Here is a 57,671-nt window from a genome sequence, read left to right as displayed (position 1 = left end):
GACGCTCTCGCGGCTCGGGCTCGCCTGCGGCGTGTTGCTCGGCGCGTCGTTCGCGGTCCTCGCGATCGTGCTCCGCGCGACAGAAGGAACGCGCGCGCCGCTCGAAGGGCTCGTTGGCCTCGGGGCCGCGTCGATCACGCTGCTCGCCGCGGCCCCGACGACGCTCGCGGCAGCGAGCGATCGGAGCGCCGAGGATCGCGAGGCCGGGATCGAGGCGCTCGCGGCGACACACGGCGTGCACGCGCAGAGCCTCCACGTGGTGCGGTGGTTCGCGTCGATGGTGCAGATCACGAGGGCGATCGGCCTGCCGCTCGTCGGGCTCGCGCTCGTGACGGTCGCGCTGTCGAGCTCCGGCGCGATGGCGATGCGCAGGATCGTGTTCGCGCTCGGGCTGTCCGTGTTCTCGGTGATCGCAGGGACCACGCTCGGGACGATCGCCACGTTTGCCGCGCGTATGGGCGGCAAACGTGGCAGGGTCCTGCTCGCGGCGATCGTGATCGTGCCGTGGATGCTCGCGGAGCTCGCGGGGCGCGGCTCGTACTCGATCCCGGGCGCGCTCTCCGCGCTCCTCTCGCTTCTCGTCGACGCCGGCGGCGGAGCCGGCACATGACGATGCCGCGTCCGTCGCCGCCGCGGCTCGTGCTCGAAGCCGTCCATGCGCGTGACGCCGCGGCGCCGCGGGGCGCTTCACGCGGGAGCTTGACCGGCGTGAGCCTCGCGCTCGGCGCGGGGGTGTTTGCGGTCGTGGGTGCGCCCGAGGATGGGACGCTCGCGCTCTCCGAGGTGATCTCGGGAGCACGCGCGCCCTTGCAGGGACGTGTCCTGGTCGAAGGACAAGCACCGGCGCGCTCGCCTTTGCTGCGGGCCCGGATCGGCGCGCTCGCCGCGGAGCCCGCGCTGCCGGATGCGCGCACGGTCGAGGCGTCCGTCGCGCTCTCGCGGAAGGCGCGTGGCGAGGCGACGACGCGCGCCGGCGACGTGCTTGATCCCTTCGGCCTCGGTCATCTCGCGCGCCGGGAGCCGCGATCGCTCTCGTTCGCCGAGGCGCGCGCAGTGGAGCTCGCGCTCGCGCTCTCCACGCCGTCGCCGCTGCTCGTTGTGCTGCACGAGCCGCTCTCCGACGTCGCGCTCAATCTGCTCGGCCTCGTGCGCGAGCGGATCCGCGAGCTCGCGCTCGGCGGCGCGTGTGTCGTCGTGACGACGTCCTCACCCGCGGATGCGCGTGCGCTCGGGGATCGTGTCCTCGTGCTGCACAAAGGGCTCGTGCTCGGAGAGGCCGACGCCGCGGAGCCCATGCCCGGCGGCGAGCCCGCGCTCGTCGCGTGGGTGCGCCCCGCGAACGAAGCGGGCGAACGAGCGCCGGTGCGTATGCTCGCTCGTTTGCTCGCCGATCGCGCGGAGGTGCGGGCGGTCGCGTGGAGCGAGGCTGCGGGGCCGTATCCACGCGCCGCGGAGCTGCGTTTGTCCGGGGCCGACCTCGACGCTTGCGCGCTCGCGCTCACGGACGCAGCGGTCGAGGCCGGCGTCGTCATCGAAGCCATCGCGCCCGCATCGCCCGGCATCGTCCAGGTGCGCGCCGCGGCCGAGGCGTTGCTCACGTTCCGCCGCGCCGCGGGGCTCGCGCCGAGGCCACCGGTCGTGCTTCCGGCGGCGAGGAGCGCGCGGGTGCCAGGTGCGCTCGCGCCCGTCGCGCTGCCAGCGCCTTCGGCCGTGCCGAACGAGGCGCCGGCCGCGGAAGCGCCTGCCGTCACGCACGACAAGGCGCCGGCCGCGGAAGCGCCTGCCGTCACGCACGACGAGGCGCCGGGAGAGCCAGGCGAGCCACGGGGAGGCACATGACGTCGCAGCATCGACCAGAGGCCACGTTGCCTCGTGGCGCAGGCGCCTTCGGGGGCGTTTCGCTCGGGGTTGCGATGGGCGCGCGCAGGCTCGCGGGGCGGGGCGTCGTGCTCACCACGATCCTCGCGCTCGCGCTCGCGTTCGCCGGCGGGCTCATCGAGCGCCGCGTGACCACCGCAGGCGCGGTCGATCGTTCCCTCGCCGCGACGTTCCGCCTCGTCATCCCGCTCTTCTGCTTCGCGCTCGCCGCGCGCGCGTGTGATCGCGTGAAGCTGCGTGACGCCACCTGGCCCCTCGCGCGGTACGGCGCTTCGCGTCGCGACGTCGCGCTCGGGATCGGTGTTTCGCTCGTGCTCGCTTCGGCCGTGAGCGGCGCGCTGCTCGACGTCGTCGCGGTCGCGTCCGCGCAGTCGGCCGCGGCGCCGCCGTTCGCGCGGGATGCCTTCACGAGCGGCTGGATCGGCGCCCTCGTCGGCGCGGCCTATGCCGGCTGGTTCGCGTTTGGCGCGACGTTCCTCGAACGGGGCCGGGGTCGCCTCGGGGTGCTCGTCCTCGACTTCCTCTTCGGCAGCGGCGCGGGCCTCTTTGCGGCGCTCCTGCCGCGCGCGCACGGACGCGGCTTGCTCGGCGGTGAAGGCCCGCTCGGGCTGTCCCAGCCGCAGAGCTCCGTGGCTCTCCTGCTCATGGCGATGCTGCTTCCCGTAGCCGCCGCGCTGAGGTGTCGCGAGTGAGTGCATCCGTGCTGATCGTCGATCGTTCGTCCTCCAAGCTTCTCGTTCACACCCGCGCCAGCGGGATGCTGGCGCGCTTGGCGCACGATCTCGAACTCGCGGCCTCTGCGCTCAGCGGCCGCGCGACGCTCGAAGGCGAGGGGTTTTCCGCGGAGCTCGTCGTGCCGGTCGCCGCGCTGCAGGTCGTGGGGACACTTCATGGTGAGCGCGTCGACACGTCGGCGCTCTCGACCTCGGATCGATCGGACATCGAGCGGAAGATCCGCGACGAGGTGTTCCCGGGGACGAAGGAGGTGCGCGTCCGCGCGACGGGCACGTCACGGGAGCGCGCGGACGTGACGGTCGAGGTTTCGAGCGGTCGGATCTCGCTTCCGGTCTCGCTCCGCGTGACGGAGGAAGCGGAACGCACGCGTGTCTCTGGGCGCGCGGAGCTGTCGATGAAGCGGCTCGGCCTTCGCGAGGTGAAGGGGCCGCTCGGCGCGTTCCGTGTTCGCGACGACGTCGAGGTGTTGTTCGACGTTATTCTGCGTCCGGAAGCGTAGGCGGAGAGACCTCGGGCGCGGCTTGCCCGCGCTCGCAGGGGCCGTGGATCTGGTAGGGCTTGCCCGAGATGCGCTTCATGAGCGCCTTGCCTTGCCAGCCGAGGTAGCCCTTGCTGAAGCGCACGGCCTCCGAGGGCGAGAGGTACGGGTTCTTCGTCTTGCCGAGCTCGACGAGCGTGAGCACCTGCTCGGCCACGCTGACGGGGCAGCCTTCGAGGCGCAGCGGCTCGGTCGGATCGGTGGTCGCGAACTTGCGCATCACGTGCACCATCTTCGCGAAGATGTCGTCGTGCTTGGCGTGGTACGGGTCCTTCTCCGCGCGGTCTTTGTAGAGGCTCTCGACGCGCACGAGGCGGCCGTGGAGGTCCCCGGACCACGTCGCGCAGTCGCCGATGAAGACGACACGCTCGCCCGGCTTCGCGTCGATCTTCCCTTCGTAGGCCCCGAAGACGATGTGCATGCGCGGCATCTTCTCGTCGCACTGCTCGTCGTAGAGCCGAAGGATCTCGATGGCCTCCTCGAGCGCGCCCGGACAGCCGCCCCAGCAGTAGTCCGTGCGCTCCGGCTCCGGTGGCGGGCCGGCGTACGCCGTGATGTGCGAGCCCTCGAAGTACTTCTCGACGCGCACGAGGCCCACCTTGAAGCCCTTGGCCATCGCCTGCGCTTCTTCGAGCGTCACGTCGCCGCTGATGTCCAACGAGCTGAGATCGAGCGAGCCGAAGCCACGCTCGGAGGCGAGGCGGAGGTGGTCGACCGTGTACGGATCGACGCCGATGATGTTGCAGCACAGCGCGTCGAACGCGGCCTGCGAGTTGCCCATGATGACGAGCCCGAGCTTGCGCGGGATGGGCGTGAGCATCCGGCCTTCGCCGGCCACGATCGCGTCGATCGCGATGAACTGCGGCTGAACGATGTACTGCAGGTCCGCGATCTTCTCGTCGAGCCGGTGGTCGTGGTCGATGAGGCGGTGCCGATCGTCCTGGATGCCGATGTAGTTCTTCATGGAGAACGTCACGGTGGTCCAGGGGTGGCTCTTGAACTTGGGGCAGTTGACGAAGAAGTCGGCCTTCGCGACGGGCTCGGGCGTGAAGACGTAGTCGCGCAGGCGCTCCTTGTGGGTGAGCCGGATCTCGACCTGCGGCTCCTCCTCGAAGTGGTAGTGCTTCACGCCCGTGCGCTTGAGCATCGGGTAGTACTCCGCGCCCTCGAACGTCGTGCGCGTGGGGAGGGTGATGCCGCAACGCTCGCCCAGGGCGAGCTCGCGGACGCGGCCGTCGCTCCGGTCTTGCAAGGCGCGCAGCACGCCCTCCAAGAACTCAGGCCGCGTGTACGCGTGCGGGAACGACGGGCCCGACGCCACGCAGTTCGGCTTGACCAGCGTGCGGCCGTGCGGCCGGAGATCGAGCTCCTCGAGCCCCTCCCGAACGATCCGGCGGATCTGCTCGACGTCGTAGGTGGGGCAACGGCGAATGATGACCCGGGGGCGCGACGCGATTTTCATGTCTTCCCCAGCCTAGGGGGGCCCGTCGGCTCGGGCAATGCCGGCAGCCGAGGGGCACAAGGCCCGAAAAACGCCAGACATTTCGGCGCCGTTTACGTTCGAGCGTCAATGGCTTTACATTTGTTCATGGGTCTGGAATACATCCGCGCGGTGGGCGCGAAAAACCCCGACCCCGAGGCGCATGGCGACGGCGTGGATCCAGGAGGGGGCGGTGACGGTTACGGTGAGCCCGCGTCGCCCGAGCTCCCGCCGGCCGACGAAACGAGCAGGGCGGAGAGTTCTTCGCGAAGGCGTCGTGTCGCGTCGACGAGGCGGCCTTCGACCAGGAAGGCGTCGCCCTGCTTTCGGCTGCGATGCACCTTCACGCGCACGAGCGAGGTCGTCTCCAGGTGGCCGGCGAGCGGCGCTCCCGGCGCGAAGGCTTCGGTCGATCGAAGGCTCACCCGATCGCCGTCGAGGGCGACGAGATCGGCCGAGCCACCTCTCTGGAGCTTCATGTGCGGCATGTTCACTCCCCTCGGCGGCCTCGGCCCATCGCGGCGCGGGCTTCCCGTTCGGCCTCGCGTTGCTTGACCGTCTCGCGTTTGTCCGCCTGCTTCTTGCCCTTCGCCAGCGCGAGCTCGACCTTCGCGCGGCCCTTCTTGAAGTAGAGCCGTGTGGCGGCGACCGTCATGCCCTCGCGCTCCACGGCCTTGCGGATCTGATCGATCTCCGTGTCGTGCAAGAGGAGCTTGCGCGTCCGTTTCGCGACGTGCCCGAACGCGGCGCCCGGCATCTCCGGGATCAACATGCCGTGCAGGAACGCCTCGCCGTTCGTGATCGTGCACCACGCGTCGGAGAGGTCCGCCTTGCCGTCGCGCAGCATCTTGACCTCGCTGCCGATGAGCACCAACCCGGCTTCGAAGCGCTCGCCGAGCTCGTACTCGAAGCCGGCCCTCCGGTTTCGCACGATGAGCTTCTCGTCGCTCGCTTCTTTCCCGCTCACGTCGTTGACACCCTTGATCGCTGTCGCTACGGCCGAGCGCCGCCCGAAGAGCCGCTCTCCAGGCAGGCGCACGGTTAGGGCTAGCGCGCCGTGCGTCCTGCGTCCATAGGTCGACGAGCATCCGTTCCGCGACAAACTCGCGCGCCGTGCTAGTACGCCCGCGCCTCGGTCCGAGTCGTCTCCGCATCACCCCTCACCGCAGAGAGCGAAGCCATGCAACCCATCCGCATCCGCGGCGCGCGTACCCACAACCTCCAGGGGATCGACCTCGAGCTCGTGCCCGGGCAGCTCGTTTGCTTCACGGGCGTGTCGGGCGCCGGAAAATCCTCCCTCGCGCTCGATACGCTCTACTCGGAGGGGCAACGGCGTTTCGTCGAGAGCTTCAGCCCCTACGCGCGGCAGTTCCTGGAGCGGCTCGAACGGCCGCCCATCGACGAGCTCGATCCGGTCGCCGCGGGCGTGGCGGTCGATCGCCGCGCCCCCGTGAAGAGCTCGCGCTCCACGGTGGCCACGATGGCCGACCTCGAGCCGTACCTGTCGGCCGTGTTCGCCCGCGAGGCGACGCCCGTGTGCCCGACGTGCCAGATCCCGGCGACACGCGTCGACGCGGTGACGGCCGCGTCGAAGGCCGTCGAGAGCCACGACGGCGCGACCGCGCTCGTGACGTACCGCGTGCCCGTGGCCGGCACCGAGGAGCTGCTCGACGTGCGCGAGACGCTGCTCGAAGCGGGCTACCGGCGTCTGCTCGTGCGCGGCGAGGTGCGCGACATCGACGAGGTCGGCCCGAGCGACGCGCTCGGCGCAGGCGGTGGGGTCGAGGTGATCGTCGATCGCGTGAAGATCGGGGCGCGCGACGCGCGGCGCCTCGGCTCGGCCATCGAGGAGGCGTGGCAACGGGCCGAGGGCGGCGTGGCCTTGTACGTGGGCGCGTCGGGCACGAGTGGGACCGGGCGGCGTGTGCTCGTGCCGCGTGGGCTCGCCTGCCCGTCATGTGCGCGGAGCTTCGACGCCGCGCGGCCGGGCCTGTTCTCGTACCAGTCGCCGATCGGCGCGTGCCCGGGATGCCGGGGGTTTGGCCGGACGATCGGCGTCGACTGGGGCAAGGTCATCCCCGACGAGGAGAAGACCCTCGAAGGCGGCGCGATCCGGCCGTGGACGGGGTCGAGCACGTCGTGGGAGCGGAAGGTCCTGCGGAAGTTCTGCGAGAAGAAGGGCATCCCGCTCGACGTGCCGTGGAAGGAGCTCACGGAGGCGCAGCGCGCGCAGGTGCTCGACGGCGAGGGCAGCTTCCACGGCGGGAAGTACCCGGGCGTGCGCGCGTGGTTCAAGTGGCTGGAGACGCGCACGTACAAGATGCACATCCGCGTGTTGCTCGCGCGGTACCGCTCCTACGATCCGTGCGCGACGTGCGACGGCAAGCGCTTGTCGCCCGAGTCCTTGCTCTACCGCGTGGGCGGGCTCGATCTCGCGAGCTGGCACGGGCTCGAATTGCGCGAGGCGCGGGCGCTCCTGGATCGGTTGAAGGCGACGACGGGGCAGGGCGAGATCGCGCGGAAGGAGCTCGCGCAGCGGCTCTCGTACCTGGAGCGCGTGGGGCTCGGGTACCTGACGCTCGATCGACAAGCGCGCACGCTCTCGGGCGGCGAGGCGCAACGCGTGACGCTGACGGGCGCGCTCGGGACGTCGCTGACGGGCGCGCTCTTCGTGCTCGACGAGCCGACGGTGGGGCTGCATCCGAGCGACGTGCCGCCGCTCATCGAGGCGATGCGTGAGCTCGCAGCGCGCGGCAACGTGGTGGTCGTCATCGAGCACGAGCCGCTCGTGATCCGGGCCTCGGATCGCGTGGTCGAGCTCGGGCCCGGCGCGGGCAAACAAGGCGGGCGCGTGGTGTTCGACGGCGCGCCGACGGAGCTCGCGCGACGCGGCGATTTGCCGACCGGACGCGCCCTCGCGCGCGGCGCGGCGAGCGTCGCTTCGGCGGACGAGCGGCCTGCGCCACGCGGATCGATCTCCATCGTGGACGCGCGCGCGAACAATTTGAAGGACGTCAGCGTGCGCATGCCGCTCGGGCAGGTCGTGTGCGTGACGGGCGCGAGCGGCTCGGGCAAGAGCACGCTCGTGGAGGACGTGCTCTACCGCGCCCTCGCGCGGGCACGCGGCTACAAGGACATCGAGCCCGCGGGCGCGCACAAGAAGATCGAAGGCACGAGCGGGATCAAGGTCGTCACGCTCGTCGATCAAGCGCCGCTCGGGCGCACCTCGCGCGGCAACCCCGCGACGTACACGGGCGCGTGGAACCGCATCCGCCAGAAGTTCGCCGCGGAGCCCGAGGCCGCGGCGCGGCAGCTCACGGCGGGGCACTTCTCGTTCAACGTGGCGCTCGGGCGCTGCGAGTCGTGCGCGGGAGAGGGCGCCGAGACGATCGAGATGCAGTTCCTCGCCGACGTTTCGTTGACATGCCCCGTTTGTCAAGGAAAACGATTTCGTGACGAGGTGCTCCAGGTCAAGCTCGACGGGCGCTCCGTGGCCGACGTGCTCGCGTTGTCGATCGACGAGGCGCTCGAGGTCTTCGCGCGCGAGCCTGCGATCGTGCGCGCGCTCGGGCCGCTCGCGCGCCTTGGTCTCGGGTACCTCACGCTGGGCCAGCCCCTCTCGACGCTCTCCGGCGGTGAGGCGCAGCGGCTCAAGCTCGCGCGCGCCCTCGGCGAACGGACGGCGGGCGCGCTCTTTCTGCTCGACGAGCCGAGCGCGGGCCTGCACGCGGAGGAGGTGCTGCTGCTCAACCAGGCCCTGCGGGATCTCGTGCGCGGCGGCGGAAGCGTCATCGTCGTCGATCACGATCTCGACGTGATCGCGGCCGCCGACTGGGTCGTGGATCTCGGCCCCGGTGCGGGCAGCGACGGCGGGCAGATCGTCGCCGAGGGGACAGCCGAGGAGGTCGCGCGCACGAACACGCGCACGGGACACGCGCTCGCAGCGCACCTCGCGAGACCCTCGTCGCCGCCCTCGTCGTCGCGGCGAAAGGGCAAGGCAAACGGAGACGCGTCGCGCCGCGCAACACCGGCCTATCCGCCCGCGCCGTCGGCGATCGAGATCGTCCATGCGCGTGAGCACAACCTCGCCGAGGTCTGCACGTCGATCCCGCACGGCCAGATCGTCGTCGTCACGGGGCCGAGCGGATCGGGCAAGAGCACGCTCGCGTTCGACGTCGTGTTCGCCGAGGGGCAGCGGCGCTTCCTGGAGACGCTCACGCCGTATGCGCGCCAGTTCCTCCCGTCGATGCCGCGCCCCGATGTCGATCGCGTGACGGGCGTGCCGCCTGCGATCGCGCTCGAACAGCGCACGACGCGCTCGGGGTCGAACTCGACGGTCGCGACCGTCACGGAGATCGCCCACTACCTGCGGCTTCTCTTCGCCAAGGTGGGCGAGCCGCACTGCCCGACGTGCGACGTCCCCATCACCGCGCGCGCGCCCGACGAGGTGTATCGCGCGCTGCTCGCCACGCGGGGCGCGCGCACGTTGCTCGCGCCCGCGGTCGTCGCGCGCAAGGGCACGTACCTCGACGTCTTCACGGCGGCGGCGCGCGCGGGCATCACGGACGCGATCGTCGACGGCGCGCGGGCGAGCACCGATGACCCGCCGCGCCTCGACAAACGGCGCGAGCACTCGATCGATCTCGTGATGCACGAGGGCAAACTCGACGCGCTCGACCGCGCCACGTTCGACCGCGCGCTCACCTTCGGCAAGGGCTCGCTCAAGCTCGTCAATGCGCGTGGCCAGGAAGAGCTGCTCTCCACCACGCGCACCTGCCCTCGCTGCGGCGCGGGCGTCCCCGAGCTCGATCCGCGCTGGTTCTCGTTCAACACCAAGCAAGGCCGCTGCGAGGCCTGCGAGGGGACGGGCGTGCTCGGCGGGAGCGAGGACGCCGATCCCACGGATGCCTCGAACGAGCCGTGCACGGCGTGCGGCGGCTCGCGGCTCGCCCCTGTCCCGCGCTCGGTGCGCCTCGCGGGGGACCGGTACCACGAGGCGACTGCGCGCTCGGTGTCCGAGGCCGTGCGCTGGGCGAAGACGCTCCGCTTCGACGGAGAGCGCGCGCTCATCGCAGAGGCGCCGCACCGCGAGCTCGCGCGGCGGCTCGCGTTCGTCGAGGAGGTCGGGCTCGGCTACCTCGCGCTCGATCGCCGCGCCGCCACGCTCTCCGGCGGCGAGATGCAGCGGCTCCGGCTCGCCGCGCAGCTCGGCAGCGGGCTCACGGGCGCGCTCTACGTGCTCGACGAACCCACGATCGGCCTGCACCCGCGCGACACGCATCGGCTGCTCGACAACCTGCGCAAGCTCGCCGGGATGGGCAGCACCGTGCTCATGGTCGAGCACGACGCGGACACCATCCGCGCTGCCGATTACCTCATCGATCTCGGTCCCACGGGGGGTCGCGGCGGCGGTCGCATCGTGGCCCAAGGAACGCCGTCGGAGGTGTTACGCACGGCAAACTCGCCCACTGCGAAGGCGCTCTCCGGCGAGCGCGCGCTCGCCTCGGCCCGCGTGCGGCTCGGCCCTGCCGACGCGTTCCTGGAGGTCGAGGGCGCGCGCGCGCACAACCTCCGCGTGGACGCGCTGCGTGTTCCGCTCGGACGCATGACCGTCGTCGCCGGTGTCTCCGGGTCCGGCAAGAGCACGCTCGTTCGGCACGTGCTCTACCCGGCGGTGCGGCGCGCCCTCGGCCTCGCGGGGCCCGATCCCGGTCCGCACGATGCGCTTCACCTGCCGCCCTCGCTCGCGCGCGCCGTCGCCGTGGATCAATCTCCCATCGGCCGCACGCCGCGCTCCATCCCCGCCACCTTCCTCGGCGTATGGGACGAGGTCCGCAAGCTCTTCGCCGCGACGCCCGACGCGAAGATGCGCGGCTACGACCCCGCGCGGTTCTCGTTCAACACGGCGAAGGGCGGTCGTTGCGAGGTGTGCGAAGGGCAGGGGGTCATCTCGCACGAGATGTCTTTCTTGCCCGACGTCGTGACGACCTGCGAGGCTTGCGGCGGAACACGTTTCGAGCCGGCCACGCTCGACGTACGTTACCTCGGCATGTCGATCGGCGATGTCCTGCTCCGTACGGCCGAGGAGGCGGCCGAGCTCTTCGCGGCGCACTCGAAGATCCGCGAGCCGCTCGCCACGATGTGTGATCTCGGCGTGGGGTATCTGCGGCTCGGCCAGGGCTCGCACACGCTCTCGGGCGGCGAAGCGCAACGCCTCAAGCTGGCGGACGAGCTTTGCAGCGGCACGCGCGCCAAGCCCACGCTTTACGTGCTCGACGAGCCCACCACGGGTCTGCACCTCTCCGACGTCGCGCGCCTCGTGGCCGTCCTCGATCGCCTCGTGCAGCGCGGGCACTCGCTCCTGATCATCGAGCATCACCCCGCCGTGATCGCGGCCGCCGATCACGTGATCGAGCTCGGACCCGAAGGCGGCAAGGGCGGCGGTCGTGTCGTGGCCGAAGGAGCTCCCGAGGTCGTGGCGCGGCGCGCGACCGCGACGGGGCGTGTCCTCCGCGCGCTCTTCGAGAGGCCCGCGTCGGACATGGCCCTTGCGGCGGAGGCTTGACGCATGGCAGGCACGTTCACCGTTGGAGCCCTCGCCCTCGCGGCCGAAGGTGCGAACGCGGTGGGCGCCGTCCGCTTGACGCTCTTGCCCGACGTCCTCGAGATCGAGCTCGTGCGCGCGGCCGGCTTTCGCAGCGGCTTCGTGCCGGGCAGCGTCGCGGAGGCCGTGGAGATGCGCGTGCCGTACACGGCGATCCGTGGCCTCGTGCGGCGTGGCCGCGCGCTCTGCCTCGCGCTCGATCCCTCGATCGCCGCGCCTTACACGCGCTTCACGCTCGCGCGCTTCACGTACGATCCACGCGAGGCCCTCGCCCGCGCGTACGAGGCGCGGAGGCGAGCGGCGCTCGCCGTCGTGATGCTGCCCGGACCGCTCGGCCTACTCGCAGCGCTCGCTTCGCCCGCACCACTCGTAACGGGCTGGCTCGGTCGGCTCGCGGTTGGAGTCGTCGTTGCGACGGGAGGTTGGCTCCTCTTGCGGGAGCTCCTTCGGTTCGCCACCTGGGGCGGGCCTGGCTCCGATCGCCTCGCGGAGACGTTCGAGGTCGCGCTATGCCAGCGCCTCGGGTTCGTCCCTGTCGCGACCGCACCCTTCGCCCCGCCGCCCGCGCCGCCCGTCCCCGAGGCGTCGCTCCCTGCGTGGGCGCGCGCGCCGCTCCTCGTCGCGCTCGTGGCCGCGCTCTCCGTGCTCGGCATCTCGTTCTTCCAGCGTTACGGCAAACCCCCCGAGCCCGCGGCCGTCGCGCCGCACGTGCCGCTCCTCGTTCCAGGCCTCGGCTCTGCGTTTCCCGCGCCTTCTCCCGTGGACGCACCTTCCGGCGAACAACGCCTCCCTCGTTGTGTGTGCGCGCGTGCCGCGTCCCCTTTGTGGAACGAGGGGCTCCCGGTGCTCGAAGTCCTGCTCGCGTCGCGACCTGAAGATGGCTCCGGCCGCGTGGTTCCTTCGGAGCGACGTGGGTACGACTTCGATCTTTCGGTCGTGAACAATGGCGGGAAGCAACTGCGTGACGTCAGCGTTCTCGTCACGTTTGCTCGCCGCGACGATCAGAACCGCCGTGTGGGCGCCACCGATCGTGGGCTCTACTGGGGAAGGCCGCTCGCCCCGGGCCGCGCGATCAAGTGGCACCTCAAGGCGCCGGGCACCGAGATGCGCATCGATCCGCCGCGCCTTGGCCTCCTCGAAGCGGGCCGCGAGCCTGCGTCCCCGGATGCGTTCTTCGAACTCTCGCGCGCGCGCCAGCGTGTGGTGCGCATCCACGCGGCGAAGATGCTCGCGTACCACCGGGATCCGCGCGCCCTCGACGTGCTCGCCTCGCTGGGCCCGTCGAGCTCCGATGAGGAGAGCGTCCTCGCGCGGATTACGCGTGCCGCGCGTCCGGTCGTCGCGTGTGACATCAAGCCGACGTCCGCGGCCCTCGACGTTTGTCTCTTCAACGACTCGCTGTCGCCGCAACGCGTCGTCGCTGCGCGCACTGTCGCCGAGCGCGACGCACCTTCCCAGCGAGCGGCCTTGCCGGTCGTCGTTCCGGTGCATGACGGCGTGCGCGTCTCGGTTCCGCTGCCACCGCAGCCCGTTCCACCCGAGCTCGAACTGGAACTGGATCCTTCACCCTGAGAGGGGGTTGCTGACGCACCTTTGCATCGACCGCATCGCGGTCGATGCACCTGCGGTCCAGGGCCGTGCCCTGGTCCGGGTCGAGGGGTGGACAACCCCTCGTCGGGTCCGGGGTGAAACCCCGGCGCTATCCGTCGAGAAGTTGCGCGTCAGGAAGTTGCGCGTGCGCGTTTGCCCACGATGAACGCGAAGCTCATCGAGTCTTCGCACTGCGCCACGCTCACGACGCCGCGCGACTGCCAGGCCACGAGGTACTCGCCTGGCTCGACGAGGGTGGCTGCGATCCTCGCCCGTGCGCTGTAGGCGTTGCAGACGTCGAGCGCGGAGAACGCCCACCGGCCGAGCGACATCACCTGGCGGAGCGTGAAGTATGCGCCTGGGGAGCGGTAGATCGGCACCGGCGTGTTCGATTGCGGCGCGCGCGCAAACGACACGGCGTACACGCCCGAGCGCAGGAGCCCGTCGAAGTCGAGGCGCGCGCGCCCTGCGAGATCCGGGTGGAAGACGCCGCCCACGCTCACGATGAGCTCGCATGGATCGAACGTGAACTTCGCGTCGTATCCTTGGTGCTTGTGCGGCGCCCAGTTCGGCGCTTCTCGCAGCGGCTCGCGTGTGAGGGCGATCAGCGCCTCCGACGTGTGCTGCCGGATCACCTCTTTGAGGCCGTCGAGGGATACGAGCCCGCTGTCGACGAGGGCTTTGACGACTGGGATCTGGTCGCGCTTGCAGCGCTTGTAGACGTCCTCGATCCGCTTCGACTCCGGGGGTTCGTCCGCGTAGGCCCGGAGCAGCTCTGCGAGGCGACGTTCCATGCCGGACGCCGCGGCCCAGCAGATTCGACCGTTCTCGACGAGCACCGTGCCTTGCGTCGGGGGGCCGAAGACGAGCGCGCCGGTGGCGCTCTCGGGCAGCGCTTCGATCTCCTCCAGCAGGGGGATCACCGCCGCGGGATCGCCGGAGATGCCTGCCGGGTCGGGCATCAAGCGCAGACTCTTTCCACTCTGCATGGCTGGTTCCTGGGCTCCTCGAGAGGGAGGCGGTCGCTTGGCTCCGTGGTCCAGCGGGCGCTTCCGGGTCCTAGGATATCCCCGTTCGTCGCACGGCGCGAGGGCCGCGGGTTTGTCCCGTGAACACGAGTTCGCGGTCCCCCCCGCGAACGCACCCCGGGCCACGTGTATGGATGTGCACGTTGGGGGATGTGCGATGTTTCCATACTCGACACGCGCTGGGGGTCCACACGGGCGGGCTCAGGGACGGCAGATGTTGTAGCCGTCCGGGAGGATCGTGCTCGGCTGGCAGGTCATCTGCACCGGGCCCTGTCCGGTCTGGATGACGGGGCAGTCCGTGTCGGGGGCTTGCGGGTCGCAGATGACGCGCTGCTGGGGGTACGTACAGGTGGCGGCACAACGGAGGAGCGGATACCAGTTGCCGCCTTGCGTCTGCGTGAGGTCGCCGCAGCAGACCGTGCCGGCGGGGCAGTGCTCGGGGAGCTGGCATTCGATGCGCGACTCGAAGCCAGGCTGGCCGTTGCCGCCGAACTCCGTGGCGCAGTTGTCGTTGTCGTCCGGGCCGCTCACGCACTCGCCCTGGGGCGGGTCGTTGTAGTTGCTGTCGTCCCAGCAGCATGCGCTCTGGCCGCTCACGGGACAGACCACGTCGCCACATGCGACCATGACGACCGGGGGCATCGGCCCGGACGATGAGCTTTGCGTGCTGCTCGACGAACTCGATGGGCCGTTGCCTGCGCCACCTTGCCCCGCGCCTCCGTTGCCTGCGCCGCCTTGCCCCGAGCCTCCGTTGCCTGCGCCACCTTGCCCCGCGCCGCCGTTGCCTGCGCCACCTTGACCCGCGCCGCCGTTGCCCGCGCCGCCTTGCCCGCCTGCGCCGCCCGAGGCGCCGGCCCCTTGGCCGCCGGAGGCAAACAGTCCCGTGGTGTCCGTTCCGCAGGCGGCGATCGTGGTGCCCACGACGAAGAGGGAGGCGAGGCAGAACGATCGCAACGAAGCACGTTTCATGGATGACTCCTCAGAGAGGCCCGAAAGGTACACGCCGGAGGTAGCCTGCGGGGCTCGAAACGCCACCCATTTTCGTCGTGACGGAGACGCGCCGGGCGCGCTGGCTTTCCAGTCGGAAATCAAATTTGGGTCGTCGCTGAACACGGACGCCCCTGCGCGTGGGGGTCGCTTTACACGCCGAGCGACGCTTGGCATGGTGGAACGAAAGGCCGAAGCGGCCCGGATCGAGGAGGCACTTCATGAGCTTCAGAAAGTATTTGGCCGCGCTCGCGGCCATCGTCTTGCTCGGCGTCAGCGCCGTGGCGGACGCGACGACCATGCTCTTCCTTTCGCGCGAGGAGCTCGTCAACCGTTCGGACCTCGTGGTCCGGGTGCGTGTGAGGAAGGCGGTCACGGACGAATCCGAGGATGGCCGGGGCCTCGTGACCCGCACCGAGCTCGACGTGGTGCAGCTCCTCAAGGGGAAAGCCGAGGGGCGTGTCGTCGTCCAGCAGTTCGGCGGGACACACCGGGGCAAGACGCAGAAGGTCCTCGGTGACGCCGCGCTCAAGGCGGGGGAGGACGCGGTGGTCTTTCTGCGTCGCGACGACAAAGGAAAAATGTATTTCACGGCGCTCGCGCTCTCCGTGTACCACGTGGATGCCAAAGGAATGGCGCGTCGCGAGCTCGACGGCGTCGAGCTCGTCCGTTACGCCGGCAAGAAGCTCGAACCCTCGGGCCACGTGGAGCAGCCCGAGGCGGTCGAATCTCTCATGACGGACGTGGTCCGCCTCGCCGGAGGAAAGTGACATGAAGACCCTCCGAAAGGCCGCCCTCCTCGCCGCATTTGCGGCCGGGATCCTCTCCGCGCCGACCGAGGCGCGCGCCTGGACGGGCCTCGAAGGCCCGCCGTATCCGGTATGGGGGATCTTGCCGGTCAAGTTCTACGTCAATGCGTCCACGTTCCCGACAGAGATTGCCGCGACCGCGCAGCAGCGGCTCGTCGACGGGTTCGGCTCCTGGGCGGCCCCCGAGTGCACCGATTTCGCGACGCAGCTCCTCGGCGATCTGCCGGACGGGACGTGGAATTCGAACGACAACAAGAACGTCCTGATGTGGATCAATCGGCCGGCCACGTGGCCGCTGGAGCTCGGACCGGTGGACTCGGTCATCGGCGTCACGCTGCCGGTATGGTCGTCCGACGGCGACGGCAATTTGATCATCTCCGACGCGGACATCGTCTTCAACAACGTCGGATTCTGCTGGTACGACTCCGCCACGAACCCGAACGGCAATTGCATGGGCGGTAGCCCCGTCGATACGCTCTCCATTGCCACGCACGAGCAAGGCCATTTCCTCGGCCTCGGCCATACCGACGTCACGGGCTCGACGATGGAACCCTTCTACGATGGCGGCAATGCCATCGCGAGCATCGAGCAGGACGACATCGACGGCGTCTGTACACTTTATCCCCCCGGCTCCGGCATCCCGAGCTGCAATGCGTGCAGCGTGAACGCCGCGAAGACCGAATGCAAGGCGCTCGCCACGGGCTGCAATGGCCAGTGCATCGGCATCTACAACTGCGAGCTGTCCTGCCCCGTCGCCAAGACCCCCGCCGACTACAAGGCCTGCCTCGACGCCTGCAAGATGCAATTTCCGGACGGCGTCGAGGCCTACGAGGCGTATGCGGGTTGCCTCTGCAACCTCTGCTCGAAATCGTGCCCCATCAAATGCCCCGGCGGCGCGGGCGCAGGCGGCGGCTGGGGCGAAGAGGAGCCCGAGGGGCCCCGGATCGAGGACCCCGGCGGCTGCGGCTGCTCCGTCGAGGCCAAGCACGGCAAGGTCGGCGCCCTCGCCGCCCTCGGCCTCGGCCTCGCCGCGATCACCCGCCGGCGCCGCCGGCGCTGAGCCCCCTCCCCGAACGCCACCAATTCCAACACTTTACGCCTCTCCCGATCCCTGGCATGGCTGGCCGGCCATGCCGCTCCACCCCCGATCGGAGCTCGATGCGGACGTCTCGCGCGCGCTGTCTGCCCTCGGCGCCGAGACGTCCGAGCCTGCCCTCGACGCCCTCGTGGCCCCCGGCGCGGCCGCCGCCGCCCTCGAACGCCTTCCCCCCTCGGCGCCCTTCCTCCTGCGCGCCGCGCCGCCCCTCGGCAGCGTGTCGAGCCGTCACGGGCCCGATCCCGAGGCGCCCGTATGGATCCGCGGCACCCTCGGCGGCGCCGACGTCCGCATCGCCCCGCTTCGCCTCGCCGAAGGGGAGCGCCCGACCGCCGGCCGCGTGGCCCGGTTGGTCGTGACCACCGAGGAACGTCCCTGCTGTGACGCGACCACGTGCACGAACCGCCGCACCCTCGCCGCGGCCTGGGTCGAGCTCGAACGCGAGGACAAAAGCGCCGCCCCGCGCCGCCTGCTCGTCGCGGCCGCGGTCGATCTCGACGGAGACCGCGCATGCGCCCGCGTCGTTCGGGCCGCGACGCCGCTCGCCCGCGCCTTCGCCGCGCCACTCGAAGCCGCCGAGGGCACGCTGCCCGCGCCCGCCGCGCCGGATGTCCAGCCCGAGGAGCCCGTGCTCCCCGCCGGCAAGCTCGCGCGGTTTGCCCTGCGCCTCGAAGGGGAGCGCCTCGTGCTGCGGGATCACGAGAACCAGGGCCCGCGGACGAACGCCCGCCGCAACACCGTCCTCGGTTCGATCCTGCTTGCCCTCGCGCTCGCGCTGTGGATCCAGGCGGTGCGCGCCTTCCGCGCGGGGGATCGCAACCTGACGATCGGCTTCGCGTCGGCCGCCGCGCTCGTGACGCTCACCGGGTACGCGTTCGTGAGCGTGGCGCGTTTCGGGGGTCGCTACCGCGCCCTGTCCGCGCCGCTCTTCTGGGCTGGCCGAGATCGGTTCGTCATCGCCCCGTGGGTGAGCCGCACGGGGGCCGTGGATTTGCTGCCGGAAGGGCGCCTCGGCGCGGCGATCGCGATGGAAGAGGTCCGCGGCGTGTCGACGCCTCGGCGCGACGACCTCGTGGCCGTGGAGATCAACAGCGATCACGGGCCGATGGACGTCTTCCTCACGGAGGACGCGGCGCTCGCCGCGTACTGGGCCGCGGCGCTCCGCCGCGCGCTCGGCGACATGGCGCACCCGGGGACGCGCGCCTCTGCCCGCAAACGCGCGCGCGAGCGTGCTGCCGGGGAGGTCCCGGCCGCCGCCGCGATGAACGAGGTCACTCGCTGAACGGGTTCGCCGAGAGCGTGTTCGAGAAGGCCGACGTCTCCTCGCCGCGCACGCAACGCAGCCGGTACGTGTAGGCCTGATCCTCGTTCGCGCCCTCGTCGACGTGATCGGTGTCCGTGCCCTCCGCGGTGAAGGCGAGCGCGAACGTCTCTGCGTCGGTGCGCCGCTCGGCTTCGACCTCTTCGCAGGGCGAAACCAGGCTCCAGCGAACACGGAGGACCTTCGACATCGGGATCACGTCCTCGAGCACGGGCGCTTCGAGCGGGCCGCTCCACGAGGGGCCCCCCGCGGCGTACCCCGTCGGCTCCGAATCCGCAGGGTCCACCTCGCTCGCGCAAGCGCCCGCGAGGAGGACCAGCACACATGAGAACGAAGAAGCCAAGCGTTTCATCCGTCCCTCTCGATGTCCTTCAGCCGTCGCCGTCTTTGCCCGCGCCGGTGAACCAATCCTCGCGATCCGCGAAGAGGACGTTGAACGTCGTGAGCGAGCCATAACAGGCCGTGATGTACGCCTGGAGCTGCACCTTGTCCGCGTCGGGCAGCCCGTCGTGCGCGTTGAGCTTGGCCTCGAGCACGCGGAGTTTGTCCCGGACCATCACTATTTTGTGAAAGAACGTGTCGAGCGGGATGCGCTTCTCCGCCGTGCCGGCCTTGCCCGGCTTGAGGACGATCTCGCCGCCTTGCCAGCGCGCGCCCATCTCCGAGCGGCCGAGGCCGAGCTCCTCCGAAAGCACCTCCCGCAAGACCCGCCTGAACTCGTCGATATCCATGTCGATGTCGATCTCCCTGGGCAACGAGGGGCCCGCATTCACGACCCGCGCGCCCTGCGTGGTCCCGGACGGCGAAGGCCGCGTGGCCTCCGCGTCGCGCCGCCGCGGCTCGATCGCCGAGGAGCGCGCCCTGCGAGGCTCGCCCGCCGCGCGCGGCGGAGGCGGCGGCGCCGCGGCGCCCTTCGGCCGGTATCGCGCGCACGTCGACGTCTGCCGGATCGGCGAGGGATAAATCTCGAGCGCGCAGTCGCCCACGCGTCCGAGGTGCGCGTCCTCGCGCGGACGCGTGAACGCCGCACAACTCCCGCAGCGGCCCTCGAGCTCGCTCATGAAGGCTCCACCATAACGCAATCCGTCGCCGGGGCGAGCACGCTCTCGTTCGGGCGAACGCGCCCGCTCGGCACTACACTCGGCCGCATGGCCCGCCCTCGCTCCCTGTTCCCCGCGCTCCTCGTCGCCCTCACCGCCGGATGCGGCGCCGCCCCGACGCCCGGCCCCGACGCACCCACCACGGCCGAGGTCGGCTCCACGAACGGCGCGGCCGGGACGAACGGCGGCGCGAAATCAGGCGAGCCCACGAAGCCGGAAGGCGCGTCCGCCGGAAAGGACACGCCCGCCCCGCCGCTCGTGTTCATCGAGGACGACCTCGACGGCGCGATGGCGCGCGCGCGCGCCGAGAAGAAGGCGCTCTTCGTCGATGCATGGGCGCCGTGGTGCCACACGTGCCTCAGCATGAAGAACTACGTGCTCGTCGATCCGGCGCTCCGCCCGCTCGCCGATCGCGTGGTGTTCGCGGCGATCGACACGGATCGCCCTTCGAGCGCCGCATTCCTCGAACGATACAAGATGAGCTTCTGGCCGACGTTCTTCGTGATCGATCCCGCGAAAGGCGACGTCGTCGCGTACTTGCCGGGCGCGGCCTCGGCGCGCGAGATGCGCAACTTCGTCGAGGACGCGGTGCGCGTGATGGATGCCTCCGCGCCTCCCTCGGATCCGCTCTACACGCTGGCGCAGGCGAGCGCCGCGCGCGCGGCCGGCGATCATCGCAAAGCGCTCGCGCTTTATGACGAGCTGCTCGCGAAGGTCGACGCGCGCTGGCCTCGCCGCGACGACGTGCTCGCCGGAAAGCTCTCCTCGCTCGCCGGGAGCGGGGACGTCGATGGATGCGCGCGATTCGGCGCCGAGAACGTGGACGAGATTCGCGGCGCCGCCGCACCCGCCGATTTCGCGGCCGTTCTCTTGAGCTGCGCGAGCCGGCTCGCGAAGAGCTCCACGCAGGATCTCGCGCGGCGAAAGGCGATCACGAAGCTCGAAGCGCTCGTCGCGTCGCCGCCGACCGAGTCCACGGTCGATGATCGCGCCGACACGCTCGCGATCCTCGCGGGCGTGAAGAGCGAGCTCGGCGACACGGACGGCGCGCGCGCGGCGCACGAGAAACGCCTCGTGATCATGGAGAAGGCCGCGGCCGAGGCGAAGTCGCCCGAGATCGCGGCGACGTACGATTACGGCCGGGCGATCTCGTACATGGCGCTCGGCCGCGGCGAAGAAGCCGTGCGGATGCTGGAGCAGCGCGAGCGCGAGATGCCGAAGTCGTACGATCCGCCGGCGCGGCTCTCGAGCGCGCTCGCGAAGATGGGGCGGCTCGACGCCGCGCTCGCGGCGAATGGCCGCGCCGTGGCGCTCTCGTATGGGCCGCGGCGGCTCGCGTACCTCAAGCAACGCGCGGATCTGCAGGCCAAGATGGGCGATCGAAAGGGGCAGATCGCCACGCTGCGCGAGGAGGTCGCGGGGCACGAGGCGCTCGGCCCGGGGCAACGTAATGAGGCCTCGCTCGCGGACGCGCGCCGCCGCCTCACCGAGGCGCTCGGCGAGGGCAACACGACCCCGAAGCGGTAATCGCAGCGTCGGCAGGACACAACGAGGCCCCCCGCCGTGCTGCGAAGCGCGGCGGGAGGCTCGTGTTGCGTGTCTGGAGGGGGAAGGGGACGAGAGACTACGGCTTGCCGGTGAGCGGATCCTCGGAGAGGATGCAGTGCAGCGTCTCCGGGTCGCAACGCACCGGGAAGTCCGGGTTGATGCCGGAGCCGAGCGCGCGACCCTTGGACGGGTCGGCCTCGGCCAGGCAGGCATCCGGGTCCGGCTCTTCGCCGATCGGCGTGTCAGGTTTGCTCGGATCGTCGTCGTCGTTGGCGGCGTCGGTGGCCGGGTTGTTGTCGTCGTCGGCGTGGACGTCCTTGCCGCAGTACACCGACGGGAAGAGCGCGATGAACTTGTACTCGGCCGAGCATCCGGCCAGCACGTTCTCGTAGCGCATGTCGCCGACGACCTGCGTGCCGGGCACGGCTGCGGTCACGTACACCTTGATGTTCTTCCACTCCTGCCGGTGGTGCTCGGCCGGGAGGATGACAGGGTTGCCCATGTCATCCACCTCGCCCGTATCGAACGCCTCGATGTTCATGTCCGCCGACGCGATCGCCGCCGAGCCGTTCGCGCCGCCCGTGTAGCAGAGGTTGTTCGCGTCCGGGTCGGTCGTGTACGCGCCGAACGCATACGGCTTGTCCGTCCCGATGTCGTACCCCGCGCCCTCACGGTCGCGAGCCAGGAGCCCGAGCTTGGACGACTGGATCGCGATGCTGCGGGCGTTGTAATCGGCGAGCGACTTGTCCGCGTTGGGCGCGAGATACGTCGACAGGCCGATGTCTTCGCCCTTCAGGCCGAGGCACGCCTCGTCACCGCTGACGAGCTGGTACTTCGCGAAGTACGGTCCGTGCCCGACGACGCATTGGATGGTCGGCTGCGAGCAAGAGGCCCCGGAGAACGCGAAGAATGCCGCGCTGGCGAGCCCCATCGCGCCGACCAGAACACTGTGGATTCGGTGCTTCATGGTTAGCTTCCTTTCCCTTCCAACCATCAGAAGGTCACGCGCGCGTTGATGCGGATCTGCCGCGGCGTCTGATAACTGGTCGGGTTCTTCCAGTTGGGATTGACGTCCGCCGGATCGAAGTCCCGGCCGTCGGAGTAGAGCAACTTCTTGCTCGTATCCGTCGGCGCCTCACCCTTCTTCCCGTGGAGGTTCGCCTCGGACCCTTCCGCGATCGGCAGGACGTCCGCCAGGGTGTACCTCTGGTCGAAGCCCAGGGCCTGCTGGAAGTTGAACAGGTTGAAGACGTCCACACCGACGGTCAGCGCGCTGTCCTTCGAGAAGCGGTAGCCGAAGGTCACGTTCGTGTCGATGCTGTGGACCCAAGGCGTACGGCCTCCGTCGCCGCGGGGCAGGATGAACACCTCGGAGTCGCCGTAGAGCGCGTGCGAGCCGAGGACGTTCAGCGGCGTGCCGCTGCGGCCGAGGTAGCCGAGGCCGACGTTGATCGTGACGTTCGCCGGGAGCTGGAACTCCTTGGCGCCGAACACCTTGATCACGTGGCGACGGTCACCGGGCAGATCGCCCGTCCGGTTCGCGAGGATCGAGACCAGGTCGAAGTCCGAGTTGATGTTCGGATCGAGCTGGCCCGTCTCCGGCCGGAACAGACCCGCGAGGTTACCGCGGTTCCACGAGACGGTGTAGTTGACCTGCGCGAGCCACTGGTTCGAGAAGGCCTTCTGGAAATACACCATGAAGGAGTCGTAGTCGCGGTTGGCCTTGGGGAAGTCCTTCGCGATGCCGTACCCGGGGTTTCCGATGAAGTACGTCGACGCCTCGTCGCGGCTCATGTCCTCCATGGCGTAGTTCAGCCACTGGCGGGTGTAAGCGCCGCCGATGCGCGCGTCCGTGATGATCTCGTACTCACCGCCGACGACGATTTGATCCGACGACTGCGGCTTGAGATCCGGATCGACCGGGACGCGATCGGAGCCGGTGATGAGGTACTTCTGGTTCGGGTCGTACTCGAAGGTCGCCGTGGCCAGGTTGTCGATGCTGTTGCACTCCGGCCCGCGGGCCTGCACCGGATCGAGCGGGTTGCAGACGCCGTTCTTCGGCGGGTTGAAGTTCGGCGCGTTGAGCGAGCGGTTCTTCTGGAGACCGAGCTCACCCGGGAACGAGCGATCGACCATGTTCAGCGTGATCGCCTGGTAGAACCGGGCGAAGTTCGCCGTGATCTTGGCTCGGCCCTCGCGGGTCGGATCCCAGATCGCGCCGATACGCGGCGACCACTGGTTCGGCAGCGCGATACCGACGTTGCCGTCGTTGCCCGTCACGACCTGCGCGTCGTACCGGACGCCGAGGTTCACCGTGACCCGATCGAGGATGTTCCACGAGTCCTGGATGAAGCCGCCGACCGTCGTCGAGGTCGAGGTCGCCTCGAACACGTCGAGGTTGACCGGGTTGTCAGGGCTCTGCAGGAACCCGTAACGACGGAAGTCCGCGACGAAGTTGCCGCTCGTGCTCTCGCGGAAGAACACGCCACCGCCGTAGCCCTTCGTGTTCGTGTAGTTGAGGACCTCGAAGTCCACGCCGGCCTTGATGACGTGCTGCCCGAGCGCGCTGAGCAGCGCCGTCGCGATCACGCGGCCCTGGTAGCGGTTGCTCGTGGCGATGTTCATCAGGCCCGGACCGCCGGTCCGGTACGACGCAACGGGGCAGAAGTTGCTGACGAAGCGCCCGTCGCCCGTCGGATCGCATTGCGCCTGCGCCGACGCCGGGAGCGCCTCGAAGTCGGTGATCGGGTGCGCACCGCCGGTCGTGCGGCGCCACGTCATGCCCGGCATGTACGCGAGCTTCGTGGGGTCGTTGATGTCGTTGACGTTCGACCCGTCCGCGGCGCCCTGCGCGATGCTGTTGTAGACCCAGCCGAGGGTCACATCGACCAGGAACTTCTTGTTCGCGAACGCCGACGAGCTCTTGAGCACGACGCTGTTGTTGAACTGGTCGACCGTGCCCGCGAGCGAGTTGTACGGGCCGACCAGGTTGCCGACCGCCACGCCGCCGTCCTGCGCGTCGAAGCCGAACGTGCCGTTGCCGCCGGACGTCGACGGCGCGCCGAACACCGTCACGCTGATGTTGTGGTCCTGGTTGATGTTCCAGGTCAGCTTGCCGATGTACTGCGTCGTCTGCTGATCGGCGTAGTAGATCTGCGGATTGACGCCCCGGAGCGGGCTCGCCGTCTGGTAGCCGGTCGCCGGGTCGATCGTCGGGTACACTTCGACGACGCCGTCCTGCCCCGGGACCTGCGGGCCGTTCGGGTTCATCGGATCCGGCATCGTCCGGTCTTCGAGCGTGTTGTTCAGGCTGCTGAGAACGCGCTCGAGGCGGTAGCGCTGCAGCGCCACGCTGAAGCCCGCGAAGAACCAGAGCTTGTCCTTCAGGATCGGGCCGCCGATCTCGAAGCCGAAGTCACGAACCGAGCCGAGCGTCGGATTCGTGTTGATCGTGTTCCCCGCGCGCGGGATCAGCGTACGCTGACCCTCGAACGCGCCGGGCGTCATCGCCCCGAAGACGGAGCCGTGGAACTCGTTCGAGCCGCTCTTCGTGACGACATCCATGACGCCGCCGATGCTGCGGCCGTACTCCGGCAGGTAACCCGCCGTGATGACGTTGACCTCTTTCACGAACTCGGCCGAGAGCGGCACCGCGAGGATGCCGAACGCCGGGTCGTTCGCGGAGACGCCGTCGATGATGAAGCCGTTCTCGGGCGACGACGTGCCGTTCACGGACACGCCGTACGCGTCGGCGTTGGCGCCGGGCGCGACGGCCGCGAGGCTCTCGAAGGAGCGCGTCGCGCCGCCCTTGGCGGCAGGGGGGTTCACGGCCACGCGGCGCGTGAACTCGCTGTCGATGGTTACCGCGACGCGCGAGGAGCCAACGTCGATGACCGGCGGCTTGCCGACGACGACGATCTCTTCGCCCGCCTGGATGTTCTCCGGCAGAAGCTCCAGGTTGACGCGGATCGTCGAGCCGCTGGTGAGCTTGATACCGCCGCGCGAGAAGGGCTTGTACTGCTCCTTGTCTGCGCGAACGGTATAGCCCTCACCGGGGGCCAACTGCGGAACGCGGAAGTTACCACCCGCATCCGTCACGACGATCTGCTCACCCTGCAGCGCGGGGGACGTCACCGTGATGACGACGTCCGCAACGGGTGCTTTCGTAGCCGCGTTACGCACCTGGCCGGTGATCACGCCGTCGGCTGCATACGCCGATCCGGCGACCATGACGACTGACGGCACAATCGCGGCCAACAGGCCTAGTCTGTCTCTGAATATCACGAGCCCTCCATCCCTCCAGAAGTGGGCCAAGTGTCGAAAAGGCGGCCGACTATACTCATGTTCCGTGACCGTCAACAACACTTTCTGCGGGCTCCACGTAACTCTTTCTGTGAGACGCCCGGACACACCCCCCCGACGAGCCCCGGCGTGGACGTTCCGAGACGCACCTCGACAAGCCCCGCGCACGTGCCTTCGCGCATGAGGATGGGCGCGACGCACCCACGTGCGCGCCGCGGTTTGCCGCCGTCACGCCCCGTTCGGGGGGCGTTCGGAACCGGGAAGGACATGCAACGACCCATCCCCGGACCCGGCGCTGGGGGGCTCTCTAGAATTCGTTTCCCCCCCAACCGCAAGAATTGCGGGGCCCCCGTCTTCTTTGGCTCGCCCCGGCAGACGATTTCGACTATCAGGGCTCAAGGCTCATGTTCGACTCGGTTCTAGGCCGCGACAACATCCCCAAGAGCCGCCTCGGCACGGGCGCCGTGCTGTCGGTGGTAGTCCACGCCCTCATCTTCGCGCTCGTCCTGTACATCACGACGAGACCGGTGGAGAAGAAGACGGATCTGCCGGAGGTGACGTTCGTCGCCCCAGCGCCTCCGCCTCCACCTCCGCCGCCTCCACCGCCTCCGGCGGGGGGCAAAAAAGTCAAGCCGATCGAGAAACCGAAGCCGGTGAAAAAGCCGGACACGATCGTCGAGACGAAAGAGGAGCCCAAGCCGGACGAGAAGCCACCGGAGAAGGAGCCCGAGCCCGAAGCCAAGGAAGAAGAGGGCGAGGGCGAAGAGGGCGGCGTGCCTGGCGGCGTGCCCGGCGGCGTGCCCGGCGGCGTGGTCGGTGGCGTGGTCGGTGGTGTGCTCGGCAATCCGGCGCCTCCGCCTCCGCCTCCCCAGAACGTCACGATTCCGTTCGGGGCGGGAATGACGCGCCCGTCGAAGGTCTCGGGCCCCGAGATTCGCCACACGTCCGAGGCTCTGGCCGCGCGTGTGGAGGGCGTCATGATTGCGCGCTGCGTGATCACGGAGTCGGGGAGCGTCGAGGGCTGCTCCATCATCAAGGGGTTGCCCCACATGGACGCTGCCGTTCTCCGGACGCTCGCCTCGCAGCGCTATACGCCGGTCATGTTCAACGGCAAAGCGCAGAGGGTCAACTACACCTTTACGATTCGCCTGGTGATGCCCACCCGCTGAAGACACGGGCCACGCACGGGAGTGCGGGCGATCTCCAGAGCACCGAACACTCGAGTCACCAAGAGAACGCGCGAGGGAGGCGCGACCGAAACCATGGATTTTTCACTGAGTGGACTTTGGCGTGAAATGGGGCTTTTTGCCCGCCTGGTCGTGATCGTGATGGGCGTCATGAGCCTCACGTCCCTCCTCGTCCTGGGCGAGAGGCTCGTGATGTCTTTCAAGTCGATGTCCGACTCGAAGGTGTTCGCTGCGAAGATGGCCTCCCTCCTGGCGAACGGCGATCTCGACGCTGCGGCGGACGCCAAGTTCGGCAAGGACATCGGCTACCTCGGCCGCACGATCCGTTCGGGCCTCGTGGCCTACAAGGGCTCGGTTCACGGCGACAAGGACCTCTGCTTCGAGTCTGTCGCGCGCGCCCTCGAGCGTCAGCAGGCCCGCGAGCTCGCGGTCCTGAAGCGTGGTCACGGCTGGCTGGCGACGGTTGGCTCCACGGCGCCGTTCGTCGGTCTGCTCGGTACCGTCATGGGTATCGTCACCGCCTTCGAGAAGATGGCCGCGAGCGGCTCCGGTGGTCTCGGGACGGTCTCCGCCGGTATCGCCGAGGCGCTCATCACGACGGCCTTCGGTCTGCTCGTCGCGATTCCCGCCGTCATGGCGTTCAACTTCCTCGCCGGCTGGGTCGACGCGCGTGCGGTCGACATCTCCGAGTCCTCGAACGAGTTCCTCGATCTGGTCGCGCGTCGCCTCGCCGAGGGGCCGCGTGAGGAGGAGGAAGAAGAGGGCGAGGAGAGCGAGGCCGCGGCCTAGAAAAGCCCGCCCTCGTGGAGCGGGCGCGCCTTTGCTGGCGCGCGCGGCTTCGGCGAGGGCGACCCCTGAGAGGGAGTAGGTGTTCTCATGGGAATGGCAGTCGGCCCGAAGAAGGGCAGCGTAAAGAACGACATCAACGTCACGCCGCTCGTCGACGTCGTCCTTGTTCTTCTGATCATCTTCATGGTCATCACGCCCATGCTCCAGCGCGGCAAGGACGTGAAGCTGCCCCAGTCCAAGTCGATCGACGAGGAAAACAAGGACAGCGATCCGATCATCCTCTCGGTGACGACGGACAAGCACATCTACATCGAGAGCAACGAGTACGACAAAGAGGGCTTTACGCCGGCGTTGAAGGCGGTCCTCGAAGAGAAGCCGGGGCGGAAGATCCTGCTCAAGGGCGACCAGACGCTGACCGTGGGCGACGTCCGCGAAGTCATGGAGCTGTCGCGGAAAGCAGGCGCGAAGAGCGTGGCCCTCGGCGTTGAAGAGCAGAAGTAGAGCCAGCGGAGCCGAACGAGATGAGCAGAAAGACGAGAAGGGTGGCGATCAAGCCCGCCAATCCGCCGAACTCGGACATCAACGTCACGCCCCTCATCGACGTCGTGCTCGTGATGTTGATCATCTTTATGGTCGTCACGCCGCTGCTCGAGAAGAACCTCGACGTACGCGTGCCCGAGACGGAGAAGGTCGAGACGGTCACGGAAGTGCCGCCCGATCAGCTCGTGGTTCGTATCGGGACCGAGGGTGATTTCAAGATCAACTACGACAAGGTCACGAACGAAGAATACGTCGACAAGCTGAAGTCGAAGCTCGAGCGGCGGAAGGAGGACGACAAGATCGTCTTCTTCATCGCCGACGACAAGGCGAACTACGCGCGTCTCATCGCCGCGCTGGACGGGGCCAAGCAGGCCGGCGCGAAGGTGCTCGGCATGATGACCACGCCCCCCGAAGACGAAGAGAAAAAGTAAAGCGTCTTCGTGTGGTTCGACGAGCCCCGACGTGCCCTGTGCACGTCGGGGCTTTCTCTTTTTCGAGATTATTTCACCAATCCCGCAATTCAAGAGGTGGTCATTGCAACGACCATCTTCGCCAAACCATCCATTGCAGGATAATTCCGTGCATACGGCTATTCCCCGCGACCGACGCGGCGCCTTGGGGGTCGAATTCGCTCATTGTCGCGCGGAAAAGGTTTGACACACGGCCGTCACGCGTGGTTGACGCGGTCGTCACGGACGCAGCAGGCGGGCGGGCGCGGGGCGCGTGCTCAGGGGAAGCCGAGCAGCGCGCGGCAACTGTCGAGCGCGTTCGTGCAGCCGCCGGATGCGCTGCAGGTCTCGCATTGCGCGACGCAGTTGTTCAGGGCCGTGTCGTGCGCGGTTTCGCACGCCGAGCAATCCCCGCCGAAGCTGCTCCCGCTCGGCCAGCCTTTTTCGCACTGGGACACGCACATGCTGCGCTGCCCCGTGGCCTGCTTCGCGCAGCTCTCGACGTCGTTCGCACATTTGGGCGTGGCCGCGCACGCAGGGCCTTCCCCGCCGCTCTCGTCCGGCTCGGCGTAATCGATGGCCGGGAACGTGCATGCAGAGAGGCCGAGGAGCAGACAGCAGAAGAACACCAGCCGAGAGCGCTCGTGGCTCGTTCGCAGCATCAGAACCTCCCTTCGACCGATAAAAAGGTGATCCCCGGAGCGAACACGGGGGTCAAACGCAAGGCCGCGCGCGGCGCGGTCGCAGCAGGCGCCGGCGCCGTGAGCAAGAGCGCGACGCCCGCGACGGCCGCCGCCCCCGTGAGCCCGGCGAATACGTTGACGAGCGTCGCGTACGTCGCGCCCTCGTTCGCGAGCGGCGCGACCGAGGGATCACAGTTGATGTGCGTCGGGCAAGCGGCCTCGACCTGCGCGAGCCGATCCGCGCGCAGTCCGATGAAGACGCCCATGGTGACGAGCGATGCTGCCGAGAGGCCGACCGCGCTCCAGCCGAGCGTTCGCTGGATCGAGCCCGGCGCGTACCCGCCGCCCCCGCCCCCCGTGGCCGAGAGCTCGACCCGCAGGCTCTTGCCTTCTTCGAGCGTGACGCGTTGCTCGCTCACGACCGCGCCGTCCCGCCGCAACGTGAGGGTGTACCCTCCGGGATCCATCCGAAGCGCGGACCCCGCGGTGACCCGCCGCCGGCCCTCCAGCGAGATCTCGTCTCCCGGGCTCGCGTTCTCGACCACGACCGTCAGCGTCGGCACGCGTTTCTCGAGCGCCTCGACGTGCTGGTTCGCTTCGATCACGACGTTCGGCGCGCTCGGCGTCGCTTCACGGGCGGCGATCCGGAACGTCTCCAGCGCCTCGGCCAGCTTGCCGAGGTGCTCCAGGCAAAGCGCGAGGTGAAAGCGCACCTGCGGGGTCATCTTCACGTGACCCACGCGCTGGAAGAGCACGAGCGCCTCGGCGAACTTGCCCTCGTCTTCGAGCTGCCGACCCCGCGTGAACTGCTCGCGCGCCTCCTTCAGCTCGGCCGCCGTGGGAGCTTCGTCCGCCCCCACACGCGTCGGCCACGAGGTGCCAGCGAGCAAGGCGATCCCCACGCAGGCTGCCTGAGAGTGAAACCGACGCAAAACGGATCCTCGGCCACGATGGTACCACGCTTCGCCTCGGGTCGGGGTCGCGTGGGCCTCAGAATCCCGGGTCGTTGACGTTCGTCGTGGGGCGTTTCCCCGCAGGTCCGGAGGCCTTTCCCGAGGTCGATCCCGAAGGCGGCGTGTGCGTCACGGTGTTGGCGCTGCGCGGCGTCCCAGGAGCATGCGTGGTCGTGGTCGTGGTCGCAGCGCTCGGCGCCGCCGTCGGGAGCGCGGTGGGTTGCGGCGTGGGGAGGGCCTCGGCCTTGGGCACGGTCGGAGGAGGTGCGGGCGCCGGGGGCTCGGCGTCGCGCTTTCCGCCGAGCGCGACCGCGGCGAGGCCCGCGAGCAAGGCCGCCGCGACGACGGCGGCGGCGAGCGCGGGGCCACGCTTCGAGGGCGAGGCTTGCACGGCGTCGGGGCTCGCGGGCGGGCGCAACGAAGGCAAGGCGCGCGGGCGCTCGATCGCGACGCCCCCCGAAGGACCGAGCCTGCCGAGCGCGTCTTCGAGCGCCGTCGCGAGGGCGTCGGCGTCGGCGAACCGATCGGCGGGATGTTTCTGGAGGCACTTCGTCACGATGCCGCGCACGACCTCGGGCACCGACGTGTCGAGCGGCGTGGGGGGCGACTCGGCGATCTTCGTCATGAGCGCCTGGTAGTTTGGCGCGACGAACGGGTGCTTGCCGGCGAGCATCTCGTGCAGCACGACGCCGAGTGACCACACGTCGGAGCGGTGATCGACGTCGAGCTCGCCGAGGGCTTGCTCGGGGCTCATGTACGCGGGGGTGCCGAAGGGCACGCCGTTCATCGTGGAGGGGGTCTCGTCGGCTTGCTGCTGCTTGCTGATGCCGAAATCGAGGAGCTTGGGGACCAAACCGCCGCGCATCCCACGGGCGAGAAAGATGTTCTCGGGCTTGATGTCGCGATGCACGATGCCCGCGGCGTGCGCGGCGGCGAGCCCGCGGGCGATCTCGGCTGCGATCGCGACGGCCTCGGCGGGGCGGAGCGCGCCTTGCTCCTCGATGCGCGCGGCGAGCGACTGGCCTTCGAGCAGCTCCATCGCGAGGTAGAGGCCGCCGCCCGGGGCGACCTCGCCGAAGTCCGCGACGTCGACGACGTTGGGATGGCGAAGGCGGCCGATGGCCTGCGCTTCGCGGAGGAAACGCGCGCGTGTCTCGGGGCCTGCGCGGAGCGGCAGGCGCGCGAACTTGAGGGCGAAGTCACGCCCGAGCAGCTCGTGTCGGCCGGCCCATACGGTGCCCATCGCGCCCCGTCCGATGGGGCGGAGGAGTCGGTACCGTCCGGCGACGAGGTCTCCTTCGTTCACGTGGTGCTGGCGAAGCTTGGGTCGGGGTGCGGGGAGGGGCGGCGGCCCTGGTCCACGAGCTTATCACTCCCCCTGGTAAGTGCCGAACACAGCCCGGCTGGAGCCCGAAACCTGGGGTGTGGCCTGTCCGACCTGAACGACGACGGAGAGGAAAGCCGCGGGTTTGAGGCCCTCGTCGGGGCCGCTCTCGTTCGTGATGTAGGAGAGGCCGATGCCGGCGAGGAAGCCAAAGGAGGTCGTGTTGCCGCCGTCGCCGAGGACCGGGATGGTGGGGGCGACGCCAAGGTAGCCGAGGAGGCCGACGCGGCCGTCGCCGAGCTGCTGGATGGAGCCGCCGAGCTGGCCGGCGATGGGGAAGGCGCGGCGCCGGACGGGATCGTAGCTGTCGACGGCGAGGGCGACGCCGACGGCGCTGAGGACGCTGCGCGTGACGAGGGGCCGTTCGAGCCAGGGCGCGCGCGTGATCTGGAGCGTGGCCAGCATGGCCGGGATCGTGAGGTAGGCGCGGAGGCAGCTCCCGGCGGCTTCGAGGGTCTCGAAGTTCGACTCGCCGCAGAGCGGGACGGAGTGGATGGTGGCCGAGCCGATGAGCCTGCGCGCGGCTTCGGGGGTGGCCTCGCCGCCTGATCGCAGGGAGGCCGCGACGCGCGCGGCATCGGAGACGAGGACGACCTTTCCGTCGGTGTTCAAAGGATCGCTGTAGACCGCGAGCCGGAGGCGCGAGTCGCCGTCGAAGTTCTCCGCGAGGGGCGGGAGCTGGAACTCGGCCGAGTTGGGCGTGACGATCCACTTGTGATCGTTGAGCAGCTCGATCGGCGCGCCGTTCGAGGTGCGATCGGTGCGCGTGAGCGAGACGTAGAGCGCGAGCGGGGCGACGAGGCGGCCCTTGGTCGAGCCGGAGAGGCGGACGCGACAAACCCCTTGCCGGAGCGGCTCGGGCGCGATGACGAGCGACATGTGCGCGAGCGGCTGCGGGCCGGGACCCGCGGGCGCGGTGGCCTTCATCGGGAGCGACGGGCGCGGCGGCCCCATCGGCGAGGTCTTGGGCGCGACGGGGGACGCCTTCGGCGCAGGTTTTTTCGCGGCGGCCGTGACAGCGGGTTTGTCCCCGGGCTTCGGGGCAGCGCGCGGCGCGAGATCGGCGGCTTCCGGGGCGCGAGGTGTGGCGTCCTCGGGGGCGTCGTCCTTCGGTGCGGCCTTCGGTGCGGCGTCGGGCGGAGGCGCGGCGGCGGCCCGCTTGGCCATCACGCCGGGCGGGGGCGCGGACGGGCTCGCGGGCGGCGCGGACGGCATGCCGGAGGTTCTGCGTATGGCGGGGCCGCAGTCGACCTTGAGGTCCTCGAGCTGCGGATCGGGGAAGAGCATGCGCGCCGGGTTCGACTCGACGAGGTTCTCCAGCGGCGGGACCGAGACGCGGTAGGTGGCGTTGACGACGGTGCCGGCCGCGGTGTTGTCGAGGTTGAACGCGGTGACGCGGAGCCAGCCGCCGCTCGGGAAGATGCGGAGGACCTTGCCGTCGGCCTTGCCGCAGCCGCCGGAGGCGACCTCGAAGACGGGGACGGTGAAGGTGCGCTGGAAGGGCTGGACGCGGGCGTTGCCGCAGCTATCGACGATGGCGAGGTAGCGGAAGTCGGCCATCTCGGACTGCTTGGGCCACTGCATGCCGAGCAGGACCTCGGCCGAGTCGGGCAGGGGCGGGACCGGGACGTCGTCGCGGCAGAGCGGGGCCTTGTCGACCTTGCGCGGCCCGGGTTTGTCGTTTGGCGTGACGGGCGGATAGGCGCAGACGTGGCGGTAGTCCCTGCGGCCGAGGAGGACGGGGTCGAAGTCGAGCGTGCGCCGGCCCTGCTCGTCGAGGCGGCCCCAGATCGTGAGCGGCAAGGGGAGCGTCGGCGTCTGGAGCTTGATCGAGCGGAGCATGTCGTCGCCGATGCGGCTCTGGCCGGCGTCGCCGAGCGTGGTCGAGCACTGCCCCGTGGAGCAGAGCCACGGGCCGCCGCGGCGCGCCGTCTCGATCGGGACGGGGTCGGTGTCGCGGACGCTCATGAAGACGCGGCTCGCCTCGGGGAAGATCTCGGGCGCCGTCCCCGGCGTGGCGCCGCCGTTCGCGGTCGCCGGGCCCCGCACGATCTGCAAGCTGCCGCTGAAATCCGCGGGCATCGGGGCCGAGCCCGTGGGCGTGTTGACGCGTGTCGTCGTGGGCTCGGGTGTGTCGGAATCATCGCCGCCGCCCGTGTCGTCGTCCTCGCTCTGCGCGGCGACGGGGCCCGCGAGCGAGAGCGATGCTGCGACGCCGAAGAGCGCGAGGAGGCGGAGCAGCGACGCGCGAGAAGGGCGGGCACGCGAGGCGCTTTCGTCGGGGACGCGAGAGGCGGCGAGGGGGGCTTGTCGCATGGGGGTCATCGCTCGGGTGGAGGCGGTGCGAGGGTCAGGGCGCTTCGACGACGCTGATCGGATCGGAGGCGCAGTCGGGGCTCGAGAGGAGCCGCGGCGTGACGTGGAGGCGCGCTGTGCCGGGGTACTTCGGCGTGGCGGAGAGGGTGGTCGCGGGGTTCGGCTCCTTGTCGAGCGTCACGCTGGCCTGATCGATGGAGAGGTACTCGCTGCCCTCGACGCGGAGATCCACGGGCATGACGATGCGGACGCGGTTCACGTCGAAGGCGCTGACCTCGAAGAGATCAACCTCGCCGCCGAGGCCGGTGCCGACGACGCTCTGCAGCGCGCGGACGCGGAGCAGGCGCGGCTCCGGATCGACGAGGACCGTCGGGCCGGGATCGAGCTGCTTCTGGCCCGAGGTGACCGCGAAGTCGGCCTCGCCGCCGATGTCGCTGAAGCAGAGGAAGAAGCGCTCGCTCTCGCCGGTCGAGCCGAGCAGGACGCGCAGGCGTGTCTTGCGCTCGGCGCAATCGGACGTGGTGGAGAGGGCGGCCTCGCTGAAGAGGGACTCGACGATGACGGGCGCGTTTTCCACGACGCCGGGCGCGTTCGAGGGCGGCGTGGCGCGGACGAACGCCTCGCGGGAGCGGATGGCGCCGGGCCGCCACTTGGAGCCCAAATCATCGGGCAGCGGGCCGACGGTGCACTTGAGCGCGAGGAAGGTCGGCAGGACGCGGGCGCCGTCGAGCGACTCGTCGAGGCCGGCGACGAGCATCGTGAAGTTCGTGGCGGAGTCGGGCAGACCGGCCGGCAGGATCTGGATGTCCTCTTCCTTCATCTGCTCGGCCCAGCTCACGATGATCGACGCGCTGCCGGACCAGTCGCTCTGCGAGGAGACGACGAAGCGCGCGTACCCTTCGCTCGACGCGGTGCATCGAAACGCGCCTTCGATCTCCTGGCAGGTGGGGTCGGACTCCTTCGGGTAAGGCCCGAGGACGAGGGCCTCGGGCGGGTCGACGCGTACCGTGACGAACCCGCCGTACGCCGGCGCGCCGCCCTCCGCGAGGAACAAGGTGACGCCGGTCTCGAAGGGCTGCTGGCGAGGAAGGACGGGCGTTCCGGCTTCGTCGAGCGTGTCGGCCGCGAAGAGGGAGCCCGCGACGTGGACGCGGATGTCGACCTGCCCGCTCGGGGCCAGCGGATACCCCGGCGTGAGGCAGGCAGGAAACACGAGCGGGACGAGGAAAGAAGCGCCGAGCGCCGCGCGCAGCAGGCGCCCTGGTCGGCGAGGCTCGGGGGAGCGAGGGGTCGAGGTCACTTCTGGTAGATTTCGGTGTACTCGTTGCCGAGGGGGTGGCGGTGCCATGCGTAGGCGGACTGCGGATAGCCGTTCTCGTCCTTGTAATCGCATTGCCCGAGCTCCCAGTCGGTGTGCCAGACGCTGGCGCCGGTCGTGGGGTCGACCGACATCGAGTGCGCGGTCACGTCTTCTTCCTCGGCCTCGGCGCCGTGCGCGAGCCGGGCGGTCGGGTCGACGTATTGCTCGAGCACGTCGATCGGCACCCGCGCGACACGACCTCCGGGCAGGGGGATCGAGAAGACCAAATCCTTGTGCGTGTCTCCCATACGGCTCCTGACAGCGTGTGCGGCGTGCGCGTTCCCTTCTCGCCGCCTTGACCGCGAGAATACCGGACCCGACGCCCGGTTCCGCAAGGGAGATGCCGGGAAGCGGTGTCTCGTTCGGCGCCCCACGAACGCTCGCACACCCAAGGCCATTTCCGCCCCCCGGCGAGCGCTGGCGTCAGACGGAGAGGTGCCGGAAAGCTTCACGGACGCCCCGCAGATCCCGGGAGATCGTCGGCCCGATCGCGGGCGGTGGTGAATGACCGTTGACCTCTCCGGGCGATGGTGGCCCGATACAGAGTGGCGGCACGGAGCCGCGCAGGGACGGGCCTACGTGTGACGGGCGCGGAGAGCAGCGGGACGGACCCTCGAATCGGCACGCTTGCCGCCGGGAAGTACAGGGTCCTGCGCCTGATCGGGCGCGGCGGGATGGGGAGCGTCTACGAGGCGCAGAACGTCGCGATCGGCAAGCGCGTCGCCCTGAAGTTCCTCCGCACGCCGGCAGGCGCGGATGCATCGGTGCGGGCGCGCTTCCACCGCGAGGCGCGCGCGGTGTCGGCGATCGAGAGCGCGCACATCGTGCAGATCTTCGACACGGGGGAGACGGAGGCAGGCGAGCCGTTCCTCGTGATGGAGCTCTTGCAAGGCGAGGATCTCGCGACGCGCCTGCGGCGTCTCGGCCGAATGAGCGTGCCACAAGCGGCGGCGATCGCGGCCCAGGCGCTGCGGGGGCTCCGGCGCGCGCACACGGCCGGCGTGGTGCATCGGGATCTGAAGCCGCAGAACGTCTTCCTCGTCGACGCCGATGACGGAAAGACGCACGTCAAGATCGTCGATTTTGGTCTCTCGAAGGTGCTCGGCAGCGAGGCGGAGCTCGTGGCCGCGTCGAGCCTGTCCGCGCAGGATCCGCTGACGCGGGTCGGGACGCCGGTGGGGACGCCGTTCTACATGTCGCCCGAGCAGATCGAGGCGCTCGACGACATCGATCCGCGCACGGACATCTGGTCGATGGGCGCGATCCTGTACGAGGCGCTCGCCGGCGCGCCGCCGTTCTCGGAGCCGACGTTCGCGCGGCTCGTCATCGCCATCTGCCATCGGGATCCGCCCGATCTCGGGTCGCTCGTGCCAGGGCTGCCGGAGCCGCTCGGGCGCGTGGTGCGGCGCGCGATGGCGCGCGATCGGGGCGAGAGGTTTCCCGCGGCCGAGGAGTTTCTCACGGCCTTGCTCGAAGCCGTGCCGGATCTCGAGCGCTCGCAAGGCCCCGGCTCGATGCGCGTCGAGGCGGGGCCGGCACGCCCGTCGCTCCCGACGCTCGACGCGGATACGCCGATGAACCCTCGGCCGGGACCGACCGCGCCGGGCGACGTCGAGGCGCCTCGCGAGAAGAGCGACAGCGGCGCGGAGGCGCCGGGCGCGGAGCTGCGCACGTACACCGTGGGAGGCGCGACGTTGTGGCTGAGCGCGTCCCCCGCGTTTTCGCTCTGGCGCGGCGAGGTGAACGCGCCCGATCGGCTGCGCGTGGAGACGCGGGACGGGGGCTTGTTCGAGCTGCGGCTTTCGCCGGTGGGCGTGCTGCGGCTCGGGCGCGTCGAGCGCGTGGGCGAGGAGCGCAACGAGCTCGTCTACCCGGACGTGGCCTCGCGCCTCGCCGCGACGCTGCGGCACGACGGCGTGCGCTGGTGGTTGCGGCGGCGCACCGAGTGCAGCGTGCCGGTGCAGGTCGGCGCGCACGCGCTCGCGCGAGGGGAAGAAGCGGCGCTCGTCCACGGGACGTTCGTGCAGGTCGGAGGCATGCGAGCGACGATGGTGGATCGGCGCTACGTGACGCCGACCGTGCCCGCGGGGACCGTGGACGCGACGACGGGCCTGCTCGGGCGCGCGGGGCTCGAACAGGAGATCGCGTCGTTCCTGCAGCGCAAGCGCGGCGGCGCGCTCCTGCTCGTGAAGGCGCAGCCGTCGGCGGCGCGCGCGGGCGGCGCGGAGTATCCGGCGGGGGCGCTCGCGGCGGTGGCGATCCATCGCGCGTCGCCGGGCGTCGCGGTGGGGCTCGTCGAGGAGACGGCCGTGGTCCTCGTGGCCGGCGAGGCCGCGGAGGTCGCGGAGAAGGGGCGCGCGTGGGTCGCGTCGGCGCGCACGGCGGTCGACGGTCGGTCGTTCGCCTGCGGGTACTGGACGCTCTCCGGCGACGGGAGCGACGCGGGGCGCGAGCTCGAGCTCGCGCTGCACGCGATGAGCGCGTTCTCGGAGACGTCGGGGCAGGCGGTCGCGGCGCTGCGTTCGAGCGTGCCGGGCGCGCGGGTGTCGAGCGTGCAAGAGGTGCTCGGCGCGTCGATCGACACGAAGCGGACGACGCTGCTCTTCGCGATCGAGGAGCAGAAGGCGCTCGACGCGGTGGGGCCGCACGTGGTGGCGGCGCTGGAGAAGGAGCTCGCGGCCGTGGCGGCGACGCACGCGGGGCAAGCCGCGATCGTCGCGCCGATGGCGCCGGGCGTGGTGGCGGCGTGCGTGACGCGGAAGGTCGACGCGGTCGCGCTCGGCAGCGCGGTGCAGTGCGACTGGCACGCGCGGCCACCGATCCTCGACGGCAAGGTGGAGCTGCCGCGCACGCTCTCGTGGGAGGTGTTGCACGGCGACGTGCAGACGCGGGCGCAGGAGCTCGCGCGCGAGTGCGCCGATCCGCACGGGGTGCTCTCGGCGTTGAGCGGCGGCCTGCCCTATCCGATCTCGGGGCGCGTGCACGCCGCGATCGCTGCGTCGAGCGCGATCGAGCGCGTGAAGATGCTCTTCGACGTGCTCGAGGGCACGTGGCGGTTCATCGCGACCGTGCTGCTCTCGGCGTACTTCGCGCGGCGGCCGGCCGAGGGCGGCGGGGAGGCTGCGCCGGGCTTCGACGCGATGGTCGAGCTCTACAAGCGGCACGGCTCGCGCGACGGCTTCGCGCTCGGAACCTGGCGCGAGATCGCGCGGGCCGCGGCGAAGGGTTTTGAAGGGCGTGACGATCCGATCGGCGCGCTCGTGCGTGACGTGCTCGGCGTGCGGCTCTCGCAGAACCAGACGTTCGAGACGCTCTCGAACCTGATGCAGGTCGAGCGCAACAGCTTCGCGCACGGCCACTACAACGAGGCCCGCGCGGCGGCCGATCTGCCCGAGTTCGAGCAGATGACGCGCACGCTCCTCCGGGCGCTGCGGCCGCTCTGCGCGTGGACGCTCGTCACGGTCGAGAAGACGGAGCCGGATCTGTACGGCGATCTGCAGACCGTCGAGTTCATCGATCATACGGGCCCGTTCAACACGGGCACGCGGCGGCGGCTCGGGCTGAACAGCCCGATGCGGCTCGCGAACGTGACGTACCTGGCGCGGTGGCGCGAGGGGCTCGTGCTGCCGCTCGAACCTTTCTTGCGGCGCGTCGCGCACGAGGACAAGTTCGACGTGTACTGGATGGAACACCTGCCGCGCGCCGGGACGTGCCTCATGAGCTCGGTGGTCGGCGGCCCCTCCATCAAGGTGCCGGGCGACGTGCGAAGGCTCCCGCCCCTCTTGCGGATCGTGATGGAGCGATCTTCTTGAGGGACAGGCGCGGGACGTGACGAGGGAGAGATGCATCTTCACGCGACGGTTTCGATCTGGCAGCTGGAGCACGACGGGACGTACGTGGCCGAGCTGAACGGCTACAAGCTCAAGCTCACGTGGAAGCCCGAGGCCCCGGGAGAGCGGCGAGGTTTCCGCTGGGAGGCGGAGCGAGACGGCAAGGAGGCGCAGCCGCCGGACGAGCTCTTCGAGGAGGCCGAGGTCGCCATGGCCCACGCCGAGCAATTCGCGCGGGGGAAGGCCGCCTCGTAGCCGCGCCGCGCCACGCCTTCGCGGGCGGTCGTGGTAGCCTCGTCGGCGCATGAGCGCCAAAGCGCCGCGGGACTACGCGTCGGGGGAGCTCCTCGACGGCCGGTTCTTGCTCCTCGAGCGGCTCGGTCGTGGCGGGTTCGGCGACGTCTGGCGGGCCGAGGAGTTCCTGCCGGACGGCGTGCCGCTGCGCACGGTCGCGCTGAAGCTTTTGCAGCGAACGGCGTACGACGCCGCGCACTGGGCCGAAGAGGCGAAGCTCCTCGCCTCGTTTCGGCATCCCTCCCTCGTGACGATCTACGCGGCGGGCGTGCTCCGCGCGCCCGAGGTGATCCCGTTCGTCGCGATGGAGCTGCTCGAGGGCAAGAACCTCGCGGACGTGCTGCGTGATCGAAAGCGCGTGCCCTGGCGGCGCGTGCTCGGCTGGGCACGCGCGACGGCCGCGGCGCTCGACGTGATCCACGGGCGTGGCGTCGTGCACCTGGATCTGAAGCCGGCGAACCTGTTCGTCTCGAACGACGGCGCGCTCAAGGTGCTCGACTTCGGTATCTCGCGGCGGGCCGGATCGAAGGCGCCCGAGATCACGCCGCCGGCCTTCGGGGGCGGGGACGCCGCGGGGCTCGAGACGGCGGCGTTCGTCGCGGCGCAGGACGAGCGATCGTCGCACCCGACGCGCGCGCAGAGCTCGGGCCGCGCCGTTGTGGGCACGCCGGGGTACATGGCGCCCGAGATCCTCGAGCTCGCCGAGCCCACGCCCGCGGCCGACGCGTACGCCCTCGCCGCGACGATCGTGAAGCTCGCGACGGGGCGCATGCCGTACGAGGACGTCGCCGACGAGCCGATGGAGGTCTCCGATGCGGCCGCGATGAGCGCGTGGTGGTCCGATCTGCGTGACGCGACGCTCCGCGGCCATCTGCGGGATCTCTCGGCCGATCCGGCCGGTCTGCCGCGCGGGCTCGTGGCGCTGCTCGTGCGCCTCCTGTCCGTGGATCCGCTGCAACGAGAGGTCACCGCGGGCAAACTCGCGGCGCTCTTCGACGAGGCGTGGGAGCGGCCGTTCGGCGTGATGGATCCGCCGTACGCAGGCCTTTTGCCGTTGCCAAAGGAGGCCGAGGGGCAGCTCTTCGGCCGGGACGACGACGTCGCGCGCCTCGGCCGCGAGCTTGCGTTCGAGCCCGTCGTGGTGCTGTACGGGCCGCGCGGGGCGGGGAAATCGTCGCTCGCGTGGGCCGGCCTCGTCCCCCACCTCGCGCGCGCCGCGGTCGACGGCAAGGACGACTGGATCGCCGTGGCCGTTCGTCCCGGCGAGGATCCCGATCACGCGCTCGACGCGGCGCTCGGCGCCGTCGACCCGGCGCTCGTGGGCGCGTCCTCGGCGGAGATCACGCGGCACGCGGCGAGCTCGCCCGTGGGGCTCGTGCTGCTCGTCGATCCGCTCGAAGAGGCCCTCTCCGCGCCGGAAGGCACGAACACGCGGCTCGCTCGGCTCCTCGCGGATCTCGCGGCGGGCGGCGAGCGGCCGGGGCTGCGCGTGCTCTGCGCGCTCGGCGAACAACACGCCGCGGGCCTCGCGGATCCCGCAGCGCCGTTTGCGTCCTTGCGCGCCGCGCTCCGCTTCGTGGGGCCGCCGCCGGCCGCGGCCGTGCACGACATCGTCACGGGGCCGGCGCGGATCGCGGGCGCCCGGAGGATCGGCGCGGATGCGATCGTCGCCGACGTGCAGCGTGAGCTCCGCGGCGCCGATGATCGGCTGCCGCTCGTCGCGCTCGCGCTCGCTGCGTTGTGGGACAAATGTGCCCCGGAGGCAGGCGCGCGCGCGGGCCGCGTGCTCTCCGCGGAGAAATGGCGCGCGCTCGGCGGGCTCGTCGGCGCGCTCGCGATGCACGCCGAACACCTCCTCGTCTCGCTCGACGACGCGCAGCGCGAGGTCGCGATCGAGGCCGTGTTGCGGCTCTCGACGACCGATCACAAGCCCGTCCGCTGGGACGAGGAGGAGCTCGTCTCGGTCCTCGGCGAGGACACGGCGCTCGTGCGGCGCGTGCTCACGCGCCTCGAACGAGAGGGCCTCCTCCGGCGGCGCGACGGCCGTGTCGAGCTCTCGCACCCTTCGATCGCTGTGCTCCCGCGGATCGAGCAGGTCCGCAGCCGCGACGCCGAGCGGCTCGTCTTGCTCGAACGTCTTCGCGAGGCGGCGACCGCCTGGGATCGGGCGGCCGCGCACCCCGATTTTTTGCTGACTGGCTCGCTCTTCGAGGAGGTCCTCCGCAGGCCCGCGTGGACGCGCGCGTCGCTGACCACGCTCGAACGTCAGCTCGTGGCCGAGAGCCATCGCCTCGCGCGGCGGCGAACGATGCGGAAGGGCGCGTCGATCGTGCTCCTCTTCGCCTTGCTCGCGTTCGCTGTCGTGGGAAAGCGCGCGATCGACGAGCGGCAAGCGCGCGCCGAGCGGGCGCGCGTCGAGGCCGAGGAGCGCGCGTACGTCGCCGAGGTCCTCTTTCGTTCGCGCCGCGTCGACGACCCGTACCATCGCGCGGCCTGGATCGCCGAGGCCATCGAGTTCGGCGCGGAGGATCCGGCCCTCCCGCTCGATCTGCTCCGCGCGGGCACGGGCCTGCCGCGCGCCCAGTTCCTCACGCTCGAACCTTCGACGAACCCCTCGTTCCCCTGGGACGATCGGTGGCTCGTCGCGACGCAAGGATCCACGCGCCTCGTCGTCGTCGATCTCCGGTACGACCCCTTCTACAACGCCGCGTCGACCGACCACCCGGACACGCCCGGCTCCTCGGAGCTGCATCCGCGTACGCTCGTCGTGCGCCCGCATGACGCGCCGTTCGTCGAGCGGGTCCCGCTCCCGTTCGACACCGCGCTCGCGACGCGATCGGTCACCGGCGAGGTGCGGATCTTCCGCCTTCGTCCCGACGGCGAGGTCATGCTCGCGGGCATCGCGCCGCGTCGTTGCACGGGCGCGCTCGAGATCGCGGATGCGGCGCCCGTGCTCGCGTGTGCCTCGGACAGCGGCCTCCTCCGCTGGGATCTCCGCCGCTCGGGCGACGTCGACACGCACCCGTTCCAGGGCATCGTGCTCGACGTCTCGCCCGACGGCTCCCTCGTCGCGGCCGCGTCCGGATCGAAGCTCGTGGTCTGGCGGCCGGGCGACGGCAGCCTCACCGAGATCAAGCCGACGAGCGCGGCCGTGCTCGCTCGCTTCGGCCCGCGGGAGCCTTTGCTCGCCCTCGCCGAGCATGGCGCCTTCGAGATCCTCGATCCGGCGCGTCCCGACACGCCGCTCTTCCGCGGCCCCAGCGTGGAGGCGCCCTCGTTCCTCCGCTGGGACGAAGGTGGCCTCGATCTCGCCGTGTGCGGCACGGACCCCACCGGCCCCGACAAGGCGATCGTCGGCGGATTCCACTACCTCCGCCCCGGCCGCCGCGCGCCCGGCGACGCGCTGCCCCAAGGCTCCCCGTGCTCACCCGCGCCGCGCCCCAAGCGTCCCGCGCCCATCACCTCGCCCGACGAGGTCCCTGCGTTCGCGCGTGTCCCCATCGGCCCGCGTGATCTCCTCGGCGGCCATCGCCTGGAGAGCAGCCACGTCGTCACGGGCGACCTCGTCCTCCTCTCCGCTGGCGGCGCGATCGCGCCGCTCGTGCGCTTCCGCGGCGGCGACGGCCCTGCGCCCTCGTCGACGAGCTCGGTGCGCGCCGTGGTCCGCGAGAAGAGCGACGTCATCACGTTCCAGATCGACGACGAAGTCCGCTTCTACCGCGTGACCGACGGCAAACGCGAGCTCGGCCGCAAGGGCAACCTCCTCCGCCGTTGCCAGGACGGCCGTGTCGCCGCGTGGGCGCCCGAGGGCGAGGCGTGGCACGTGTTCGACGCCCGCAGCGGCGCCACCATCGGCAAGGTCTCGCGCGAGCCGGGCCTCGTCCTCGCCGTCGACGAGGCTTGCCGCACGCTCTTCACGCAGCGCCTCGACGGCGCGCTCGTGGCGACGCCCCTCGACGGCGCCGCGCCTGCTGCGCCCCGCGTCATCGCCTCGGCGGACGGCTACGTGTACGACGTGCGCCCGAGCGTGGCGCGCGGCGGGATCGGCGCGGGCTTGTGGATCGCGCTGAGCTCCGGCGCGCTCGCGCGGATCGACGAGGCGACGTCTGCGGTTCAGGTCCTCGGGTATGCGAGCCCGCGCGCGACGGCCCTCGGCGACGGCCCTCTGCCAGGCGAGCTCGTGTACGCCGACGATTCGGGCGTCGTCGTCCTTCGCGCGCGTGGCCCCGAGCGCCTGCTCGAAGCTTCGGGCGCGACCGTGTGGGAGGACGTCTCCGTCGCGCCCGACGGCCGCTCCATGCTCCTCCTCTCGGCCGATCGCGTCGTGGCGCTCGACGTCGCGCGTCGTGAGATCGTGGGCAGCATGCCGCTCCGGGGGCGCACGCGGTTCGTGCCCTGGGATGCGGCGGGATCGGTGCTCGTGTGGTCGTTTGATCGTCCGGGGGACGTGGAAGGCGAGGTCATCCCCCGGGGCCGGCCTCTGGCGGACGCGGTCGCGCGGACCCTTTCGAATCTACGCGTCGATCACGGCCGGCTCGGCCTTCAGCAGTGAACGCCTCTTGCTTCAGGACACGCTGATCAGCTCGACCTCGAAGACGAGCGTCGCGTTCGGCGGGATGAGCCCCGGGTACCCGCGCTCCCCGTAGGCCAGGTGCCCCGGGATCGTCAGCTTCCGCATCTCGCCCACCTTCATCCCGGCCACGCCCTGGTCCCAGCCCTTGATCACCTTCCCGGCGCCGAGCTGGAACTTGAAGGGGCTGCCCCGGTCGCGGGAGCTGTCGAACTTCTTCCCGTCCGTGAGTGTGCCCACGTAGTGCACATGGACCGTGTTTCCAGCCTGGGCCACTGCGCCGTTTCCTTCGCGGAGCAGCTCGATTTTGAGTTCAGCGGTCTCCATGTCGATTCTCCTCTCCCGGGGTCGGCCGGTATTCGACCGATCGGCGGGGCGCTCGTCAAGCGAATCGAGCGCGCGTTGCGACGAACGTGGTGTCTTTTTCCGACCTCGCGCGACTCCGGGCGCGCGGCGGGCTCGCGGGCGCGGTAGGATCGTCGTATGAGCGAGCAGCAGCACGGGCGTATCGCGCTCGTCACGGGGGGCGCGGTGCGTGTGGGGCGGACGATCGTCGAGGCGCTCGTCGACGACGGATACGACGTCCTCATTCATTATGCGGCGAGCGAGGAGCGCGCGCGCGAGGCGCGGGAGCACTTCCTTTCGCGGGGCGCGCGCGTCGAGCTTTGCCGGGCGGATCTCTCGGATCGAACGGGCGTGAGCGGCCTCGCCGCGCGGGCGCGCCGGTTCGGCGCGGGCAAACTCGACCTCCTCGTGCACAACGCTGCCAATTTCGAGCGGGTTTCTCCCGACGAGCTCGACGCGGGCGCCTGGGATCGGGCGATGGCCTTGAACGCGAAGGCGCCTTATCTGCTCACGCTCGCGCTCGCGGCGGAGCTCCGGGCCGCGCGGGGATCCGTCGTGGCGATCGGCTGCGTCAGCGCCGAACGGCCGTTCAAGCATTACATCCCTTATTCGATCTCGAAGGCCGCGCTCGTCTCGACCATGCAGGGCCTCTCCCTCGCGCTCGCGCCCGATGTGCGCGTGAACGTGGTTTCGCCGGGCACGGTCCTCCCGCCGGACGACGTCGACGACGAGCGACGCGAGCGGCTGCGCAGGAAGATCCCGCTCGGGCGGATCGGCGATCCTGCGGACGTGGCGCGCGCGGTGCTGTTTTTTGCGAAAAACCACTTCGTGACGGGCCAGGTGCTCGCCGTGGACGGTGGACGTTCGATTGTGTGAGGGTTCGTCGGGGCTGGATCATACGCTGTTTTTCCGAATTCCCTCACCCAGCGGTTTTTCCGTTTCATGTTAGGTTTCGCCTTCATGAGAACCGATGTCCGCCTCGCCATATCGATGATGTGTTTGCTGGCCGCGTGCGGGGAGGACCCTCCGGTGACCGAGGTCCCCGAGGTGGCCGAGGATCTCTCGTTTCCCGAGGGATTTCTCTTCGGGACCGCGATCGGCGGGTTCCAGGCCGACATGGGCTGCCCGACGCCCGGCCTCGACGGTTGCGTCGATAACGGATCCGATTGGTATGCGTTTGTCACCTCCCCCGCGACGACGATCTCGCCGATGGCATACCTGTCCGGGCAGGACCCCGCTGTCGTCGGCCCGGGCTTCTGGGAGCTCCACGAGATGGATCTCGATCGAGCGCGGGGGGAACTCCACAATGGTGCATTCCGCTTCAGCATCGAGTGGAGCCGCATCTTTCCCGAGGCGACCGACGGCCTGAGCGGGTACGAAGCATTGCGGTCCGTCGCGAACGAGGCGGCGCTCGCACATTACCATACGATGTTGAATGGGCTCCGCGTGCGTGGCATGTCCCCGGTCGTCACCCTGCATCACGGGACGCTCCCTGCGTGGATTCATGACGGCGTCGGGTGCCACCTGGACCTCGCCGCGTGTTCGCCGCGGGGATGGCTCGATCGGGAGCGAACCGTTGCGGAGATCGCGAAGTATGCCGGGTTCGTCGCGCGCGAGTTCGGCGCGGACGTCGATCGCTGGGCCACGCTGGACGAGCCCTTCACCGTCCTCCTCGCGGGCTACCTCGCCCCGAGCGCCGAGCGCAGCCATCCGCCGGCGGTGTCGCAGCCGTCGAGCGCCGCCAAGGAGGTATTCGTCGCGCTCGTCGAGGCGCACGCGCGCATGTACGACGAAGTGAAGGCGAACGACGCGGACGACGCCGACGGCGACGGGAGCCCTGCCGACGTCGGCCTCGTCTATGCAATGACCCCGGCGTCCCCGGCCGATCCGGCGAGCTCGCTCGACGTGAAGGCGGCCGAGAACATGTTTTACCTGTACAATCTGGCCTACCTCGACGCGGTCGCGAAAGGGGAGCTCGACGCGGATCTCGCGGGCAAGAGCGCGAAGCGCGCCGATCTGGAGGGCCGCATGGATTGGCTCGGCGTCAATTATGGAACACGCGCCACGGTGCGGGGCTCGAGCGGCCCCATGTTGCAGGCGTTCACGCCGCTCGGCACGTTCGATCCGCTGGACGTGCGCGCGGGCGAAGAGGATCCGCGGGGCCTCTACGAGATGCTGGCGCTCGCTTATCGAACGTATGGTTTGCCTCTCTATATCACGGGAAATGGGCTCGCTCACCCTCTCGACGACGAGGACGCGGGCCCGAGCTTCCTCGTCCGACACCTCGCCTGGGCGAGCCGCGCGGTGCAAGAAGGGATCGACCTGCGCGGCTACTTCTTCTGGAGCCTCGTCGACGATTACGAGTGGAATCACGGCATGAGCCGGCGCTTCGGCCTTTATGCGGTCGACGCGGACGATCCGCAGAAGAACCGCACGCCGCGCAAGACGGCCGAGACCTATGGCCTCATCGCCGAGGAGCGCCGGATCCCACCCGAGCTCCTCGTGGCCTATCCGGCCCCGCGATGAAGGCCGGGCCACCACCCACGCTGTTCACAGCGAACGCGCTTTCCGCAGCGAGGCGCGTTAAGATGAGGCGTGCTCCACGCCTCGCCCCGCACCCCCCCTCACGAAGGCGCCTGCGTTCGGGAGCGAGGCCCGTGAGCCTCGTCGCGCAGAAGCTCCGGGTCGCCGCCGCGGATCCGGCCGAGCCTTGCCTCGACCGCCCCGTCGTCCGGATCCGCGCGCGTTTCGGCAAGACCTGGGCGGCGCCGGGGACCGGGTTCTTCATCGCGGACTGGCTCTCGTCGATCGTCACGGCCCGGCATGTCGTCGCGCTCGCGGACGGCGCGGTGCCCGCGGAGGTCTCGATCCGCGTCCTCGCCGGCGGCCGCTGGGTCGAGCTCGAGGCCGTCGCCGTCGCGTATCCGTCGGGCAGCGTCGCAGCCGACGATGTGGCCATCGTCCGCGTGAACGCGCGGTGCACGAGCGAACTGCGCATGGCCACGCTCGACGCGCCCGTGGCGGGCCAGATCTGGGGGTATCCGCTCGGGAACGAGGCGCCGCGCCCGCCTGCGATCGTGCCGGCGCGGGCGCGGCCGAGCGAGGGCAAGGTCTTGCTCGATCGCCAGGGCCGCATCGGCATGAGCGGCGGACCCGTCGTCGCGGTCGTCGGCGAGGGCCCGCCCACGGCGGTCGTCGGCATTTACCTCGGGCCTTCCCCGAACGGAGGTGGCCGGGCCCAAACCCTCGCGGCCCCGTCGGTGCTCGCCAGCATGGAAGCCGCGATGGGCTGTGCTTGATTGCTTGCAAAGAGACGCCATGAGGACGAGGACCAAACCTTCAATCGTCGGATTCGGGCTCGCGCTTTTGGGCTTGGCCTCGCTCCAAGATGCGAGCGCCGGACAGGTCACGCCCGTCGTCGTCCCCTCGGATCAGCCTGCGCCGTCCCCGACCCTGGCGCCGATTGCGCCGCCCGTGACGACCTCCGCCGCGACGGCGACGGCGCCCCCGGGCGACGCGGGGGATCCGATTCAGGTCCACGTCGGCCGCGTCGAATCACTCACATCACTCGCCCGCGCCTTGCGGGCCTCCTGCGCGGCACCGGCGGGCGACGATCCCAAGGCCGCGCTCGAAAAGGCCGCGGCGCGCCTCGTGGCCGAGCGAAAAAGAATCGAGGCCGTCGAAGCGCGGCAAAAAAAGCTCGAACAAGATCTCGTCGCGAAGCCCCTCGACGGGCGCACGATCGCGGCTTTGGAGGCGGTGAAACGCGAGCGGAAGGTCATCGAAGAGGCCGCGCGGAAGGACGTCGCGGGCAGGCTCGACGAGCCCGCGCGGAGCCTCGCGGGCCTGCGCACCGACCTTTGCGCCGAGCTTTGCGCCGGGGGGGACACGGCAGCGTCGCCGGTAAATTTTTGCGCCTTTTCGGCGCCCGCCCTCGCGAATGCAGCCGTGATCGCGGATCAACGTAGTGTCGAGGCCGTCGCCCGATACGTGGCACGCAAATTCGATCCGATCCGGGTCGTCCTCGCGGATCGGACCGTGCTCTCCCTTGCCGAGATCGGCGAGGCCGATCCGCTCCTCGCCCGCCAATTCCCCCTCCTGGACGTCCCCGCGGCGGCGACGCAGGTCTTCACCGTGCAGCATACCGGCCTCGAAGTGGCCGCGTTCACGGCCGCCACGCTCGACGTCGGCGTCCGCGCGCTCGCGAGCTTCGTCGGGGATCGGGCCCGGCGCGAGGCGCTCGTGTGGTTCCTCGAGCGATTGCACGAGGACGCTTGTGGCCCTGCGATGACGCCCTCCGGCGCGCCGGGGGATTCGTACCGCGAGATTCGTGGTTTCTGGTTGCCCACGACTTGCGCGCTCTCCACGCGCCGCCTCGATTTCGCGCAATATGGCGGCGGCGAGAGCTTGCTCGGCGCGCTCCGGGGCGCCGTCGCCTCCGACGTGAAGCGCTGGCCCGGCGTCGCGCTCGGCCTCGGCGTCGGCGCCTCGTTGTGGGCAGACGTGAACCTCGGCGGCACCCTCTTCACGTGCGCCGAGGACGCCTCGGCCCCGGTGATTTGCGAGGCCACCGACGCCGATCGTTTCACCTGCGAGACCCGCGTCCAGAGGCGGCTCGCTTGCGGCGCGGAAGTGCGGCTGCGCGGGGCTGCGTCGAAGCTCGTCTCGGACCTCTCGACCGGCGCGAATGCGGCCCTGAGCCTCTCCCATTTCGGCGACGAGCTCGACGGCGCGAACGGGTATCGAGTCCTCCGCGGCGGGCCCCGGCGCCTCTTCAGCCAGCGCCTCGAAGTCGCGGCGTGCGCCGCTTCCCTCCCGCATGTCTTTCAGGAGTACGGCGAGCTCGTCCGCCAAACCCGCCCCGGCCGGGCCGAGGAGACCGAGGCGCTCCTGCTCGCCGCGCTCACCACGTCCCCCGCGTGTTTCACCCTCGTCGGCCGGGGTTTTTCCCGGAACGATTGCCCCGCATTCTCCGATAGCCCCGACGCGACCGGTGCCCGCGCATGCCACCAGAAAAAACCGGCCGTCGCGGGGGACGTCGATGCCGCGCTCCTTGCGACGCTCGAAGCCACAGCGCCCCTCGAAAAACTCTCGACGATCGTGCGGTGGTCGAATTTCGTGCGGTTTCCCGCGGCCGAGATCGGCACCCGCTGGAGCGCCGTGCTCACGGCGTTCGAGGCCTACCGCGCCGCCGCCGAGGCGCTCCGCGCGCCGCTCGATCCCAAGCTCGTGAGCCCGCCGGCCCTCCAGATCGGCGTCGACGTCGACGGGAAGAAGATCGGCGAGATCGTGCGGGCCCTCGAAGCCTACGCCCGCGACACCTCACGATTGGCCAGCCAAACCCAATCTTTCGCGCTCCAGCGCGCCGCTGTCGTGCTCGCCCGCGCGTCGCTCGATCTCGCCGTCGCCTTCGTCGCGGCCGGCGAGCAGCTCTCCGAGGCCGTCTCGTTCCCGGGCCTCTGCAAGGCCGCGACCTGCTCGCCTGGCGAGATCACGCCGATCTTCGCCGCGGCGCGGGCCGAGCTCTTGCGCCTCGCGGTGAGCCTCGAGACCCTCGAGGCGGCGCTCGCCGAGGACTGGGGCAGGGTCGTCGCGCGGGTCATCGCGGCCGCGCGCGCCGACCTCGAGCGCATGTGCCGGGACGAGGAATGCAAGAAGCTCTGCGCCGCGGGAAAGGGGCCGTGCCGCCCCCTCGACGCCCTTGCGCGCCACAGCGGCCTCTTCGCGACCCTCGCCTTCGAGTCCGATCCTGCGCGGATCGCCGCGGCCCTCGACGCGGCCGCCATGCCCATCGGCGGCTGGCGACGGAAAAACCTCCCCGGCGTCACCACGATTTCGCTCGGCGCGTTCCCCGGCATGTTCGTCGGCGGCGAGCTGCGCTTCGGCACCTACGGAACCACCACCGAGCGCGGGAGCGTGCCCCACTTCGTCGCGCCGACCCTGACCATGCCGATCGGCATCGATTTCGCGACCGGGCGCGGCGATTCCAACCTCGGCGCGTTCGTCTCGTTGATCGATCCGGCGGCCTACCTGCAATATGACGTCGCGCAGGACGGCCGTTTGCCCGGGGCGCAGGTCCTCACGTTGCTCGCGCCCGGCGTGTACCTGCGGGCGGGCCTGTTCGACAGCCCCTTCAATCTCGGCGTCTATGGCGTCTTCCGGCCCGGGCTCCGCGCGTGGGAGTCCGGGCTCAGCATGCCGGGCGCGCACGCCTTGCAATTCGGCGTCGCGGCGAGCGTGGACGTCACGCTCTTGGATCTGTTCACGGGCGCGGCCGCGCCGTGATCACCAGGGAATCGTCTCGCCGCGGAAATGGAAGAAGCCCCCCGAATCGGCGCGGGAGAGGCGATCGATGAGCGTGACGATGCCGGCGCCCGCTTCCTCGACGGACGTCGGCGCGCCTGGCCCGCCCATATCGGTCTTCACCCAGTCCGGGTGGAGCGAGATCACCGTGAAATCCTCGCCGCGGAGGTCGATGGACATCGACTTGGTCGCCATGTTCAGCGCCGCCTTCGACATGCGATAAGCGTACGCCCCGCCGTCCGTGTTCTCCGCGATGGAGCCCATGCGGCTCGACACGTTCACGACCTTGCGCACCGAGCTCCGCCGGAGGTGCGGGAGCAGCGCCGACGCGACGCGCAGCGACCCCACGGCGTTCGTATCGAAGGTCCGCGTCACGTCCGCGAAATCGAGGTCCGCGAGCGAGAGCCATTTGCCCATGACGCCCGCGTTGTTGAGGAGCACGTCCACCGCCACGTCGCCGATCGCGGCGGCGAAGGCGCGCACGCTCGTATCGTCCGCGACATCGCAGGCGAAGACGCGCAGCCGCCCGCCCGCGTCCTTTCCGAGCGCGGCGAGCTCGCGGGCGGCTTCGGGGTTTCGGACGCCGGCGTCCACGTGGTCGCCCCGCTCCAGATACCTACGGGCGAGCTCGAGGCCGATGCCTCGGTTCGCTCCAGTGATCACGATGCGCATGTTGTGGGGTATAGCACGGCCGCTCGGTCATTTCCCGACCGATTTGCAGCAACGGAAACCGAGATGGTAATTGCCGTGGCTGTTGGGATCCGTCACGCGGGTCCCGTGCCAGTCGGGCGCGCGCCACCGGCAATCATCCGGGTGGGCCTCGAAGTCCGAGAAGATGAACCAGCTCCCTTTCATCTCGGTCTGTCCCGTGCCCCCGTGGCTCGTCATCTCCTCGGGGCGGAGCGGTAAGTTCATGTGCTCGGCCACGTTTCCATGCTGATCGTACACGCCGAACGGGCTCTTGCACTCCGGGAACGAGCCGGCCGGGAACGTGTTCGTCCCGCAACGCTTCCATCCGCTCGACGTGCACCCTTTCGTCTTGCGGCTCTTCGTCGCGCACTTCGAATGGTCCTTCCCGCGGCCGTACGCCCAGACGATCTCTCGATCTCGGTTGTGCAGATCCTTCGATTCTTTGCGCGCCTTGCCGAACGAATACTCCTGCTCCGGCGCGTGGACGGCCCCGGCACACGCGCCCTCCCATTCGTGGGCGTCACAGAGCCGCTTGCCGATCGCCGCGCAGAGCTCGGCCGCCTCCTTTGCGGTCGGGCCCGTGACCGGGTGCTCGCACGGGATCCCAGGGAATTCGTACCGATCGATGCAGACCCGCGCGTCCGCCTCCTTTTCGCCCGCGAGCGCGTCGTAGATGGGCGTCATGAACGGCGCGCCGCAGGCCGGTTCGTCCTGCTCGAACCCCCCGGCCGTGTTCCGCGCCTCGCGGCATTCCTTGCGCGTCATCGGGTGTTTCGTGACCTTGGGGTTGCCTTGGCCGAGCACGGGCGAGCGCTCGAAAATGGCGCGCACCGCGGCCATTTGCTCGTCCGTGACGTGGAGCATCGATACCATGCGCCGGAAGAGCGCCTCGCGTTGCTCCTCAATCGTATCCGGATAGAGCTCTTCGTCCGGCAGCGGCGGCAGGGGCGCGAAGACCTTCGGCGCGGGTGGCTCGGGCTCCTTGACGCTCGGCGCAGGCGCGGCGGCCGAAGCGGACGGGGAGGGGAGCGACGAGGCGCCTGGGGCGACGTCGTTCTCGCTGGTCTCGGGGGACGAGCACGCGGCGAGGGCCGAGGCGAGGAGCGCCGGGGCGGCGTGGCGGATCACAGAAACGAGCAGGGGCGGCATGCGGCACGTCAGACGCGTGGGCGGCGCGGTCGTCTTCCCGGCGCCACGGCGGGGCAAGCTATACCCCGAGCCGCGCCGCTCGTCACGGGACGTCGAGGTCGAGGAGAAGCATCGCCACGAGCGAGGGCCCGCGGCCCTTCACGTTCGTCACCGAGACCTTGTACGTGTGCCCTTTCGTGGGTTTGAGCGCGACGACGGGCGACGCGTCCTCGGCCTCGTCGCGGCCGGCGATCTCGTTCGTCGTCACGTCGAGGACCTCCAGATCGATGTCATCGGTCCGACCATCGGCGCCGGCGAGGACCACGCTGAGCGGCGCATCGAGCTCGAGCCCGCCCGTCTGGATGCCCTCTTCTTCGGCGAGGATCGTCCCGAAGAACGACCACTCGCCGTCGGCGTGGAAGGCGAGGCCCTGCGAGCCCTCCATCTTCCGCGCGACGAGGTGCGAGGCCCGCGCCGCATTCGAGAGGGTCTGGCCGAACGAGTCGACGAAACGACGCACCGAGATCGATTGACCTCCCTCCCGCATGACGGCGACGACGCCAAACCCGCCGCCTTCGCCTTTTCTCGCGTTCGCCAGGCGAATGCGGTATTTGCCGTCCACGGGCGGGGTGAGCTCGACGACGGGCTGCGCGTCGTCCATCGTATCGGCCGCGATCACCTTGCCCTCGGGGCTCTCCACGGCGAGGTCGAGATCCTCGACGCCGTCCGAGCCTCCGCCGAGGATCACGTAACGCACCCCGCCCCGGAGCGGGCGCGTGACCGACACCTCGCGGCCATTTTCGAGGAAGGCGCCGAGCACGCAGGAGGCGTCCTCGTCGAAGCCGAAGCGTGATTGCCGTTCGAATCGTTGCGCGGCGCCCGTCACGAGCCCGACGGCCTGCGTCATGAATCGGCCGGGCCGCCAGGCGGACCTTTCGTCGTCGTCCGCGTCGCTCGGTCCCGTCGGATCGCCCTGCGCCGCGGGGGATGGCGCGGGTTGCGTGGCCCCCGCGCGAGGCGGCAGGCTCCCTCCGCCGCCGCCACACCCGGCGATGCAGGCGAGGAGGATCGGAAGGACGGCCCGGTTCATGTGCCCCCTGCACAGCAACGGAAACCCGTGTTGTCCTCGGCGACGTGGATGGGCCGAGAGCTCCTCGCGTCGCAGCCCATGTATTTCGCCGAGCTCGAAAACGATCCGCCGCGGCGCCGGCACTCGGGGACGCCCCCATCGCCCTGCATACACGCGTCTTCCCATTCCCACACGTTGCCGCTCATGTCGACGATCCCCTCCGAACCGCCGCCGCAGCCCGGGAGCACGAACGCGACGAGGGGCGCCCCGTACTTCGCATCGGCGCCATTGCACGCATTCGGATCGTAGGTCGAGCCGTAAGGAAACGGCATCTCGCCGCCGTGCGTGCAGGCGCTGTACCACTGGCTCTGCGCGGGATCGTCGTGCCCGAAATAAGGCGTGGGCCCGCCGGTCATGCGCCCGCAAAGGTGCTTGCCGAAGGCCGCGCAGAAGGCGACCGCGTCGCAAAAATCGACGTTCACCACGGGATAGTCGTTCTTCGGCGGCGCCCCCGACGAGGGCACGAACGTCATATTCTCGGCGCAATCGGGGCGCTGCCCGCTCGTGTCCGGAGACGTCTCCAGCCACGCGGCATACTGCGCGTTCGTCACCTCGATCGTGTCGATGCAATACGCCCGGCCGTCCCAGCCGCCGAGCGCGATCATGGGCGGCGTCCCGGGTGCGTCCGGGCACGTCAAGGCGCCCGCGTCGTCGACGAACGTGCCCGTCGCCCCGCCGCTCGCCCCCGTTCCGCCCTCGCAGCCAAGGGCCGCGGCGACGAGCTCGAGCGCCGCGGCGGCGCGGATCAATCGGCGCAGCATCGGAAGCCCGTGTTCGCTTCCGCGGCGTCCCGCGGCCGCGAGCTCGCGACATCACAATCGACGTTGTCCGCCGAACTCGAGAACGATCCGCCGCGGCGACGGCAGACATCCACGCCGCCGTCCGCGGGGACACACGAATCCTCCCATTCCCACACGTTGCCGCTCATGTCGACGAGCCCCTCGAACCCGCCGCCGCAGCTCGCGAGCGTGCCCACGGGCAGGACCGCGCCATAGGCCGCGTCCTTCACGTTGCAGGCATTCGCGTCGTACGCCGGACCATAAGGAAACGCCTGCGTGTCGCCGTGGCTGCACGCGCTGAACCACTGGTTGCGCGAGGCGTCGTCGTGCGCGTAATAAGGCGCCGGGCCGCCGCCGATGCGGCCGCAGAGCCGCTTGCCCACGCCCTTGCAATATGCGAAGGCGTCACACCAGTCGACGGACCCGACCGGATAATCGTTCTTCGGCGGGGCGCCGGTGGAGGGCGTGAACGAGAGATTCGACGCGCACGTCGCGCTCTGGTTCGCGACGCTCGGGCTCCTTTCGAGCCAGGTCGCATATTGTGCGTTCGTCACCTCGGTGGCGTCGATGCAATAAGCCTTCCCGTCCCACCCCGGCACGGCGACCATGGCCGCCGTGTTCGTGATGGAGGGGCATGCCTTCGCGCCCGCGTCGTCAATGAACATCCCGCTGCTGCTGGAGCTCGTGGCGCCGCCCATGCCCCCCGCGCCGCCGGCCGCGCCCATGCCGCCGCTGCCCCCGCCCGTGCCCGCGCCACCCGCGCCCGAGGAGGACGAGCTCGCGCCGCCGTTGCCTCCGTTGCCTCCGCTGCCACCCGTGCCGCCTGTGCCGGTCGTGGAGGACGACGTGGTGGGTTGTCCGATGACATCGGGGGGCTCGCTCGCGCCGCACCCCGCGGCGGTCTGGCTCGCCACGACGGCGACGGGCAGGGTGGCGAAGCCCAGGATCAGGGCACGACGTAGAAGGTCTCGGCGCATCGATCCCTCGCGCTGCAAAAGCATAGGGGCAAGCCCGATGGATACCCCATCAGGGACGCGGCGAGAAGGGCTTGCCCGGGAGGAAGTGAGGAGGAAGGCCCGCGCGGGCCTTCCTCGGGGAGGGGAGGGACGTCAGGGGATGACGCTGAGGATGGGCAGCTCGGTGACCTCGAAGGTGAGACCGGCGTTCGAGCCGGCGCCATTGAGGTCACAATAGGTCCAGCTCGACCCGGCGTTGTGGCTGAAGCGGTAGACGTAATGGTACGTGCCGGCCGTCGCAGGCGCCGTGAACGAGGCCTGGTACTCGTCGTCGTTGCCCACCTGGATGTTGAACGTCGCCGGGACGAACGTATACCCGCTCTGCGTCGTCGGGTTCACGTTCGCCGGCCCATACCCGAGCTGGGCCACGATGGCGGCGTTCGCGCCGGCTGCCTCCGTGAGGCCGGCGTCGAAGACACGACCGTAAATGGTCTCGGTCATCTGGCCGGCATGCGGGGCGGTGCTCGCCGGATACTGGACGACGCAATAATCGATTTCCGTCGGGGCGCCCGACTCGTTCGCCGTCCCTACGATGGGGCAGCTACAAGCGAGCACGGCCGTCGCGGAGTTGCGGGGAGTGACGGTGGCAGCCGTGAAATCGGTCGCGTTCTGGTTGGTGTCCGTGCATCCGCCGTTGTTACGAATTGGTGTTGCTGCGTTGTTCGCGGGTGTGGGCGTCGGGCCAGTCCCTTCGTAACAGGTAGCGTTTCCGTAACCCACGAAATCGATGATCGTCGGACTGGTGGGGCATGCAACCGTCAAGGCCGTCGTCGTATTGACGAGCGCTACCTTGCCACCGGGCCCACCCATGGCGATGTTGCCCGTCTGGTCCGGCGACGGCAGGTCGGTCGTACCTCCGGCACCTGCAGCTTGCTGGATCAGGTAATATCCTCCAGGAGCGATCGTCCCGGTGAGCGTCATCGGGGTCCAGGAGGAGCCGGTCGCGCTCGCATATTGCACGCTCCATCCCGCAAGGTTCACCGGGGTCGTGCCACGATTGTGCAGCTCAATGAAGTCTTGCTTGTAGACCGCGCCCGTGTTGCCGCCAGCGCCATACACCTGGCTGATCACGACCGAGCCCACGCACGAATTCGTCGGCTCCGCCGTCAAGAACCCGTCCGGCGTCGTGTACGCGGCAGCGAGCGGCGTACCCGCTGCATTCTGCGCGCCCGTCGTCACGCGGATCTTGTACGCCGAGAAGTACGAGAGGGCCGGCGCCGGGACGAGCGTCGCGACGGTGTTGCCCATGCTCATCGTCGGCGCGGCCGCCGCGAATCCGAGGCACGTGGCAAAATCGTCCGTCGAGATCTGGATCGACCCCGTGCAGGCCCCGGTCACGGTCGTCGCCGTCAGCGTGGACGGGTTCATCGCGGTGCTGAACGTGACGGCGATCGTCGAGCCGACCGGCACGTCGAGCGCCCCGTCCGCCGGCGTCGTCGCCGTGACCGTCGGCGCCAACGCCCCGACGCAGACCCCCGCGCCGTTGCATTGCGTGCCGCCATTCTGGTTGCACGGCGTGCCCGACGTCTGCGGCGGATGCGACGGCGTCCCGTTGGTGCAGACCTCGAGCGTGCACTGCTGGCCGTCGTCGGCCGGCAGGTCGGTGTTGTCGTTCGCCGTCGTCGTGCCGCCCATGCCGTCGCACACGGACGCCTTGCAATCACCGGGCATCTGCGTCGCGAGCGGCGTGCCGGAAGGCGCGTACGTCATGCCACAGACGCTGGCATTGCAGACCGGCGCGCCGCACTCGGTGACCTGGCCGGGGCAATCCGCGGCCGTGGTGCAGCCGACGCACTGGCCCATACCGTTGCACTGGTTGCCATTGCCGCAATCCGTGCCGGTTGGCAGATTCGTGTGGGAGACGCCGGTCGCCGGGTCGCAGGCGTCGGCCGTGCAAGCGTTGTTGTCGTCGATGGGGACGGGCGTGTTGGAGACGCCGGTCGCCGGATCACATGCGTCCGTCGTGCAGGCGTTGTTGTCGTCGATGGGGACGGGCGTGTTGGAGACGCCGGTCGCCGGATCACACGCGTCCGTCGTGCATGCGTTGTTGTCGTTGGGGTTGACGGGCGTGTTGGAAACGCCGGTCGCCGGATCACACGCGTCCGTCGTGCAAGCGTTGTTGTCGTTGGGGTTGACGGGCGTGTTGGAGACGCCGGTCACCGGGTCACAGGCGTCCGTCGTGCAAGCGTTGTTGTCGTTGACGGTGACCGGGTTCTGCACCGGCCCATTCGTCGGATCACACGCCGCCACGGTGCATGCGTCGTTGTCCTCGGCCGGCAGGTCCGTGGCGTCGTCCACGGGGACGATGTTTCCATTGCCGTCGCAGACATTCCGCTTGCAATCTCCGTCCGTCGGATCCCCCGCGGCCGTACCCTGCGCGGCATTGTTGACGCCGCAAACGCCGGCCGTGCAGGTGCGGGTCTGGCAGGCCGTGTCCTGGCCCTGGCAATCGGCCGCCGTCACGCATCCGACGCACGCGCCCATTCCGTCGCAGAGCAGGTTCATGCCGGCGCCGCACGCCGCGCCCGCCATCACGTTCATGTAGGTCGGCGCGCCATTCGCGCAGGAATCGCTCGTGCACTCGTTGTCATCGTCGGGCAGGTCGGCGTCGTCGTTGACGCTGACCACATTCCCGGCGCCGTCACATTGATCGACCTTGCAATTGCCGTCTTGCTGGGTCGTGACCTGCGTGCCGGCGTTCACGAACGCCGTGCCGCACGTCCCCGCGTCGCAGGTGGCGATCAAGCATTCGTTCCCCGTGGGAGGGCAATTCGCAGGAACGGTACACTCCGGGGTGCCGCCGCCGGCGCCGCCCATGCCGCCGGCGCCGCCCATGCCGCCGCCGCCCATGCCGCCCATGCCGCCGGCGCCGCCCATGCCGCCGCCGCCCATGCCGCCCATGCCGCCGAG

General features: G+C 70.1%; 43 protein-coding genes (1 of these 43 running past the window's edge). 21 read left to right on the top strand and 22 right to left on the bottom strand.

Features of this window, described 5'->3' with window-relative positions:
- The 4 genes in view from QHF89_RS37610 to QHF89_RS37595 are tightly spaced (at most 26 nt apart) and all read left to right on the top strand, a layout consistent with a single transcriptional unit that may run on beyond the window.
- Window positions 1-610, top strand: the 3' portion of a protein-coding gene (locus tag QHF89_RS37610) for a hypothetical protein (RefSeq protein ID WP_136972198.1). 32 nt of this gene lie to the left of the window's left edge; the window shows 610 of its 642 coding nt (coding positions 33-642); its start codon lies off the left edge, out of view; the stop codon is at window positions 608-610.
- A complete protein-coding gene (locus QHF89_RS37605; RefSeq protein ID WP_136972199.1) occupies window positions 607-1,839 on the top strand; it encodes an ATP-binding cassette domain-containing protein in 1,233 nt (410 codons plus the stop codon). The genes QHF89_RS37610 and QHF89_RS37605 overlap by 4 nt, the downstream gene beginning before the upstream one ends.
- Window positions 1,840-1,865: 26 nt before the next feature.
- Entirely contained in the window at window positions 1,866-2,570 is a 705-nt protein-coding gene (locus tag QHF89_RS37600) for a hypothetical protein (RefSeq protein WP_136972200.1), read from the top strand.
- Window positions 2,567-3,112, top strand: coding sequence for a hypothetical protein (locus QHF89_RS37595; RefSeq protein WP_136927835.1), 546 nt, complete (start codon window positions 2,567-2,569; stop codon window positions 3,110-3,112). Before QHF89_RS37600 ends, QHF89_RS37595 begins: the two co-directional genes overlap by 4 nt.
- Here the strand turns inward: QHF89_RS37595 and QHF89_RS37590 are convergent.
- From QHF89_RS37590 to smpB, 3 genes are all read right to left on the bottom strand, one after another.
- Window positions 3,090-4,613, bottom strand: coding sequence for a DUF362 domain-containing protein (locus QHF89_RS37590; RefSeq protein ID WP_136972201.1), 1,524 nt, complete (start codon window positions 4,611-4,613; stop codon window positions 3,090-3,092). The two genes, QHF89_RS37595 and QHF89_RS37590, sit on opposite strands and share 23 nt — an antisense overlap.
- A 218-nt stretch (window positions 4,614-4,831) precedes the next feature.
- Window positions 4,832-5,110 carry a hypothetical protein gene (locus QHF89_RS37585; protein ID WP_232379385.1) on the bottom strand — a complete coding sequence of 93 codons (279 nt, stop codon included), beginning with the start codon at window positions 5,108-5,110 and terminating at the stop codon, window positions 4,832-4,834.
- 11 nt (window positions 5,111-5,121) lie between these two features.
- Window positions 5,122-5,598: an SsrA-binding protein SmpB gene (gene smpB / locus QHF89_RS37580; RefSeq protein ID WP_136927832.1), complete on the bottom strand. Its 477-nt coding sequence runs from the start codon at window positions 5,596-5,598 to the stop codon at window positions 5,122-5,124.
- A 213-nt stretch (window positions 5,599-5,811) separates the two neighbouring features.
- On the opposite strand from smpB, the gene uvrA reads away from it, so the two are divergent.
- Window positions 5,812-11,196: an excinuclease ABC subunit UvrA gene (uvrA, locus tag QHF89_RS37575; RefSeq protein ID WP_136972202.1), complete on the top strand. Its 5,385-nt coding sequence runs from the start codon at window positions 5,812-5,814 to the stop codon at window positions 11,194-11,196.
- A gap of 3 nt (window positions 11,197-11,199) precedes the next feature.
- Window positions 11,200-12,807, top strand: coding sequence for a hypothetical protein (locus tag QHF89_RS37570; RefSeq protein ID WP_136972203.1), 1,608 nt, complete (start codon window positions 11,200-11,202; stop codon window positions 12,805-12,807).
- A gap of 149 nt (window positions 12,808-12,956) precedes the next feature.
- Here the strand turns inward: QHF89_RS37570 and QHF89_RS37565 are convergent, their stop codons facing one another.
- Together QHF89_RS37565 and QHF89_RS37560 are read right to left on the bottom strand one after the other, a co-directional pair.
- Entirely contained in the window at window positions 12,957-13,814 is an 858-nt protein-coding gene (locus QHF89_RS37565) for a hypothetical protein (protein ID WP_136972204.1), read from the bottom strand.
- Window positions 13,815-14,054: 240 nt separating this feature from the next.
- On the bottom strand, window positions 14,055-14,822 hold the full coding sequence (locus tag QHF89_RS37560; protein ID WP_284721431.1) for a hypothetical protein: 768 nt from the start codon (window positions 14,820-14,822) through the stop codon (window positions 14,055-14,057).
- 239 nt (window positions 14,823-15,061) lie between these two features.
- Between QHF89_RS37560 and QHF89_RS37555 the strand changes: the two genes are divergently transcribed.
- The 3 genes from QHF89_RS37555 to QHF89_RS37545 all read left to right on the top strand — a co-directional run bounded on the left by QHF89_RS37555 (window position 15,062) and on the right by QHF89_RS37545 (window position 18,027).
- Complete coding sequence (locus QHF89_RS37555) at window positions 15,062-15,610, top strand: hypothetical protein (RefSeq protein ID WP_136927828.1); 549 nt, start codon at window positions 15,062-15,064, stop codon at window positions 15,608-15,610.
- Between the two features lies 1 nt (window position 15,611).
- On the top strand, window positions 15,612-16,709 hold the full coding sequence (locus tag QHF89_RS37550) for a matrixin family metalloprotease (RefSeq protein WP_136928004.1): 1,098 nt from the start codon (window positions 15,612-15,614) through the stop codon (window positions 16,707-16,709).
- Window positions 16,710-16,779: 70 nt separating this feature from the next.
- The gene (locus tag QHF89_RS37545) at window positions 16,780-18,027 is read left to right on the top strand and encodes a hypothetical protein (RefSeq protein WP_136972205.1); all 1,248 of its coding nucleotides are present in this window, start codon (window positions 16,780-16,782) and stop codon (window positions 18,025-18,027) included.
- On the opposite strand, the gene QHF89_RS37540 is transcribed toward QHF89_RS37545, so the two are convergent.
- Complete coding sequence (locus QHF89_RS37540; RefSeq protein ID WP_136927826.1) at window positions 18,017-18,418, bottom strand: hypothetical protein; 402 nt, start codon at window positions 18,416-18,418, stop codon at window positions 18,017-18,019. The two genes, QHF89_RS37545 and QHF89_RS37540, sit on opposite strands and share 11 nt — an antisense overlap.
- 19 nt (window positions 18,419-18,437) lie before the next feature.
- Window positions 18,438-19,127 (bottom strand): hypothetical protein, encoded by a 690-nt coding sequence (locus QHF89_RS37535; RefSeq protein ID WP_136972206.1) that lies wholly within the window; start codon window positions 19,125-19,127, stop codon window positions 18,438-18,440.
- A gap of 87 nt (window positions 19,128-19,214) precedes the next feature.
- Between QHF89_RS37535 and QHF89_RS37530 the strand changes: the two genes are divergently transcribed.
- Window positions 19,215-20,693, top strand: coding sequence for a thioredoxin family protein (locus tag QHF89_RS37530; protein WP_136972207.1), 1,479 nt, complete (start codon window positions 19,215-19,217; stop codon window positions 20,691-20,693).
- Between the two features lie 97 nt (window positions 20,694-20,790).
- Here QHF89_RS37530 and QHF89_RS37525 read toward each other — a convergent pair whose 3' ends face one another.
- Window positions 20,791-21,681, bottom strand: coding sequence for a hypothetical protein (locus tag QHF89_RS37525; protein WP_136972208.1), 891 nt, complete (start codon window positions 21,679-21,681; stop codon window positions 20,791-20,793).
- 26 nt (window positions 21,682-21,707) lie between these two features.
- The gene (locus tag QHF89_RS37520; protein ID WP_136972209.1) at window positions 21,708-24,944 is read right to left on the bottom strand and encodes a TonB-dependent receptor; all 3,237 of its coding nucleotides are present in this window, start codon (window positions 24,942-24,944) and stop codon (window positions 21,708-21,710) included.
- A gap of 476 nt (window positions 24,945-25,420) precedes the next feature.
- Here QHF89_RS37520 and QHF89_RS37515 point away from each other — a divergent pair, with 476 nt between their 5' ends.
- The 4 genes from QHF89_RS37515 (at window position 25,421) to QHF89_RS37500 (ending at window position 27,963) form a co-directional block, all read left to right on the top strand.
- Window positions 25,421-26,185, top strand: a complete 765-nt coding sequence (locus tag QHF89_RS37515; RefSeq protein ID WP_136927821.1) for an energy transducer TonB — start codon at window positions 25,421-25,423, stop codon at window positions 26,183-26,185.
- 93 nt (window positions 26,186-26,278) lie between these two features.
- Window positions 26,279-26,992 (top strand): MotA/TolQ/ExbB proton channel family protein, encoded by a 714-nt coding sequence (locus QHF89_RS37510; RefSeq protein WP_136927820.1) that lies wholly within the window; start codon window positions 26,279-26,281, stop codon window positions 26,990-26,992.
- An 87-nt stretch (window positions 26,993-27,079) separates the two neighbouring features.
- Window positions 27,080-27,493 carry an ExbD/TolR family protein gene (locus tag QHF89_RS37505; RefSeq protein WP_136972210.1) on the top strand — a complete coding sequence of 138 codons (414 nt, stop codon included), beginning with the start codon at window positions 27,080-27,082 and terminating at the stop codon, window positions 27,491-27,493.
- A gap of 20 nt (window positions 27,494-27,513) precedes the next feature.
- Complete coding sequence (locus tag QHF89_RS37500) at window positions 27,514-27,963, top strand: ExbD/TolR family protein (protein WP_136927818.1); 450 nt, start codon at window positions 27,514-27,516, stop codon at window positions 27,961-27,963.
- A gap of 296 nt (window positions 27,964-28,259) precedes the next feature.
- On the opposite strand, the gene QHF89_RS37495 is transcribed toward QHF89_RS37500, so the two are convergent.
- From QHF89_RS37495 to QHF89_RS37470, 6 genes are all read right to left on the bottom strand, one after another.
- The gene (locus tag QHF89_RS37495; protein ID WP_136972211.1) at window positions 28,260-28,643 is read right to left on the bottom strand and encodes a hypothetical protein; all 384 of its coding nucleotides are present in this window, start codon (window positions 28,641-28,643) and stop codon (window positions 28,260-28,262) included.
- On the bottom strand, window positions 28,643-29,566 hold the full coding sequence (locus QHF89_RS37490; RefSeq protein WP_136972212.1) for a hypothetical protein: 924 nt from the start codon (window positions 29,564-29,566) through the stop codon (window positions 28,643-28,645). Before QHF89_RS37490 ends, QHF89_RS37495 begins: the two co-directional genes overlap by 1 nt.
- 88 nt (window positions 29,567-29,654) lie before the next feature.
- Window positions 29,655-30,923, bottom strand: coding sequence for a serine/threonine-protein kinase (locus QHF89_RS37485; protein ID WP_136972213.1), 1,269 nt, complete (start codon window positions 30,921-30,923; stop codon window positions 29,655-29,657).
- A gap of 63 nt (window positions 30,924-30,986) precedes the next feature.
- Window positions 30,987-33,317: a hypothetical protein gene (locus tag QHF89_RS37480; protein ID WP_136972214.1), complete on the bottom strand. Its 2,331-nt coding sequence runs from the start codon at window positions 33,315-33,317 to the stop codon at window positions 30,987-30,989.
- 34 nt (window positions 33,318-33,351) lie between these two features.
- Window positions 33,352-34,617: a hypothetical protein gene (locus QHF89_RS37475; protein ID WP_136927813.1), complete on the bottom strand. Its 1,266-nt coding sequence runs from the start codon at window positions 34,615-34,617 to the stop codon at window positions 33,352-33,354.
- Window positions 34,614-34,925 carry a hypothetical protein gene (locus QHF89_RS37470; protein WP_136927812.1) on the bottom strand — a complete coding sequence of 104 codons (312 nt, stop codon included), beginning with the start codon at window positions 34,923-34,925 and terminating at the stop codon, window positions 34,614-34,616. The genes QHF89_RS37475 and QHF89_RS37470 overlap by 4 nt, the downstream gene beginning before the upstream one ends.
- 297 nt (window positions 34,926-35,222) lie before the next feature.
- Here QHF89_RS37470 and QHF89_RS37465 point away from each other — a divergent pair, with 297 nt between their 5' ends.
- The 3 genes from QHF89_RS37465 to QHF89_RS37455 are packed head-to-tail and all read left to right on the top strand — an operon-like array spanning window position 35,223 to window position 43,353.
- Window positions 35,223-38,489, top strand: a complete 3,267-nt coding sequence (locus tag QHF89_RS37465; RefSeq protein WP_284721430.1) for a serine/threonine-protein kinase — start codon at window positions 35,223-35,225, stop codon at window positions 38,487-38,489.
- Window positions 38,490-38,519: 30 nt separating this feature from the next.
- Window positions 38,520-38,762 (top strand): hypothetical protein, encoded by a 243-nt coding sequence (locus tag QHF89_RS37460; RefSeq protein ID WP_136972216.1) that lies wholly within the window; start codon window positions 38,520-38,522, stop codon window positions 38,760-38,762.
- A gap of 49 nt (window positions 38,763-38,811) precedes the next feature.
- Window positions 38,812-43,353, top strand: a complete 4,542-nt coding sequence (locus QHF89_RS37455; protein ID WP_136972217.1) for a serine/threonine-protein kinase — start codon at window positions 38,812-38,814, stop codon at window positions 43,351-43,353.
- A gap of 12 nt (window positions 43,354-43,365) precedes the next feature.
- Here the strand turns inward: QHF89_RS37455 and QHF89_RS37450 are convergent, their stop codons facing one another.
- Window positions 43,366-43,698: an FKBP-type peptidyl-prolyl cis-trans isomerase gene (locus QHF89_RS37450; protein WP_136927808.1), complete on the bottom strand. Its 333-nt coding sequence runs from the start codon at window positions 43,696-43,698 to the stop codon at window positions 43,366-43,368.
- A 156-nt stretch (window positions 43,699-43,854) separates the two neighbouring features.
- Here QHF89_RS37450 and QHF89_RS37445 point away from each other — a divergent pair, with 156 nt between their 5' ends.
- The 4 genes from QHF89_RS37445 to QHF89_RS37430 all read left to right on the top strand — a co-directional run bounded on the left by QHF89_RS37445 (window position 43,855) and on the right by QHF89_RS37430 (window position 50,001).
- On the top strand, window positions 43,855-44,592 hold the full coding sequence (locus QHF89_RS37445; RefSeq protein ID WP_136972218.1) for an SDR family oxidoreductase: 738 nt from the start codon (window positions 43,855-43,857) through the stop codon (window positions 44,590-44,592).
- Between the two features lie 84 nt (window positions 44,593-44,676).
- Window positions 44,677-46,242 carry a glycoside hydrolase family 1 protein gene (locus QHF89_RS37440; protein ID WP_170228872.1) on the top strand — a complete coding sequence of 522 codons (1,566 nt, stop codon included), beginning with the start codon at window positions 44,677-44,679 and terminating at the stop codon, window positions 46,240-46,242.
- 131 nt (window positions 46,243-46,373) lie between these two features.
- Window positions 46,374-47,015 (top strand): S1 family peptidase, encoded by a 642-nt coding sequence (locus QHF89_RS37435; RefSeq protein WP_284721429.1) that lies wholly within the window; start codon window positions 46,374-46,376, stop codon window positions 47,013-47,015.
- Between the two features lie 19 nt (window positions 47,016-47,034).
- On the top strand, window positions 47,035-50,001 hold the full coding sequence (locus tag QHF89_RS37430; protein ID WP_136972220.1) for a hypothetical protein: 2,967 nt from the start codon (window positions 47,035-47,037) through the stop codon (window positions 49,999-50,001).
- Here QHF89_RS37430 and QHF89_RS37425 read toward each other — a convergent pair whose 3' ends face one another.
- The 6 genes from QHF89_RS37425 to QHF89_RS37400 all read right to left on the bottom strand — a co-directional run.
- On the bottom strand, window positions 50,002-50,691 hold the full coding sequence (locus QHF89_RS37425) for an SDR family oxidoreductase (protein WP_136972221.1): 690 nt from the start codon (window positions 50,689-50,691) through the stop codon (window positions 50,002-50,004).
- 27 nt (window positions 50,692-50,718) lie between these two features.
- Entirely contained in the window at window positions 50,719-51,858 is a 1,140-nt protein-coding gene (locus QHF89_RS37420) for an SUMF1/EgtB/PvdO family nonheme iron enzyme (protein ID WP_136972222.1), read from the bottom strand.
- 82 nt (window positions 51,859-51,940) lie between these two features.
- Window positions 51,941-52,927 (bottom strand): hypothetical protein, encoded by a 987-nt coding sequence (locus QHF89_RS37415; RefSeq protein WP_136972223.1) that lies wholly within the window; start codon window positions 52,925-52,927, stop codon window positions 51,941-51,943.
- Entirely contained in the window at window positions 52,924-53,727 is an 804-nt protein-coding gene (locus QHF89_RS37410) for a formylglycine-generating enzyme family protein (RefSeq protein ID WP_136972224.1), read from the bottom strand. Before QHF89_RS37410 ends, QHF89_RS37415 begins: the two co-directional genes overlap by 4 nt.
- Window positions 53,712-54,722, bottom strand: coding sequence for a formylglycine-generating enzyme family protein (locus QHF89_RS37405; RefSeq protein WP_284721428.1), 1,011 nt, complete (start codon window positions 54,720-54,722; stop codon window positions 53,712-53,714). Before QHF89_RS37405 ends, QHF89_RS37410 begins: the two co-directional genes overlap by 16 nt.
- Before the next feature lie 132 nt (window positions 54,723-54,854).
- Window positions 54,855-57,671 (bottom strand): lamin tail domain-containing protein (locus QHF89_RS37400; RefSeq protein ID WP_284721427.1); only part of this gene is annotated, 2,817 nt, incomplete at its 5' end.

The sequence above is a fragment of the Polyangium sorediatum genome, from assembly GCF_029946465.1.
GTDB classification, from domain to species: domain Bacteria; phylum Myxococcota_A; class Polyangia; order Polyangiales; family Polyangiaceae; genus Polyangium; species Polyangium fumosum.
This window is presented reverse-complemented; position numbering and strand designations above follow the sequence as displayed.

Coding starts and splice junctions, on each gene's coding strand:
- QHF89_RS37525 (WP_136972208.1), bottom strand. CDS start 21,681: ATGAAGCACCGAATCCACAGTGTTCTGGTCGGCGCGATGGGGCTCGCC.
- QHF89_RS37495 (WP_136972211.1), bottom strand. CDS start 28,643: ATGCTGCGAACGAGCCACGAGCGCTCTCGGCTGGTGTTCTTCTGCTGT.
- QHF89_RS37515 (WP_136927821.1), top strand. CDS start 25,421: ATGTTCGACTCGGTTCTAGGCCGCGACAACATCCCCAAGAGCCGCCTC.
- QHF89_RS37550 (WP_136928004.1), top strand. CDS start 15,612: ATGAAGACCCTCCGAAAGGCCGCCCTCCTCGCCGCATTTGCGGCCGGG.
- QHF89_RS37450 (WP_136927808.1), bottom strand. CDS start 43,698: ATGGAGACCGCTGAACTCAAAATCGAGCTGCTCCGCGAAGGAAACGGC.
- QHF89_RS37535 (WP_136972206.1), bottom strand. CDS start 19,127: ATGAGCGAGCTCGAGGGCCGCTGCGGGAGTTGTGCGGCGTTCACGCGT.
- QHF89_RS37510 (WP_136927820.1), top strand. CDS start 26,279: ATGGATTTTTCACTGAGTGGACTTTGGCGTGAAATGGGGCTTTTTGCC.
- QHF89_RS37455 (WP_136972217.1), top strand. CDS start 38,812: ATGAGCGCCAAAGCGCCGCGGGACTACGCGTCGGGGGAGCTCCTCGAC.
- QHF89_RS37425 (WP_136972221.1), bottom strand. CDS start 50,691: ATGCGCATCGTGATCACTGGAGCGAACCGAGGCATCGGCCTCGAGCTC.
- QHF89_RS37555 (WP_136927828.1), top strand. CDS start 15,062: ATGAGCTTCAGAAAGTATTTGGCCGCGCTCGCGGCCATCGTCTTGCTC.
- QHF89_RS37530 (WP_136972207.1), top strand. CDS start 19,215: ATGGCCCGCCCTCGCTCCCTGTTCCCCGCGCTCCTCGTCGCCCTCACC.
- QHF89_RS37560 (WP_284721431.1), bottom strand. CDS start 14,822: ATGAAACGTGCTTCGTTGCGATCGTTCTGCCTCGCCTCCCTCTTCGTC.
- QHF89_RS37540 (WP_136927826.1), bottom strand. CDS start 18,418: ATGAAACGCTTGGCTTCTTCGTTCTCATGTGTGCTGGTCCTCCTCGCG.
- QHF89_RS37415 (WP_136972223.1), bottom strand. CDS start 52,927: ATGAACCGGGCCGTCCTTCCGATCCTCCTCGCCTGCATCGCCGGGTGT.
- uvrA (WP_136972202.1), top strand. CDS start 5,812: ATGCAACCCATCCGCATCCGCGGCGCGCGTACCCACAACCTCCAGGGG.
- QHF89_RS37590 (WP_136972201.1), bottom strand. CDS start 4,613: ATGAAAATCGCGTCGCGCCCCCGGGTCATCATTCGCCGTTGCCCCACC.
- QHF89_RS37440 (WP_170228872.1), top strand. CDS start 44,677: ATGAGAACCGATGTCCGCCTCGCCATATCGATGATGTGTTTGCTGGCC.
- QHF89_RS37500 (WP_136927818.1), top strand. CDS start 27,514: ATGAGCAGAAAGACGAGAAGGGTGGCGATCAAGCCCGCCAATCCGCCG.
- QHF89_RS37565 (WP_136972204.1), bottom strand. CDS start 13,814: ATGCAGAGTGGAAAGAGTCTGCGCTTGATGCCCGACCCGGCAGGCATC.
- QHF89_RS37585 (WP_232379385.1), bottom strand. CDS start 5,110: ATGAAGCTCCAGAGAGGTGGCTCGGCCGATCTCGTCGCCCTCGACGGC.
- QHF89_RS37505 (WP_136972210.1), top strand. CDS start 27,080: ATGGGAATGGCAGTCGGCCCGAAGAAGGGCAGCGTAAAGAACGACATC.
- QHF89_RS37460 (WP_136972216.1), top strand. CDS start 38,520: ATGCATCTTCACGCGACGGTTTCGATCTGGCAGCTGGAGCACGACGGG.
- QHF89_RS37570 (WP_136972203.1), top strand. CDS start 11,200: ATGGCAGGCACGTTCACCGTTGGAGCCCTCGCCCTCGCGGCCGAAGGT.
- QHF89_RS37545 (WP_136972205.1), top strand. CDS start 16,780: ATGCCGCTCCACCCCCGATCGGAGCTCGATGCGGACGTCTCGCGCGCG.
- QHF89_RS37470 (WP_136927812.1), bottom strand. CDS start 34,925: ATGGGAGACACGCACAAGGATTTGGTCTTCTCGATCCCCCTGCCCGGA.
- QHF89_RS37445 (WP_136972218.1), top strand. CDS start 43,855: ATGAGCGAGCAGCAGCACGGGCGTATCGCGCTCGTCACGGGGGGCGCG.
- QHF89_RS37480 (WP_136972214.1), bottom strand. CDS start 33,317: ATGCGACAAGCCCCCCTCGCCGCCTCTCGCGTCCCCGACGAAAGCGCC.
- QHF89_RS37420 (WP_136972222.1), bottom strand. CDS start 51,858: ATGCCGCCCCTGCTCGTTTCTGTGATCCGCCACGCCGCCCCGGCGCTC.
- QHF89_RS37430 (WP_136972220.1), top strand. CDS start 47,035: ATGAGGACGAGGACCAAACCTTCAATCGTCGGATTCGGGCTCGCGCTT.
- QHF89_RS37410 (WP_136972224.1), bottom strand. CDS start 53,727: ATGCTGCGCCGATTGATCCGCGCCGCCGCGGCGCTCGAGCTCGTCGCC.
- QHF89_RS37605 (WP_136972199.1), top strand. CDS start 607: ATGACGATGCCGCGTCCGTCGCCGCCGCGGCTCGTGCTCGAAGCCGTC.
- QHF89_RS37520 (WP_136972209.1), bottom strand. CDS start 24,944: ATGGTCGCCGGATCGGCGTATGCAGCCGACGGCGTGATCACCGGCCAG.
- QHF89_RS37405 (WP_284721428.1), bottom strand. CDS start 54,722: ATGCGCCGAGACCTTCTACGTCGTGCCCTGATCCTGGGCTTCGCCACC.